The organism is Undibacterium sp. SXout7W, assembly GCF_049339385.1.
In the GTDB taxonomy this organism is placed as follows: domain Bacteria; phylum Pseudomonadota; class Gammaproteobacteria; order Burkholderiales; family Burkholderiaceae_D; genus Undibacterium.
On sequence record NZ_JBMPPF010000018.1, the window covers coordinates 57,672 to 101,117 of the forward strand.

The 43,446-nt window shown below is 46.9% G+C and carries 45 protein-coding genes (1 of these 45 cut by a window edge); 30 read left to right on the top strand and 15 right to left on the bottom strand.

The window, feature by feature from the left end; all coding sequences use genetic code 11:
• The 5 genes in view from guaA to ACO0LB_RS16155 are tightly spaced (at most 18 nt apart) and all read left to right on the top strand, a layout consistent with a single transcriptional unit that may run on beyond the window.
• Window positions 1-816, top strand: the 3' portion of a protein-coding gene (guaA, locus tag ACO0LB_RS16135) for a glutamine-hydrolyzing GMP synthase (protein ID WP_423050889.1). It extends 777 nt beyond the left edge of the window; only the last 816 of its 1,593 coding nucleotides appear in the window; the start codon falls outside the window, past its left edge; the stop codon is at window positions 814-816.
• A gap of 3 nt (window positions 817-819) precedes the next feature.
• On the top strand, window positions 820-1,455 hold the full coding sequence (gene queE / locus ACO0LB_RS16140) for a 7-carboxy-7-deazaguanine synthase (RefSeq protein ID WP_423050891.1): 636 nt from the start codon (window positions 820-822) through the stop codon (window positions 1,453-1,455).
• A gap of 7 nt (window positions 1,456-1,462) precedes the next feature.
• Entirely contained in the window at window positions 1,463-1,906 is a 444-nt protein-coding gene (queD, locus tag ACO0LB_RS16145; protein WP_423050893.1) for a 6-carboxytetrahydropterin synthase QueD, read from the top strand.
• A gap of 2 nt (window positions 1,907-1,908) precedes the next feature.
• Window positions 1,909-2,442 (top strand): tRNA adenosine(34) deaminase TadA, encoded by a 534-nt coding sequence (gene tadA / locus ACO0LB_RS16150; RefSeq protein WP_423050895.1) that lies wholly within the window; start codon window positions 1,909-1,911, stop codon window positions 2,440-2,442.
• An 18-nt stretch (window positions 2,443-2,460) separates the two neighbouring features.
• The gene (locus ACO0LB_RS16155; protein WP_423050897.1) at window positions 2,461-3,381 is read left to right on the top strand and encodes an LD-carboxypeptidase; all 921 of its coding nucleotides are present in this window, start codon (window positions 2,461-2,463) and stop codon (window positions 3,379-3,381) included.
• A gap of 175 nt (window positions 3,382-3,556) precedes the next feature.
• Here the strand turns inward: ACO0LB_RS16155 and ACO0LB_RS16160 are convergent, their stop codons facing one another.
• A complete protein-coding gene (locus ACO0LB_RS16160) occupies window positions 3,557-5,218 on the bottom strand; it encodes an MFS transporter (protein ID WP_423050899.1) in 1,662 nt (553 codons plus the stop codon).
• Window positions 5,219-5,712: 494 nt separating this feature from the next.
• On the opposite strand from ACO0LB_RS16160, the gene ACO0LB_RS16165 reads away from it, so the two are divergent.
• From ACO0LB_RS16165 to bamC, 18 genes are all read left to right on the top strand, one after another.
• Window positions 5,713-6,891: an acetyl-CoA C-acyltransferase gene (locus ACO0LB_RS16165; protein WP_423050901.1), complete on the top strand. Its 1,179-nt coding sequence runs from the start codon at window positions 5,713-5,715 to the stop codon at window positions 6,889-6,891.
• Between the two features lie 83 nt (window positions 6,892-6,974).
• A complete protein-coding gene (locus tag ACO0LB_RS16170; protein WP_423050903.1) occupies window positions 6,975-8,792 on the top strand; it encodes an acyl-CoA dehydrogenase in 1,818 nt (605 codons plus the stop codon).
• A 109-nt stretch (window positions 8,793-8,901) separates the two neighbouring features.
• Window positions 8,902-9,696 (top strand): SDR family oxidoreductase, encoded by a 795-nt coding sequence (locus ACO0LB_RS16175; protein ID WP_423050905.1) that lies wholly within the window; start codon window positions 8,902-8,904, stop codon window positions 9,694-9,696.
• A 20-nt stretch (window positions 9,697-9,716) separates the two neighbouring features.
• Window positions 9,717-10,163: a PaaI family thioesterase gene (locus tag ACO0LB_RS16180; RefSeq protein ID WP_423050907.1), complete on the top strand. Its 447-nt coding sequence runs from the start codon at window positions 9,717-9,719 to the stop codon at window positions 10,161-10,163.
• Window positions 10,164-10,771: 608 nt separating this feature from the next.
• Window positions 10,772-11,770, top strand: coding sequence for an NADP-dependent oxidoreductase (locus ACO0LB_RS16185; protein WP_423050909.1), 999 nt, complete (start codon window positions 10,772-10,774; stop codon window positions 11,768-11,770).
• Between the two features lie 18 nt (window positions 11,771-11,788).
• A complete protein-coding gene (locus tag ACO0LB_RS16190) occupies window positions 11,789-12,721 on the top strand; it encodes a glutathione S-transferase family protein (RefSeq protein WP_423050911.1) in 933 nt (310 codons plus the stop codon).
• 128 nt (window positions 12,722-12,849) lie between these two features.
• Complete coding sequence (locus ACO0LB_RS16195; protein WP_423050913.1) at window positions 12,850-13,752, top strand: SDR family oxidoreductase; 903 nt, start codon at window positions 12,850-12,852, stop codon at window positions 13,750-13,752.
• A gap of 23 nt (window positions 13,753-13,775) precedes the next feature.
• Window positions 13,776-14,684, top strand: coding sequence for an alpha/beta fold hydrolase (locus ACO0LB_RS16200; RefSeq protein ID WP_423050915.1), 909 nt, complete (start codon window positions 13,776-13,778; stop codon window positions 14,682-14,684).
• A 48-nt stretch (window positions 14,685-14,732) separates the two neighbouring features.
• A complete protein-coding gene (locus ACO0LB_RS16205; protein ID WP_423050917.1) occupies window positions 14,733-15,170 on the top strand; it encodes an acyl-CoA thioesterase in 438 nt (145 codons plus the stop codon).
• Window positions 15,171-15,178: 8 nt separating this feature from the next.
• Window positions 15,179-15,607, top strand: coding sequence for a GNAT family N-acetyltransferase (locus ACO0LB_RS16210; protein ID WP_423050919.1), 429 nt, complete (start codon window positions 15,179-15,181; stop codon window positions 15,605-15,607).
• Between the two features lie 216 nt (window positions 15,608-15,823).
• Complete coding sequence (locus ACO0LB_RS16215) at window positions 15,824-16,690, top strand: 3',5'-nucleoside bisphosphate phosphatase (protein ID WP_423050921.1); 867 nt, start codon at window positions 15,824-15,826, stop codon at window positions 16,688-16,690.
• 67 nt (window positions 16,691-16,757) lie between these two features.
• Window positions 16,758-17,633, top strand: a complete 876-nt coding sequence (gene htpX / locus ACO0LB_RS16220; protein WP_423050923.1) for a protease HtpX — start codon at window positions 16,758-16,760, stop codon at window positions 17,631-17,633.
• A 52-nt stretch (window positions 17,634-17,685) separates the two neighbouring features.
• Window positions 17,686-18,309 carry an L-threonylcarbamoyladenylate synthase gene (locus tag ACO0LB_RS16225; RefSeq protein WP_423050925.1) on the top strand — a complete coding sequence of 208 codons (624 nt, stop codon included), beginning with the start codon at window positions 17,686-17,688 and terminating at the stop codon, window positions 18,307-18,309.
• A gap of 74 nt (window positions 18,310-18,383) precedes the next feature.
• Window positions 18,384-19,043, top strand: coding sequence for a site-2 protease family protein (locus ACO0LB_RS16230; protein WP_423050927.1), 660 nt, complete (start codon window positions 18,384-18,386; stop codon window positions 19,041-19,043).
• A gap of 4 nt (window positions 19,044-19,047) precedes the next feature.
• A complete protein-coding gene (locus ACO0LB_RS16235) occupies window positions 19,048-20,250 on the top strand; it encodes a tryptophan--tRNA ligase (RefSeq protein ID WP_423050929.1) in 1,203 nt (400 codons plus the stop codon).
• Window position 20,251: 1 nt separating this feature from the next.
• Entirely contained in the window at window positions 20,252-20,845 is a 594-nt protein-coding gene (locus ACO0LB_RS16240; RefSeq protein WP_423050931.1) for a class I SAM-dependent methyltransferase, read from the top strand.
• 96 nt (window positions 20,846-20,941) lie between these two features.
• On the top strand, window positions 20,942-21,826 hold the full coding sequence (gene dapA / locus ACO0LB_RS16245; RefSeq protein ID WP_423050933.1) for a 4-hydroxy-tetrahydrodipicolinate synthase: 885 nt from the start codon (window positions 20,942-20,944) through the stop codon (window positions 21,824-21,826).
• A gap of 72 nt (window positions 21,827-21,898) precedes the next feature.
• On the top strand, window positions 21,899-23,068 hold the full coding sequence (gene bamC, locus ACO0LB_RS16250) for an outer membrane protein assembly factor BamC (RefSeq protein WP_423050935.1): 1,170 nt from the start codon (window positions 21,899-21,901) through the stop codon (window positions 23,066-23,068).
• Window positions 23,069-23,240: 172 nt separating this feature from the next.
• Here bamC and ACO0LB_RS16255 read toward each other — a convergent pair whose 3' ends face one another.
• Window positions 23,241-23,468, bottom strand: a complete 228-nt coding sequence (locus ACO0LB_RS16255) for a hypothetical protein (protein ID WP_423050937.1) — start codon at window positions 23,466-23,468, stop codon at window positions 23,241-23,243.
• 293 nt (window positions 23,469-23,761) lie between these two features.
• On the bottom strand, window positions 23,762-24,898 hold the full coding sequence (locus tag ACO0LB_RS16260; protein WP_423050939.1) for a JmjC domain-containing protein: 1,137 nt from the start codon (window positions 24,896-24,898) through the stop codon (window positions 23,762-23,764).
• Window positions 24,899-24,977: 79 nt separating this feature from the next.
• Between ACO0LB_RS16260 and ACO0LB_RS16265 the strand changes: the two genes are divergently transcribed.
• The gene (locus ACO0LB_RS16265) at window positions 24,978-25,514 is read left to right on the top strand and encodes an FKBP-type peptidyl-prolyl cis-trans isomerase (protein ID WP_423050941.1); all 537 of its coding nucleotides are present in this window, start codon (window positions 24,978-24,980) and stop codon (window positions 25,512-25,514) included.
• A 146-nt stretch (window positions 25,515-25,660) separates the two neighbouring features.
• Here the strand turns inward: ACO0LB_RS16265 and ACO0LB_RS16270 are convergent, their stop codons facing one another.
• Genes ACO0LB_RS16270 through ACO0LB_RS16280 form a run of 3 tightly spaced genes read right to left on the bottom strand, consistent with a single transcriptional unit; the run spans window position 25,661 to window position 28,409 of the window.
• Window positions 25,661-26,284 (bottom strand): LysE family translocator, encoded by a 624-nt coding sequence (locus ACO0LB_RS16270; protein ID WP_423050943.1) that lies wholly within the window; start codon window positions 26,282-26,284, stop codon window positions 25,661-25,663.
• A gap of 6 nt (window positions 26,285-26,290) precedes the next feature.
• The gene (locus tag ACO0LB_RS16275; protein WP_423050945.1) at window positions 26,291-27,097 is read right to left on the bottom strand and encodes an alpha/beta fold hydrolase; all 807 of its coding nucleotides are present in this window, start codon (window positions 27,095-27,097) and stop codon (window positions 26,291-26,293) included.
• 1 nt (window position 27,098) lies between these two features.
• Window positions 27,099-28,409 carry an O-acetylhomoserine aminocarboxypropyltransferase gene (locus ACO0LB_RS16280; protein ID WP_423050948.1) on the bottom strand — a complete coding sequence of 437 codons (1,311 nt, stop codon included), beginning with the start codon at window positions 28,407-28,409 and terminating at the stop codon, window positions 27,099-27,101.
• Between the two features lie 174 nt (window positions 28,410-28,583).
• Between ACO0LB_RS16280 and ACO0LB_RS16285 the strand changes: the two genes are divergently transcribed.
• Window positions 28,584-29,033, top strand: a complete 450-nt coding sequence (locus ACO0LB_RS16285; protein WP_423050950.1) for a CBS domain-containing protein — start codon at window positions 28,584-28,586, stop codon at window positions 29,031-29,033.
• An 89-nt stretch (window positions 29,034-29,122) separates the two neighbouring features.
• Window positions 29,123-30,115, top strand: coding sequence for an NAD(P)/FAD-dependent oxidoreductase (locus ACO0LB_RS16290; protein ID WP_423050952.1), 993 nt, complete (start codon window positions 29,123-29,125; stop codon window positions 30,113-30,115).
• A 55-nt stretch (window positions 30,116-30,170) separates the two neighbouring features.
• Here the strand turns inward: ACO0LB_RS16290 and ACO0LB_RS16295 are convergent, their stop codons facing one another.
• From ACO0LB_RS16295 to ACO0LB_RS16330, 8 genes are all read right to left on the bottom strand, one after another.
• Complete coding sequence (locus ACO0LB_RS16295) at window positions 30,171-30,650, bottom strand: cupin domain-containing protein (RefSeq protein WP_423050954.1); 480 nt, start codon at window positions 30,648-30,650, stop codon at window positions 30,171-30,173.
• Between the two features lie 97 nt (window positions 30,651-30,747).
• Window positions 30,748-32,544 carry an ABC transporter ATP-binding protein gene (locus ACO0LB_RS16300; protein ID WP_423050956.1) on the bottom strand — a complete coding sequence of 599 codons (1,797 nt, stop codon included), beginning with the start codon at window positions 32,542-32,544 and terminating at the stop codon, window positions 30,748-30,750.
• A 119-nt stretch (window positions 32,545-32,663) separates the two neighbouring features.
• Window positions 32,664-34,202, bottom strand: a complete 1,539-nt coding sequence (gene lysS, locus ACO0LB_RS16305; RefSeq protein ID WP_423050959.1) for a lysine--tRNA ligase — start codon at window positions 34,200-34,202, stop codon at window positions 32,664-32,666.
• A 119-nt stretch (window positions 34,203-34,321) separates the two neighbouring features.
• Window positions 34,322-35,426 (bottom strand): peptide chain release factor 2 gene (prfB, locus tag ACO0LB_RS16310; RefSeq protein ID WP_423050961.1). Its coding sequence is split into 2 segments (ribosomal slippage): window positions 34,322-35,344 and window positions 35,346-35,426, totalling 1,104 coding nucleotides; the frame shifts between segments, so codons are not numbered across the junction.
• A gap of 112 nt (window positions 35,427-35,538) precedes the next feature.
• Window positions 35,539-35,829, bottom strand: a complete 291-nt coding sequence (locus tag ACO0LB_RS16315) for a hypothetical protein (protein WP_423050963.1) — start codon at window positions 35,827-35,829, stop codon at window positions 35,539-35,541.
• 145 nt (window positions 35,830-35,974) lie between these two features.
• The gene (locus tag ACO0LB_RS16320) at window positions 35,975-38,212 is read right to left on the bottom strand and encodes a YgiQ family radical SAM protein (RefSeq protein ID WP_423050983.1); all 2,238 of its coding nucleotides are present in this window, start codon (window positions 38,210-38,212) and stop codon (window positions 35,975-35,977) included.
• Window positions 38,213-38,451: 239 nt separating this feature from the next.
• Window positions 38,452-38,664, bottom strand: coding sequence for a reverse transcriptase-like protein (locus ACO0LB_RS16325; protein WP_423050965.1), 213 nt, complete (start codon window positions 38,662-38,664; stop codon window positions 38,452-38,454).
• Window positions 38,661-39,164, bottom strand: coding sequence for a hypothetical protein (locus ACO0LB_RS16330; RefSeq protein WP_423050967.1), 504 nt, complete (start codon window positions 39,162-39,164; stop codon window positions 38,661-38,663). The genes ACO0LB_RS16325 and ACO0LB_RS16330 overlap by 4 nt, the downstream gene beginning before the upstream one ends.
• A gap of 218 nt (window positions 39,165-39,382) precedes the next feature.
• Between ACO0LB_RS16330 and ACO0LB_RS16335 the strand changes: the two genes are divergently transcribed.
• Window positions 39,383-39,976: a hypothetical protein gene (locus ACO0LB_RS16335; RefSeq protein ID WP_423050969.1), complete on the top strand. Its 594-nt coding sequence runs from the start codon at window positions 39,383-39,385 to the stop codon at window positions 39,974-39,976.
• A 238-nt stretch (window positions 39,977-40,214) separates the two neighbouring features.
• Window positions 40,215-40,550: a Rap1a/Tai family immunity protein gene (locus tag ACO0LB_RS16340; protein WP_423050971.1), complete on the top strand. Its 336-nt coding sequence runs from the start codon at window positions 40,215-40,217 to the stop codon at window positions 40,548-40,550.
• 156 nt (window positions 40,551-40,706) lie between these two features.
• On the opposite strand, the gene ACO0LB_RS16345 is transcribed toward ACO0LB_RS16340, so the two are convergent.
• Window positions 40,707-41,120, bottom strand: coding sequence for a MerR family transcriptional regulator (locus ACO0LB_RS16345; RefSeq protein ID WP_423050973.1), 414 nt, complete (start codon window positions 41,118-41,120; stop codon window positions 40,707-40,709).
• Window positions 41,121-41,666: 546 nt separating this feature from the next.
• On the opposite strand from ACO0LB_RS16345, the gene ACO0LB_RS16350 reads away from it, so the two are divergent.
• On the top strand, window positions 41,667-42,908 hold the full coding sequence (locus ACO0LB_RS16350) for an NADH:flavin oxidoreductase/NADH oxidase family protein (protein ID WP_423050975.1): 1,242 nt from the start codon (window positions 41,667-41,669) through the stop codon (window positions 42,906-42,908).
• Window positions 42,909-43,035: 127 nt separating this feature from the next.
• Window positions 43,036-43,323: a hypothetical protein gene (locus tag ACO0LB_RS16355; RefSeq protein WP_423050977.1), complete on the top strand. Its 288-nt coding sequence runs from the start codon at window positions 43,036-43,038 to the stop codon at window positions 43,321-43,323.
• Window positions 43,324-43,446: the final 123 nt, after the last annotated feature.

Genomic DNA, 43,446 nt, shown 5'->3' on the forward strand with positions numbered 1-43,446 from the left:
CTGCGTCTTGATGAAGGCAAGATGGTGATGGATATGTTCGCCAAAAACCTCGGTGTCAAAGTGATTCATGTTGATGCGACTGCCCAGTTCATGGGGCACCTGACCGGTGTCACTGATCCTGAAGCGAAACGTAAAATTATTGGTCGTGAATTCGTTGAGGTGTTCCAGGCAGAATCAGCCAAACTGAGCAATGCCAAATGGCTGGCGCAAGGCACGATTTATCCTGACGTGATTGAGAGTGCTGGTAAGGGCAAGAAAGGCTCGCATACCATCAAGAGTCACCATAACGTCGGTGGTTTGCCGGATACGCTGAATCTGAAACTGCTGGAACCACTGCGCGAACTGTTCAAAGACGAAGTGCGTAAACTCGGTGTTGCACTCGGTTTGCCGCATGGCATGGTATATCGTCATCCGTTCCCTGGACCTGGTCTCGGTGTGCGCATTCTTGGTGAAGTCAAAAAAGAATTTGCCGATCTGCTGCGTAAAGCCGACGCTATTTTTATCGAGGAATTACGCACGAACTTCGTTGATTCAAACGCTGAAAAACCAGTCAGCTGGTATGACGCGACTAGTCAGGCATTCGCGGTTTTCCTGCCAGTGAAATCGGTAGGCGTGATGGGCGATGGTCGCACTTACGATTACGTCGTGGCATTGCGTGCAGTGCAGACGCAGGATTTCATGACCGCCCACTGGGCACATCTGCCGCACGAGCTATTGGGCAAGGTTTCCAACCGGATTATCAATGAAGTGCGTGGCATTAATCGCGTTGTCTACGATATTTCCGGCAAACCACCTGCAACAATTGAGTGGGAATAAGACGTGACATACAGCGTCAAAGAAATTTTTTACACTTTGCAGGGCGAAGGCAATCATGCCGGTCGTCCGGCAGTGTTTTGCCGTTTTTCCGGTTGCAATTTATGGACGGGCAGGGAAGAGGATCGTGCATCAGCGGTCTGTCAGTTTTGTGATACCGATTTCCTCGGCACTGACGGTGTTGGTGGCGGTAAATTTAAATTGGCACAGGATTTGGCTGCAGCGATTAATGCCTTGTGGCCAATTTCGTATACAGCCAGTAAGTATGTGGTGTTCACTGGCGGCGAACCGTTGTTGCAACTCGATGCCGCCTTAATTGACGCGATGCATGCTGTTGGCTTTGAAATTGCAATTGAAACCAACGGCACCTTGCCAGTGCCAGACGGCGTTGACTGGATCTGCGTGAGCCCCAAAATGGGCTCTGAACTTATGGTTCGTCAAGGCAATGAAATCAAGGTCGTGATTCCGCAAATCGGACAGGATATGGCGATATACGCTAATCTTGATTTTGAACATTACTTCGTGCAAGCGATGGATGGCCCGTTAAGAGACGATAATCTGCGCCGCGCAATTGATTTCTGCAAACAGCATCCGCAATGGAAGCTGAGTTTGCAGACACATAAACTCCTACAAATTCCTTAAGCTTTACATGTTAACGATTACCCGAAAAATGGAATTCGATGCAGGCCATCGTATTCCCGATCACAGCAGCCAGTGTCGTAATTTGCACGGTCACCGCTATACTTTGCAAATCACGCTGACCGGCGATGTGGTGCAACAAGACGGCGAGTCCGATAACGGCATGATTATGGATTTTGGCGATATCAAGGCGCTGGCGAACCAGCATCTTGTCAATCTCTGGGATCACTCCTTCATCGTGTATGAGAAGGATTACATCATCAAGAATTTTCTGGAAAAATTGCCAGGACATAAAACCGTCGTGATTGATCGTGTACCGACAGTAGAAAATCTGGCGAAAATTGCTTTCGATATTTTGAAAGATGTGTATCACGACCGATTTGGTCGTAGCCTGCGCCTGACCAAAGTCACTCTGTATGAAACGCCGAATTGCTGGGCAGAGATAGACGGTTGATCGTGACTGATCAAGTACTGATTTCTACAGAAGACCAAAGGGATTTATCCTTTATGCGTCTGGCCTATGAGCAGGCAATGCTGGCTCAGGCGATTGGCGAAGTACCCGTAGGTGCTGTGCTGGTGAGGGATGGGGAGGTGATTGCTACCGGCTATAATCGACCTATTATTAACCACGATCCGACTGCCCATGCCGAAATTATGGCGTTACGGGCTGCAGCTGAGATTCTGGATAATTACCGTCTTCCTGGTTGCGAGTTATACGTCACTTTAGAGCCATGCGTGATGTGTGCGGGTGCAATGATGCATGCCAGATTGGCGCGAGTCATATTTGGTGCCAGTGATCCTAAAACAGGCGTTGCCGGTTCCGTTCTGAATCTTTTTGAACAAACACAATTGAATCATCACACGCAGATTCGTCGCGGTGTCATGGCTGACGAGTGTAGTTTGTTGCTGCGACAGTTTTTTGTCAGCAGAAGAAAAGCTGCCGCAGAAAAAAAACTTTCCTCACCAGATTCAGTTTTCACCAACCTATAAAGCGTTTTCTTCATTTTTATGTCCTCTTTGCATAGCACTCAAGGAAAATTGCCATTCACAATTGCTGTTGTCGCGCCAAGTGGTGCGCCAGTTGATGATATTGCTGTTGAACACGGTTTGCAGGTCTTAGCCCAACGGGGTTTTGGTGTGTGCAGTTATTACCGCCCTGAACAGAAGATGCAGAGATTTGGAGCGAGTGATGCCCAACGTATAGAGCAAATTTATGCGGCATCTGAAAATCCGGATGTGCACGTTGTGATGGCATTGCGCGGAAGCTATGGATTGTCACGCTTGTTACCGCAACTCGATTTTGAGCGCCTTGCTTCCAGTGGCAAAATTTTTGTAGGTTACAGTGACTTTACCCCTATGCATATGGGCTTGCTGGCAAGAGGCAGGTCGAGTCTGGCGGGGCCAATGCTATGTGATGATTTCACAAGGGAGCCTTTGTCGGATTACGCCATGACGCAATTTGAACATTGCTTGTTCAATCATCAGCATGTCATCGAATTTGTTGATGCTGCCTCTCAGGACGTCGAAGTGCGAGGCGTCTTATGGGGTGGTAATCTGGCGATGTTGACTCACTTACTTGGAACACCTTACTGGGCCGAAGTGGATCAGGGTATTTTGTTTCTGGAAGATATAGGTGAGCATCCTTATCGAGTTGAGCGCATGTTATTACAACTGCATTACGCTGGCGTTCTGGCAAAACAGAAAGCGATCGTAATCGGAGATTTTTCTGGTTACAAGTTGGCGCTGCATGACAATGGCTACGATGTGAATGCGATGCTGGACTATGTGCGTAGTGTAGTGAATGTCCCTGTCTTGACTGGTTTACCCTTCGGACACATTCGGGATCGTGCAACGCTGGTGGTCGGTAGTCATGCACACTTGCGCTCTGTTGCTGGTCAAGCGAGTCTCTCTATGGAGTATGCGCTGTAAATTGTTTTTGATTGGGTATAAGTCAACGTGCATTCATCGCGTTTTAGCCGGAATGATGCAAGTGCAGTTGATGCATAAAAATGTTTGATGAGTGTGTTGCCGATTCGCTGAATTGAGACTACCCATAAAAAAACCACCCAGACAGCGGGTGGTTTTTTTATTTTAAGACACAGAATTAATCTGCGGCGTAAATGTCATTGTCTTTTGTTTCGCGTACAAACAATACACCAATGACGAAGGTCATCAGCGCGATGATGATTGGGTACCACAGGCCATAGTAAATGTCGCCTTTAAATGCCACCAGAGCGAATGCTGTTGTTGGCAGCAAACCACCGAACCAGCCATTGCCGATGTGGTAAGGCAGGGACATCGATGTGTAGCGGATGCGTGTTGGGAACATTTCAACCAGCATCGCTGCAATCGGACCATACACCATCGTAACGTACAACACCAGAATAGTCAGCAAGACCAGAACCATTGGTTTGTTGATTTGACTAGGATCTGCTTTGGCAGGATAGCCTGCGCCTTTGATTGCATCAGCCAATTCTTTGGAAAATGCTTTGTCTTTCGCCGCAGCTTCCTCTTTTGGCAAACCATTGGAACTGTAAGAAGTAATAACCTTGTCGCCAACTTTGACTGTTGCCGCTGTTCCTGCTGGTGCTACTTCGTTAGCATAGTTGACAGATGCAGCAGCCAGTTTTGCTTTTACGATGTCGCATGAGGAAGTGAATTTCTTCGTACCAGTTGGGTTGAATTGGAATTGACAGTCATTTGGATCAGCTGTTACAACGACAGGTGCATTTTTCAGAGCTGATTCCAGTGCTGGGTTAGCGTAATGAGTCAATGCGCTGAAGATAGGGAAATACGTCAGTGCAGCGATCAGGCAGCCAGCAAGGATGATAGGCTTGCGGCCAATTTTGTCAGACAGAGAGCCGAATATGATGAAGAATGGCGTACCGATCACCAGAGAGGCAGCGATCAGCATATTTGCTGTTGCGCCATCGACTTTCAGTGTCTGCTGCAGGAAGAACAATGCATAGAACTGACCTGTGTACCAAACGACTGCTTGACCTGCTGTCAAACCGACCAAAGCCAGAATAACGATCTTCAGATTTTTCCATTGACCGAAAGATTCTGTTAATGGTGCTTTTGACGTTTTGCCTTCTGCTTTCATTTTTGCAAACGCTGGGGATTCATGCATGGACAGACGAATCCAGACAGAAATAGCCAACAGGAAAACAGAAACCAGGAAAGGAACGCGCCAGCCCCAGGCTGCAAATTCTTCTTCACCAATCGCAGTACGTGTACCCAAAATCACCATCAGGGATAAAAACAAACCCAGTGTTGCTGTTGTTTGGATCCAGGCAGTGTATGCGCCGCGTTTATCATGAGGTGCATGCTCGGCAACATAAGTTGCGGCACCGCCGTATTCGCCACCGAGTGCCAGACCTTGCAAAATACGTAAGCTTACCAGAATGATTGGTGCTGTAATGCCGATAGAGGCGTAGCTTGGTAACAAACCTACGCCGAAAGTCGCGCCACCCATGAGCAGGATCGTTACCAGGAACGTATATTTACGACCAATCATGTCACCCAGACGACCAAATACCAAAGCGCCGAATGGACGAACAATAAATCCGGCTGCGAAAGCCAGCAACGCGAAAATAAATGCAGTATTAGGATCTGTTCCTGCAAAGAACTGTTTGGCAATAATGGAAGCCAAAGAACCATACAGATAAAAATCGTACCATTCAAATACGGTGCCTAGAGAAGACGCAAAAATTACTTTGCGTTCTTCAGCTGTCATGCCGCCTGACGCTGTTTGTGCTGTCGCCATGCTTGTCTCCTGTTTTGTTTTAAAGTGTGTATGGGCAAAAGCAGTTATGTGCAGTTGTTTTATTCCAAACTGCTTTTTGCGCAAGTTCAGTGTGATTGTCAAAACTTACGGCATGCTTTCTTGAAACTTACAGAAACTTACATATTTATAAAAAAAGCGGTTTGTTGCAGAATTTATCAAAATAAAACGACTGAGAAAATTTACGAACGGTCGTACTAATATTGTGATATTCTCATATTCGTTCATCTGGAGCGGTGGCATATGCGCTGTCAGAATGTGTGGAATATTTGCGTTGACACAGGCAGTGTCAGGCTCAAAATGCTCCGGTAATTGTTTTGAAACAGGTTTTAAAACGTGCTTTCAAACACGCTTTAAAACAGCAGCAACAGTAATTTGCCGTAATTTGTTTTTGCGATGTATTTTTGTAATTCATTTTTCAGCTTCCCATTCATTGCAGTAATCACGATTTTTCTCAATATAACTAGGAGATCAACATGTCTGACGCAGTCATCGTATCCACCGCACGTACCGGTTTAGCAAAATCCTGGAAGGGTGCATTTAATATGACTCATGGTGCTTCTTTGGGCGGCCATGTGTTGAATGCTGCTATCGAACGCGCAAAAATTGATGCGGCGGAAGTCGAAGACGTCATCATGGGTTGTGCTACGCCAGAAGGCGCGACTGGTAGCAATATTGCCCGTCAGATTGCGTTGCGCGCAGGTTGCCCAGTAACGACAGCAGGCATGACGGTGAATCGATTCTGTTCATCAGGTTTGCAGACGATTGCGCTGGCTGCGCAGCGTATTATTGCCGGTGAGGGCGATATCTACGCCGCTGGTGGCGTTGAATCCATTTCTTGCGTTCAGAACGAAGCGAATACGCACATGATTATGGATCCGTGGTTGAAAGAGCACAAACCAGAAGTTTACTGGCCAATGTTACAAACGGCGGAAATGGTGGCGAAGCGCTACAACATTCCACGTGATCGTATGGACGAATATGGTGTGCAGAGTCAGTTGCGTGCTGCTGCTGCGCAGGCTGCCGGTTTGTTTAATGCCGAAATCGTTCCAATGACGACAGTCATGGGCGTGGCCGATAAAGCGACTGGCATGCTGGTTTCGAAAGAAGTGACAATTTCTGCGGATGAAGGTATCCGCGCTGATACGACGCTGGAAGGTGTTTCAAAAATCCGTACTGCTGTTCCAGGCGGTGTGATTTCTGCGGGAAATGCCAGCCAGTTCTCTGATGGCGCATCTGTGGCAATCCTGATGAATAGTAAAGTGGCAGAAGCGAAAGGCCTGCAACCATTGGGTATTTTCAGAGGCTTTGCCATCGCCGGATGTGAGCCAGATGAAATGGGTATCGGTCCTGTATTTGCGATTCCTAAATTGTTGAAAAAGGCCGGTCTGAAAGTAGAAGATATTGGCTTGTGGGAACTCAATGAAGCATTTGCTGTTCAAGTCTTGTATTGTGCTGACAAGCTCGGCATTCCTCTGGATAAACTGAATGTTAACGGTGGTGCGATTGCAGTTGGGCATCCATATGGTGTGTCTGGTGCACGTCTGACAGGTCACGCGCTGATTGAAGGTAAGCGTCGTGGTGCCAAATATGTGGTTGTGACCATGTGTATTGGTGGTGGTCAGGGCGCAGCCGGTTTGTTTGAAGTCGTCTAAGGTCGCTGCTTGCTAGGGATGCACGCTTCCGGCGTCGGGAGTGTGCATTAATTGGTGTGTTGTCTTACTTTACCCAAATCACTATGCAATCAAAAATTATTCCCCGCCGCGATCTCGATTTTTTGCTGTACGAATGGCTGAATGTCGAATCCTTAAATCAACGCCCACGTTTCTCCGAGCACAATCGGGAAACATTTAATGCGGCGCTTGATACCTGTGAGCAAATAGCGACTGAATTATTTGCCCCTCACAACAAAAAAAGTGACCAGAACGAACCTCATTTTGATGGTGACGTCGTCCACATGATTCCTGAAGTAAAGACTGCGCTGAACGCATTTTGCGAAGCCGGTCTGATGGCTGCGGGACATGACTTTGATATCGGCGGCATGCAATTGCCGTATGTGGTTGAAAAGGCTGGTTTTGCCTATTTTAAAGGCGCCAATGTCGGTACATCCTCCTATCCCTTTTTGACCATCGGTAATGCCAATACACTGATGAAGTGTGGCACTCCCCAGCAAATCGAGATGTTTGCCAAGCCTATGCTCGAAGGGCGCTTTTTTGGCACCATGTGTCTGTCGGAGCCACAGGCCGGTTCTAGTTTGTCTGACATCGTTACCCGTGCAGAACCTCAGGCTGATGGTAGTTACCGTCTGACTGGGAATAAAATGTGGATTTCTGCCGGTGAGCACGAGTTATCCGAGAATATTATTCATCTGGTTTTGGCAAAAGTACCCGATGAAAATGGAAAACTGATTCCCGGTGTCAAAGGTATTTCTCTGTTCATCGTGCCCAAGAAACTAGTGAATGAAGATGGCAGTCTGGGTGAACGTAATGACGTTGTCCTCGCCGGTTTGAATCATAAGATGGGCTATCGTGGAACGACCAACTGCCTGCTCAATTTTGGTGAGGGTAAATTCAAGCCGCAAGGGAAGGCGGGCGCGATCGGCTATCTGGTCGGTACCTTGCATCGTGGTCTGGCCAATATGTTTCATATGATGAATGAAGCACGGATTGGTGTGGGTCTTGGCGCAGTCATGCTGGGCTATACCGGTTATCTGCACGCGCTGGACTATGCGCGCAATCGTCCGCAAGGTCGTGCGCCGTTGAACAAAGATCCGGCTGAACCGCAACGTCCGATTATTGAGCATACAGATGTCAAGCGCATGTTGCTGGCTCAAAAGGCGTATGTCGAGGGTGGACTTGCATTGAGCCTGTATTGTTCACGTCTGGTGGATGAAGAAAAAACAGGCACCACGCCGGAAGAGCGTATACACGCTGCACAGTTGCTGGAAATACTGACCCCTATCGTTAAATCCTGGCCATCGCAATGGTGCCTGGAGGCGAACAATCTGGCGATTCAGGTGCATGGTGGCTACGGGTATACCCGCGAATACAATGTCGAACAGTTTTATCGTGACAATCGTCTGAATCCGATTCATGAAGGAACGCATGGTATTCAAGGACTGGATTTACTTGGACGTAAAGTAACCATGCAGCAGGGGCTGGCATTGGAAACACTCGGCGAAGTCATGAATAAGACTCTCGTCAGAGCCACGGCGCAACCTGAGTTGGCGGGTTACGCCAAATCCTTGGCGCGCGTTCTGGAGCGTGTTGCAACTGTCACCAAGCAGTTACACGCCTGTGGTGATTTGAACAAAACGCTGGCAAATGCATCGGCTTATCTGGAAGCATTCGGACATACCGTCGTTGCATGGATATGGTTGGAACAAGCCTTATTGTGTCTGCATAAAGAAAATCATCATGATGCTGATTTCTATGCAGGTAAATTGCAGGCCTGCAAGTACTTCTTCCGCTGGGAATTGCCTAAAGTACATACGCAGCTGGATTTGCTGGCGAGTATCGATACGACGACATTCGACATGAAAGATGCATGGTTTTAATACTCCTACCGAGTATATAAATTCCCCACGGTAAATATCAGGGCTACCGGGCGTATTTTGCACATACTCCCGGTAAGTGATTGCTAAATTAAAAAAACGGAGACGCAGCATGAGTAATAATGTACGCACTACACAACAGTTATTTAATCTTGCAGGCAAGACAGCGCTGATCACTGGCGGATCACGCGGCCTGGGCTTGCAAATGGCAGAGGCTCTTGGCGAACAAGGCGCACGTATCGTTTTATCTTCACGCAAACAGGCTGATCTGGATGATGCAGTTGCTCATCTCAAGAGCCGTGGAATCGATGCCAGCGCGATTGCCGCTGATTTATCAAAAGAAAGCGCTGTTACGCCTTTGGTTGATGAAGCTATCGCCCGTCTTGGTCATATCGATATTCTGATCAACAATGCTGGTGCTACCTGGGGCGCTCCCGCAGAAGATCACCCTGTCGAGGCATGGGATAAGGTGATGAATCTGAATATTCGCAGCATATTCCTGATGTCGCAGGCAGTTGGTAAGCGTTCGATGATTCCGCGTAAGACCGGTCGTATCATCAATATTGCCTCTATCGCGGGTCTGTCTGGTAATGGACCTGGAACGATGCAAACCATCGCCTACAACACGTCCAAAGGTGCCGTAGTCAACTTCACCCGCACGCTTGCTGGCGAATGGGGCGTGTATGGCATTACCGTGAATGCGATTGCTCCGGGATTTTTCCCCTCCAAAATGACACATGGCATTCTTGATCAGTTAGGCGAAGAAAAATTAGCCAAAGAAGCGCCATTACAGCGTATCGGCGACGATGAAGATCTGAAAGGTGCCGCGCTTTTGTTTGCCTCTGATGCCGGAAAACACATCACTGGGCAGATACTGGCAGTAGATGGTGGCGTTTCTGCAGTCTGATTTTTTCAGGAATACTGATCATGACGCTTCCTATTCCGCAGCCAACACCGGTGCTTAATCCCTTTTTGCATGATCTGGGAGTTGAGTTTTTAGCGATGGAAAATGGGCAGGCTGTTATCGCACTTGATTTGAGCGGGCGGCACATGAACAGCTGGCAGATCACGCATGGCGGCGTCATTATGACGATGTTGGATGTCGCGATGGCAATGGCAGGTCGCTCCCTGAGCAGTGATTTGAAAGGGGTTGTGACGGTGGAAATGAAGACGACATTTCTACAACCCGGAGGTGTGCCGGGTGGTCGTATCGAGGCGCGTGGCAAAGCATTTCACCAGTCAACGACGATGTGTTTTTGCGAAGGTGAAGTCTGGAATGGCGATCGCCTGATCGCGAAAGCCATGGGGACGTTTAAATATCTACGTCGCCTTAAATCCGGTGAAAATATGAAAAAGTTGTACGGCAGTGATTAAGTTGCGATCGGGAGACCACACATTTTCTGTTTCTGTTTCTGTTGTGTGGTTTTCAAAGTAATTTAATGAGGACGGATTGGTATGTGGATGGCGCCCCATATCATTCCTCCACATAAGAACTATGTTGACGACATTGGCTTTAAAAGTTGATTTACCGAGTTGGCTTCGGGAGCTGGCTGAATGTGCTGATTGAATGAAATGACTCAATGAGTTGATTCATTGATTGAACCTCATCAGCTCGCTTATTAACTCAACCTCGTCAATAAGTTCGACCAAGATTCAACGTCCATAAAAGGTAAATTCAACTCAAGCGTCAGCAGGTATGAATTTACTTTGGAATATAGCAAACGCAGTGCTGGCAAGTTCTTATTCATCCAACAGTCATGGAAGCAGGAGACAAACATGCAGCAAGCTTTATCCGTTGATGCGGTTGCAGGCTATACCGATCAGTTTTTATACTGAATTATTTATCCCACCTGGTACAAATAATAATGCACCAATGCCACTACGCTGGATGGGTGCGGGGATTCCCTGCGTCAACTGCGCGTAGTACCGATACTACTTTGTGCTTCAGCGGCACAATCTACCAATAAATAAACGAGACCAAGATGAACAACAGTTACCAACGTATTGTGATGGCGTCCCGCCCGAACGGTGAAGTAAAAGTAGAAAATTTTCGCCTGGAGACGGTACCCGTGCCCGAGATTAACGACGGCGAAGTGTTGATCCGCAATCATTTTTTATCGCTTGACCCTTACATGCGTATGCGGATGGAGGATGTCAAAAGTTATGCTGCGCCTCAGGCAATCGGCGACACCATGATTGGTGGCACAGCAGGTCAGATTGTGGCGACAAAAAATCCTAAATTTGCGATCGGCGATTACGTTGTCGGCATGCAGGGATGGGCAGAAATGGGGGTATCGGACGGTACTTTGTTACGTAAAGTCGATACGACGCATATTCCCTTATCAGCCTATCTTGGCGCAGTGGGAATGCCGGGAATGACTGCATGGTATGGATTTACGCAAATCATGCAAGCTAAGCCGGGCGAGACCATCGTTGTGTCAGCAGCGAGTGGTGCGGTTGGCAGTGTGGTTGGTCAGTTAGCCAAATTGCGTGGCTGTCGTGCAGTAGGTATTGCCGGTGGCGCAGAAAAATGCGCTTACGTCGTGAATGAACTGGGCTTTGATGCCTGCATCGACTACAAGGCAGGCAATCTGCTGGCCGACCTTGCCGCCGCTACGCCGGATGGCATTGATGCGATTTTTGAAAATGTCGGCGGCGAAATTTTTGATGCTTGTCTGAGTCGTATGAATCCTTTTGGTCGTATTGCCTTATGCGGCATGATCGCAGGCTACGATGGTGAGCCTTTACCGATCAAAAATACCCGGGTTTTATTGACCATGCGCTTGAGCATGCGCGGCTTTATTGTCTCTGAATACCCTGAATTATGGCCACAGGGTTTGAAAGAACTGGGGGGTCTTGCAGCGACTGGCAAGCTGAAATTTCGCGAGTCTGTTGCACCGGGCCTTGCTGCAGCGCCGGAAGCATTTCTTGGTTTGCTGAAGGGGAAAAATTTTGGCAAACAACTCGTTAAATTAAACTGAGAAATCGGAATAATAGCTATGTCAGAAATTATTTTTCATCATTATCCGATATCGCCTTTTTCAGAAAAAATCCGCCTGATTTTTGGTATGAAAAAGATCAATTGGACATCAGTGATGATCCCGCCAATCATGCCCAAGCCTGATGTGGTTGCCTTGACTGGTGGCTACCGCCGTACGCCGATATTGCAGATAGGTGCAGACGTCTATTGCGATACTGCCCTGATTGCAGATGTGCTCGACAAGCTGGTGCCCACCCCCTCGCTCTATCCGCCAGCGATTGCCGGATTAGCCCGCACACTGGCACAGTGGGCAGATACGACCCTGTTCTGGACTGCTATCGCCTACACGTTTCAGCCGGCGGCCATGTCATCGATTCTGGGAAATATATCTCCCGAACAAATGCAGGCTTTTGCAGCAGATCGCGCCGCCATGCGCGCTGGCGCACCGAGAATCAGCTTATCGGAAGCGACAGTGCAACTGCATGAATACTTGCGTCGCCTCAGTAATATGTTGGGACACGGACAAGCCTATCTGCTTGGTGCGGATGCGAGTATCGCTGATTTTTCTGTGTATCACGCGTTATGGTTTATCCGTCGCGTAGCAGCCGTCAACAGTATTCTGGATAGCTATCCTGCGGTATTGAAATGGATGGATCAGGTGGCAGCATTTGGTCATCATCATGCTGAAAAAATGAGCAGTGGCGATGCATTGGATATTGCACGTAATGCTGTTGCAAGTGATGTCGGTACGACTGAATTTGTTGATACTCACGGCATTGCGTTGGGTGAACAGGTCAGCGTGATGCCCGCAGATTATGCATTTGATCCGGTGATTGGTGAATTAGTGCTGGCAACACACAACCAGATCGCAGTGCGTCGTCAGGATGAGCGCGCTGGCACGGTGGTGGTGCACTTTCCAAGACTTGGGTTTCAGATGAAGCGTGTCGGATAAGAGATGAAAAGATCGTATGTTGAATGACAGGTCGCACCAGTTCATCAACTTATCAGCAATCAAATAAACAAGCCAATATGCCGATCGATAAGGAGATCGGTATTCATATCAAAATAACGGAGACAAACATGAAAAATTTTAACAACAGAGTAGCGGTGATTACGGGTGGTGGTAGCGGCTTTGGTCGTGAATTTGCATTGATTGGTGCACGCCTTGGAATGAAGTTAGTGCTGGCGGATGTACAGCAAGAAGCTTTGGATGCTGTGAAAGCAGAGTTGGAAGCCAAGGGTGCTGAAGTGCTGGCAATGCGTTGTGACGTGCGCCATGCAGAGCAAGTGCAGGCATTGGCAGATGCCACGATGCAAAAGTTCGGTGCTGTTCATCTGGTCTTCAATAATGCCGGCGTTGGTTCTGGCGGATTGGTTTGGGAAAATACACAGGCAGATTGGGACTGGATATTAGGAGTGAACTTGTGGGGTGTGATTCATGGCGTACGCATTTTCACTAATCTGATGCTGGAGTGTGCCAAGAAAGACCCGCAATACGAGGGGCACATTGTCAATACAGCCTCCATGGCAGGCTTGCTGAATGCACCAACCATGGGCGTGTATAACGTATCTAAGCATGCGGTTGTCTCCCTGACCGAAACTTTGTACCAGGATTTGAAATTGGTCGAAGCGCCTATCGGTGCTTCAGTGTTGTGCCCTTATTTTGTGCCTACCGGTATTTCGCAATCGCATCGTAATCGCCCTGATGATGTGCAGGCCGCTGCACCTACTGCCAGCCAGAAAGCTGCGCAGGCAATGTCGGATAAGGCCGTCAGCTCAGGCAAAGTCACGGCGCAGGAAGTGGCAGAAAATACGTTTAAAGCCATCAGTGAAGAACAGTTCTATATTTTCTCGCACCCAGGCGCTTTGGGTAATGTGCAGGAACGGATGGAAGATATTGTCTTGCAGCGCAATCCCGGCGATCCATACAAGGCGGCGCCGCATATCCGCGATATCCTGCGTGCCAAGCTGAAAGCCGAGTAACTTACCTGATGGGGGGAATCGCTATGACTGTCGCAACTCAAGAAAAAATACAAGAAAATCAGTTTGCAAGTTTAAGCAATGGTACGCGCTTGCATTTTGCCAGCGCTGGTGAAAAAGGAAATCCCCTGATGCTGTTTGTTCACGGATTTCCTGAGTTCTGGTATGAATGGTCGGCGCAGCTGCCTGAGTTTGGCCGTGATTATTTTGCAGTGGCTCCCGACCTGCGAGGTTTCAATCTATCGGATATGCCAGCAGATTTGTCGGCATATAAAGCACGCTATATCGTCGATGATTTGCGCTTGCTGATTCAGCATCTCGGTTACGAAAAAGCCATTATTGTTGCCCATGACTGGGGTGGGGCTGTTTGCTGGAATTTTGCCATTGCCTTACCCGATCTGATTGAAAAACTCATTATCGTGAACTCACCACATCCTTACCTGTTTATGCAGGCACTTTCGCATGATCCCGAACAGCAGGTAGCCAGTGAGTATATGAACTGGCTGCGCAAGGAAGGTTCTGAGCAGGCACTGGAAAAAGATGATTTTGCGTTGATGGATGGCTTTTTTCACGGAATGGGACAGGGGCCAGCGCACTGGTTTGATTCTGCGACTCGCGCCCGATACCACGAATGCTGGAGTAAAGGGCTGACTGGTGGAGTGAATTATTACCGCGCCTCCCCATTGCATCCCGCAACGGCAGAACATCGTGGTCCATTGCAACTGAATTTAAAGCCGGAAGATTTTCATGTGCGTGTCCCGACTCGTGTTATCTGGGGTGAAAAAGATAAAGCTTTGCCAAAAAGTCTGCTCAATGGTATCGAGCAATTGGTGCCGGATGTGCAGATTCAGCGTATACCGGGAGGTTCACATTGGGTCATTCATGAACAGCCAGAGCGAGTGAATACACTGATACGCGGGTTTTTAAGCGAATGAGATGGTTTCCCTGTTTGAATCATTTTGAATCATTGAAAATGAGTTGCTATGGCAAAAATTGAATTTTCTTTTTTTCATCGACTGCGGGTTCGTTGGGCTGAAGTTGATATGCAAGGCATCGTTTTTAATGGCCATTACCTCACGTATTTTGATGTCGCTTTTACCGAATACTGGCGCGCTTCTGGTTTGCCCAATGCTCTGGAGCAGGCGGAGCAGGGCAAGGAGTTGTTTGCCAGAAAGTCGGTTGTTGAATATCTGGCTCCTGCCCGTTTTGATGATGAGCTTGATATTGGCGTCCGTTGTGCTCGCATCGGACGTTCGTCGATGCAGTTTATGATAGAAATATATCGGGAAAATCATCATCTGATTTCCGGTGAAGTGGTCTATGTGTACGCAGACACTGCGCAGCGTAAAGGTGTTTCTGTCCCGGACACATGGCGTGAGATAATTTCGGCTCTTGAATTACTTCCGCCACAAGCGGGTTGAACATCGATATGAACAAATCTGACATTATTCTCGGTGACTGGGCAACTTTACAAAAAGACGCGCAGTCTGTCCGTTATCACGTTTTCGTTGTTGAGCAACATATTCCTGTTGAAATTGAATGGGATGAAATGGATGCCCAATGCCTGCATGCCGTCGCTTATGACGATCAAGGAAATCCGGTTGGCACCGGGCGCTTGCTGCCAGATGGTCATATCGGAAGAATGGCCGTGCTGGCAAGCCAGCGTAATCATGGTGTTGGTGCTGCGATTCTGCGTTTGTTGATGGCGCAGGCAAAATTGCGCGGAGACGGTTATGTTCGTCTCAATGCCCAGCAGTCCGCAGAAAAATTTTACGCACGAGAAGGATTCTCGCGGGATGGTGAGATTTTTCTTGAGGCAGGTATTGAACATATTGGCATGGCCTTTTATTTCAATTAGCTGATATTGATTTGATACTGAGTCAATCGGTGTAAAAGTTCGGTCAATTTTTGTTTCCATGCACCTTCAGTGACGTTTCAGCGCGACTCCAATGTCATTCCAGTGTGATGTTATGCGGAGCGGCTGCCGGCGATCTCATTGCAGTGCAGCAGAGTCCATCAACGGGGAGTACAATCATTGAACGAACTGACCGAATTGACTTGATGGGTTGATGTAATGTTAAGCGATAACTCGATATATGCCGTCAATGCTGATCTGCATTGCCACTCCACCGTATCTGACGGGACGCTGAGTCCTGCCGATATTGCTGTCCGCGCGAAATCAAATGGTGTTGATCTATGGGCGCTCACTGATCATGATGAAGTGAGTGGAATCCCCGTTGCCCGTTCTGTCGCACATGATTTGGGCATGCAATACATTACTGGCGTGGAAATATCCATTACCTGGGCTGGTAAAACGATCCATATTGTCGGCCTGGATTTTGATGAAACGAATGCAAATCTGGTTCAGGGACTTGCTAAAACACGCTCAGGTCGCGAGCGACGTGCGCAGGATATGGCAGCAGATTTACTGAATAAAACCGGAATCCCCGATACTTATCGCGGCGCATTGAAATATGTTGGCAATCCTGATTTGATATCCCGTTCGCATTTTGCGCGTTATCTGGTGGAGATAGGTGCATGTGAAAATGTGTCGGATGCGTTTAAGCATTTTTTAGCGGAAGGTAAGCCAGGGTTTGTTCCTCATCGTTGGGCAACATTAAGCGAAGCTGTCGGCTGGATACGTGGTGCGGGAGGATTGCCTGTTGTTGCACATCCCGGACGCTATGATCTGACACCCTTGGCTCTCGATGCATTTTTTCTCGAATTTAAATCCCTGGGTGGTGTCGCGATTGAAACGGTGACGGGGAGTCATTCGATTGATCAATATGATGAATATACAAAAGTCGCACAACGCTACGGTTTTTTGGCGTCACGCGGCTCCGATTTCCATTCGCCGATCGATATGGATGTTGATATCGGCAAATTAGTGTCATTGCCTCGCTTGGTGAAACCCGTATGGGAAAAATGGCTTTCATCTTGAAAAATAAGCATAATGCCCTTATCTACAAAACCGTATTCGACAAGCTTTTATCTTTGAGGGAGCAAATATGAAACGGATTGCTTTATTTTTACTGACAAATCTTGCCGTCATGGTAGTGATGTCCGTTGTACTGTCGTTGCTAGGGGTAAATCGCTTTCTGACTGCCAATGGATTACAGATGGGAACGCTGATGGCGTTTTCGCTGGTAGTCGGCTTTACCGGCGCTATTTTTTCTCTGTTAATCAGCAAACCTATGGCGAAATGGTCGACTGGCGCGCGCGTTATCGATGCGCCTTCATCATCCACTGAACTGTGGTTAGTCAATACCGTAAAAATGTTGGCCGACAGAGCAGGTATTGCCATGCCGGAAGTAGCCGTATATGACGGCGAAGCGAATGCTTTTGCAACAGGCGCATTTAAGAACTCAGCATTGGTTGCGGTATCTACCGGATTGTTGGAAAGCATGACCAAAGAGGAAGTGGAAGCGGTACTTGGTCATGAGATAGCGCACGTTGCAAATGGTGATATGGTGACGATGACCCTGATTCAGGGCGTAGTGAATACTTTCGTGGTCTTTCTTGCCCGTGTTGTCGGCTATTTAGTTGATAAAACATTTTTCCGTAATAGTGATGATGACAGACCTGGTATCGGCTATATGATTACCGTTTTTGTCTGTGAAATCGTATTCGGTATAGCTGCTTCGATGATTGTGGCGTGGTTTTCACGTCAGCGTGAATTCAGGGCAGATGCTGGATCTGCGAGATTGCTGGGTAACCGTCAGCCGATGATCCATGCGTTAGCGCGCTTAGGAGGAATGGCGCCGGGCGAACTGCCAAAATCGATAGCCGCCGCTGGTATCAGCGACAAACCTGGTTGGAGCGAATTATTTTCTTCGCATCCTCCGATGGAGCAGCGTATAGCTGCATTACAGAATCTAAAATAATCCTGGATCATTTACACTTGGCGGTAGCAATTGCTACCGCCTTTATTCTTTTATGAGTCAATTTTTCCAAATTCATCCTGATAATCCTCAGCAGCGGCTGATTAAACAAGCAGCACAGATTATTCACGCTGGCGGCATTGTTGCGCTACCGACAGACTCCTGTTATGCATTGGTATGTCATCTTGATGATAAAGATGCTGTGACCCGCTTACGTAAAATTCGCGGTGTCGATGAAAAACATCACCTAACTTTATTGTGCAGGGATTTATCTGAAATCGCCCAATATGCGAAGGTGGATAATCGCCAATATCGCATGTTAAAGGCCGCAACGCCTGGTCCTTATACCGTTATTCTGGAGGCGACGAAAGAAGTTCCTCGCCGTTTAAGTCATCCATCGCGCAAAACGATAGGCCTGAGAGTGCCGGAGAATTCCATTACCCATGCGCTGTTAGAAGAGTTGGGGCAGCCATTGTTGGGTACTACGCTGATCTTGCCCGATGAAGATGAGCCGTTGACTGATCCTGAATTCATCCGACAAAAATTAGAGAAATTAATTGAACTGGTGATTGACGGTGGTGCATGTAGTCTTGTGCCAACGACAGTGATTGATATGACGAATACGCTGCCGGAGTTGATACGCGAAGGGCGTGGTCCGCTAGGTATTTTCGGACTTTAATGCTGTGTTTTTGCTGTAATAAAAATGCCTGATTTTCAGGTCGTATAATCGCTATTTTTCTAAGAACAGACTTCATGAATGAATTGATTCAAACCGTTGCGGTGTATGCTTTGCCAGTGATTTTTGCGATCACCTTGCATGAGGCAGCACATGGTTATGCCGCTAAATATTTTGGTGATATGACTGCGTATAGTCAGGGACGGATTAGCCTGAATCCTATGGTGCACATTGATCCTTTCGGTACGATCGTGATTCCCGCAGTGTTGTATCTTGCTACGGGAGGTGCATTTTTATTTGGATATGCCAAACCCGTTCCGGTTAATTTTTCACAACTGAAAAATCCTAAACGGGATATGGCCTGGGTTTCTCTTGCTGGTCCGGCAGCTAATTTCGTGATGGCATTCGCATGGTTGTTCGCAGCCACATTATTGCGATCAATGGATATCGAAGAAGAGTTTTTTCTGCAAATGGCAAGGGCAGGGGTGTTGACTAATTTGGTGATGTTTGCCTTCAATCTGTTCCCGATTCCTCCATTGGATGGTGGCCGGATTCTGGTCAGTTTGTTGCCGTATAAACTTGCTTACAAGTTTGCGCAGATAGAGCCCTATGGATTCTTCATTGTCATGGGCTTGGTGATGTTGCATGTATTGCAGTTCTGGATGACACCCGTCATGTTGTTGACGAATGTTTTGTTGCAACTATTGATGTCGCCTTTCAATTTTTTGCTCGGCTAAGAATATGTACCCTGATCTAGTAGTATCAGGTATGCGCCCCACAGGTGCCCTGCATTTGGGGCACTATCATGGCGCATTAAAAAACTGGATCAAACTACAAACGGAATATCCATGCTTGTTTTTTGTTGCTGACTGGCATGCGCTGACGACGCACTATGATGATCCATCAAAAATCGAGAGCAGCACCTGGGAAATGCTGATTGATTGGTTAGCTGCCGGTATCGATCCATCCCAGTCCACTTTATTTATTCAATCTCGCGTTCCTGAGCATGCAGAATTGCACTTGTTACTCTCCATGGCGACGCCTTTGGGTTGGCTTGAGCGCGTTCCCACTTACAAAGATCAGCAAGAAACGTTGAGCGATCGTGATCTGGCTACGTATGGATTTCTTGGCTATCCATTGCTACAGGCAGCGGACGTCTTAATTTACAGAGCAAGTATAGTTCCTGTGGGTGATGATCAGGTCCCGCATGTTGAAATGACGAGAGAAGTTGCACGTCGTTTTAATTACTTATATGGTCGCGAAAAAGGTTTTGAGGAAAAGGCGCTTGATGCTGTGAAACGCCTTGGTGGAAAACGTGCACGCTTATATAAGGAATTGCGTACACAATTTCAGGAGCAAGGCGACGTTGATGCGCTTGAGCAGGCCAAGGCAATGTTAGATGATGTTCAGAACCTCAGTATGATCGACAGGGAGCGTCTGTTTGGTTACCTTGAAGGTAGTCGCAAATTAATATTGGTAGAGCCTCAGGCAAAATTAACAGCGACATCAAAATTACCAGGATTGGATGGGCAGAAAATGTCCAAGAGTTACAGTAACTCCATCGGACTCAGAGAGGAAAAAGAATCTCTGACAATAAAAATTCGTACTATGCCCACCGATCCGGCCCGGATACGGCGCAGTGATATTGGTGATCCTGATAAATGTCCTGTATGGCAATTGCATCGCGTGTATTCAGATTCATCTACACAGGAATGGGTGCTGAAGGGATGTCGTACTGCCAGTATTGGCTGCATCGAATGCAAGCAACCAGTGATTGATTCCATCTTGAAAGAACAAGATCCAATCCGTGAACGTGCGCAGCAGTACCTGGATGATCCATCGTTGGTGCGGGCGATTGTGGCCGATGGGTGTGAAAAAGCCCGAAAACTGGCGCAAGATACGATGCGAGATATACGTGAAGCGATGGGATTAAGTTATTTTTAATATGTTAAATGTGCCTGCCAAAGAGTTGCTGAAGTCTGGTGCGTTGCCATCAATTCCATCGCCATGGCTAACGAGATTTGCTCATTTGATTCCTGATGGCGAAGTGCTTGATCTCGCTTGCGGCAGTGGCCGTCATACACGTTTATTGATGGGACTTGGTGGCAAACAAGTTACAGCACTTGATGTCGATGCAAATGCTCTATGCAGCCTTGAGGGTTGTGGCGCGACTTTAATGTTGTGTGATCTCGAGGAAGCTGATGCTGTCTGGCCTTTTGCATCTCAGCAATTTTCTGCGATTGTCGTGACTAATTATCTGCACCGTCCTTTATTTCCTCGGTTGCTGACTAGTTTGCGCACCGATGGTATTTTAATTTACGAAACATTTGCGATGGGGAATGAACAATTTGGACGCCCTTCCAATCCTGCTTTCTTGTTACGGCGCGGTGAGTTATTAACTCAGATGCAGTCGGTGACAACGCTTCAGATGGATATTATTGCCTACGAAGACGGCTATGTCGATATTCCTAAGCCTGCAGTTGTTCAGCGAATTTGCGCGCGCCGGGCGGGAACGCAGGTATTTAGTCAGCTTTTGTGAAAATGCTTACAAGTTTAAATTCAAAATGTGGGTATTTGCGCCCATACCGACGTGCTATCCGCTACAATCAGGGTTTTACTTTTTTCTTGCGCTAACATGACAAAGATTCAAGGAAGTCTGGTTGCGATTGTGACCCCTATGCATGCAGATGGCAGCCTCGATTTGCCTTGCCTGCGAAAATTGATCGATTGGCACATTGCCGAGGGAACTGACGGCATCGTGATCGTAGGGACGACCGGCGAGTCTCCGACTGTCTCAGTTGATGAGCATTGTGAATTGATTCGCGTTGCTGTCGAACATGCTGATAAACGTATTCCTATCATCGCTGGGTCCGGCGGTAATTCGACGCAAGAAGCAATTACCTTGACGCAATTTGCCAAGGATATCGGTGCTGATGCTTCCTTGCAGGTTGTTCCTTATTACAATCGTCCTACTCAGGAAGGTATGTATCAGCACTTCAAGAAAATTGCTGAATCCGTCGATATTCCTGTCATCTTGTACAACGTACCAGGTCGCACCGTCGCAGACATGTCAAACGAGACTATCTTGCGCCTTGCGCAAGTGCCTGGCATCGTTGGCGTGAAGGATGCGACTGGCAATATTGGTCGCGGCACCGATCTTATCCGTCTGGCTCCATCATCATTTGCGGTTTATTCAGGCGATGATCCAACGGCGATGGCGCTGATGTTCTGCGGCGGTAAGGGTAACATCTCAGTCACTGCAAACGTTGCACCGCGTGCAATGCATGAATTGTGTGTTGCTGCAATGAAGGGGGACGTGAAAACAGCGGTGGAAATTAATAACCGTATGATTCCTTTGCATAATAAATTATTTGTTGAGCCAAATCCTTTGCCTGTGAAATGGGCGCTTGTTGAAATGGGTTTGATGCCTGCTGGTATTCGTTTGCCATTGGTTCCATTGGCAGAGCAATATCATGAAACGGTTCGTGCAGCGATGCGTGAGTCTGGTATTTTGCAGTAATTTACTGTTTGGGCAGGCTTCCTGCTGCATACATGTAATTTTTGATTTTTCATAATTTGTAGGGACTTTCACATGGCAAAAAGCATTGTTGCTAAAAATGGGATGATCGGCGTGCTGACGCTTGCTGGATTAACAGGCTGTAGTTCTATCGGCAATATTATTGAGCCTAATAAAATTGATTATAAAAGTGCGGCTAAAGTAACAACAGCTTCGCTGGAAGTCCCTCCGGATTTGACTCAAATTCGTCGTGACAGTCGTTTTGCTGTTCCAGATGCGAATAAAAGTACGGCGACAGCATCTAGCTACAATCTTGAAAAAGGTGTGAAGGCACAGTCATCAGGTAATGCTGCTGTTGCTGTCAATCAGTTGCCCAATATGCGCGTTGAGCGTGATGGCTCCCAGCGTTGGTTGGTGGTCAGCAATCAATCCCCGGAAGTGCTTTGGCCGCAAATCAAGGATTTTTGGCAAGAGCTGGGTTTCTTGATTAATATTGAAAATCAGGAAGCGGGCGTAATGGAGACTGATTGGGCTGAAAATCGCGCAAAAATTCCTCAGGACATCATTCGCAATACTTTAGGTAAAGTAATCGATTCTCTTTATTCTACTGGCGAAAGAGATAAATTCCGTACTCGTATTGAGCGCGCTGCCAATGGCAATATTGAAATTTATATTAGCCATCGTGGTGCGCAAGAGGTGTTGGTTGGTTCGCAAAAGGATGCAACTGTTTGGTCCCCGCGTCCAGCTGATGCCGGCCTTGAGGCAGAATTTTTGTCTCGTTTGATGGTGCGTCTGGGTTCTGATGGTGAAGTAGCAAAAACAGCAGTCAATGCTCAGCCTGCAGCGATGAAATTGCGTGCAAAATTGTTGAAGTCAGATGCTGGTAATTACGTCGAAATGGATGAAGGGTTTGATCGTTCATGGCGTAGGGTTGGCTTGGCACTCGACAGGGTCGGCTTTACTGTAGAGGATCGCGATCGTTCTCAGGGAGTATATTTTGTTCGCTATATTGATCAGGATATTGATGCCAAGACAAAAGGCGCCAGCGATGGCTTCTTTTCCAAATTGTTCTCTTTTGGCTCCAATAGTGAAGCAGCAAAAGATGCTCAAAAATATCGTGTTGTAGTGAAAAATGCAGCTAATGGCGATCTCAGTCACATCACTGTTCAAGGCAATGATGGCAAGGTCAGTACCTCACCAGTAGCAGAAAAAATTCTGCAATTGTTAAATGATCAGTTGAAGTAAGTCTTGTTCTTAAGTAATAAAAAAAGCATGTGTATAAAAACACATGCTTTTTTTATTTGAATTGTCGAATTTGAATATACGTTATGAATTGGCTTAATAGATTCAAAATTGACAATCCAAGCAAGCGAAAAAAAAGCCGATCGTCTGATCGGCTTTTTTTAAGTAATTAAAATTACTTGGAAGCTGCTGCTGGAGCTGCTGCGTCAGAAGCTGCTGCTGGAGCTGCTGCGTCAGAAGCTGCTGCTGGAGCTGGTGCTGCTGCTGGAGCTTCAGCAGGAGCGGAAGCTGGAGCTGGTGCTGCTACGGAAGCTGCTGCGGAAGCAGATGCTGCTTCTTCTTTTTTGCCGCAAGCAGCCAAAGCGATAGTCAACAGGGAAACGAGCAAGAGAGATTTTTTCATGTTTATACTTTCAATAAATAGATCAAAAAATAAGATCAAAATTTTGCGATGAATAATTACCGGTAATTATCGCTCTATAGGTTAACTCGGGAGCCTTGCACCAAACTGGTACTCGACTCTTGCGAAAGTTTCCTAATCCATGATTATAATGATTTTTCGAATGTTGGAATAGGGATAGATGCTTTTTTGCCCTTAAAACATTATATAAATTCTTTCTTTGAAGCTAATTATCGGTTGAATGGGTATTTTAGACATCGCCAATAGCTGCATTTCCCTATATTTGCATGGGAATTTTATGGGTTTAACTCCAGCCAGCCGTCTTCATACCAAAGGCAGAATGCTTCCATTGCATCCGGAGATGCCCCCAAAAGATCCGATCCCGCGAGATTTTTTTGATTCGCTAAAGTAGCAAGGATGTCCTTATCTGCTGTCGTTACCGCAAATGATTCACCATTAATAAAAATATGTTTGCCTTTGTAGAGCATCATGGTTTTTCTAGACAGCCGAACTCCTTTTTTCAACGCGGCTTGTTCAAAGCGTTTCGGCGTCAGTGGCTTTTCTGGTGAGTCGAAATAGACATTCGGTTTCGGTTCTGTCAGGTATTCACCAAGAAAAATGGTTATATCGTCATTCGTAAAACGGATTTTTGCAATTTGCTCTGAAAGCGTCGTCAGTAGTTCTGTGCTGATTTCAGCGGGTTTAGTGGTTGTTTTCAGATCTGGATCGCTGTAGCGGCCAGGAAGATCAATTGATTCTGACATAAAATTCATGAAAGATTCGCCAAGCTCCTGAAATGATGGCGCTCTGAAACCAATCGAATATGTCATGCACTCGCCTATAGCAACGCCATCGTGCGCGTATTGTGGGGGGAGGTACAGCATATCGCCAGGTTCTAGTATGAATTCTTGATCCGACTCAAAATGACTCAAAATCTTTAAAGGCATACCTTCAATCAGAGAGAGATTTTTTTGTGCCCCGATTTGCCAGCGCCTTTGACCATGTGCTTGTAATAGAAACACATCATAAGAGTCGAAATGCGGCCCTACGCCTCCACCATCGACGGCATAACTAATCATTAAATCATCCAGTCGAGCATCTGGGACAAAGCGAAATTGCTTTAAAAGCTCATTAGCATCGTCGTTATGCAAATTGACGCCCTGTACGAGTAGCGTCCAATCTTTCTTTTCTTTGACTGGAATGCTGCTGATAGGACCATTCTTCATTTCCCAGTGTTTTTTGAAAAACGTAATCAGGCGCGACTCGACATCATCCTGAGCAGCAAGCTCGAATAATTCTGATTTGGATAAAAGTGGTTGAAATTCTGGGATTGCCTGCCTGATCAGCAATGGTTTTTTGTGCCAATATTCGGTGAAAAATTGCTTGGGTGAGATGTTTCCCAGCAGCGTAAGGGGAGAGTTATTTTTTTGCATGTGCGTATTATAGGTCTCAGTTAAGGTAAGTACTAGACAGGTATAATAGGAGAATGAGTAAAATTTTTAAGGAAATGCTATGAAGATTGTCAAAAATTCTGTTGTTACTGCGAGTTATATTCTAAAAGATGCGCAAGACAATCTGATCGAGGAGGGCTTGGAGCCCATGGTATATCTGCATGGCGGCTATGATAATATTTTCCCGAAAATCGAAGAAGCTTTGGAAGGGAAAGAGATTGGTTATAGCACCGTATTGCAATTAAATCCGGAAGATGCCTTTGGTGATTATGATGCCGAGTTGGTAAAAGTGGAGTCTCGTGATCGTTTCCCATCGCCGCTGGAAGTTGGTATGCAGTTTGAGGGCATGCCAGAGGACACTGATGAAGGTGATGCTCATATTTTTACGGTCACGGATATCGCAGAAGACAAAGTAGTACTCGATGGTAACCACCCATTAGCTGGGGTGGCATTGCGTTTTTCTTTGACAGTAGAAAATGTTCGCGAAGCACTGGAAGAAGAAATTGCTCATGGTCATGTGCATGGCGTTCATGGCCATCACCACGACGATGAAGAAGATGATTCTAATGATGAATATCGCACACAATCACTGCACTAATAACGTATTGTTAATTCATTGAATGTGCATTTAATCTGCATTAGTTAAATTGGATTGATTCATACTGGGCTAGTTAAGCCCCATAGAAAAAGGGCATGTGTTGAACATGCCCTTTTTCTATGGGGTAATTCCGATGAAATCACTCCTTAAATCATTGCGACAAGTACTCCAGCGGTAATCACCAGTGTTCCGGCGATGCGCTCGGTGATGAGGCTGTATCGCTCTTGCATTGCGAGATGACTGGCTTTGCCGGCGAGGACGCCATAGCCCAATAAAATAAAAAATTCCGGGATGATAGAGCTTGCGGCAAGGAGTAACATTTGTCCTGCAATTGGTTCCGCAGGGTCGATAAATTGTGGCAGCACAGCAATAAACATCAGCAAGGTTTTAGGGTTAGTCAGTTGTAGCATCAGGGCACTGATGAAAATACGCGTGTTACTTTGGGCTTTCTCATCCAATCGTGACAGAGTCAGCGGAGAGGGCTTTCCCAGAATGGCGGATAAGCCCAAATACACCAGATAGGCCGCCCCGATATACTTGATGCCCAAAAACAAGCGAGGCGAGGCAATGATTAATGAGCCTATGCCGGTGGCGGATAAAACAAAGTAAATGGCATTGCCAGTCAAAATACCCAAAGTGACATAAAGCGAATGACGCCATCCTTTCGCAATTCCATAGGCAACCACCATCATCACGGCTGGGCCCGGTGAGAGTGATAATGCGGCTTCAGTTGCGGTGAATAATGCCCAATTTTGCCAACTGATGACCATTCTGTATCAAGCCTTCATGAATTGATATAACTGAGCCAGCACCGCATCTGGTTGCTCGGACATTAAGGAATGGCCGCAATTGTCTAATGTCACTACTTTGCAAGCATGAAGATGCTCACGCAACAACTGTGTTGCTTTAGGCGGAGTCATCATGTCTTTTTTGCCGAGTAGTAACAACGTAGGGCGGGTGAGTTGTTTTGCCGCCTGTTCACCATGATCATAAGCATTACATGCCGAAAAATCGGTATAAAAAACATGATCAGGATTGATTTTTGATATTCTCTGCATCAAACGTTGGCTGGCACCCATGACATAAAAACCAGGGCCAGGGCAAGATGGTTTGTGTGCTATTGATGTGTGAGACCATATATTCACCATATCAATCGCTTCTTGCTCTTTGTCTCGTGCCGCATTGAGCAGAGTATCTGATACTTTCATGGGGTAGGCAGTACCAACCATCGCAATTTTTTGAATGCGGTCAGGTGCTTTTGCTCCAGTTTCCAATGCTACCAATGATCCCATACTGTGACCGACCAATTGTGCGTGCTTTACTCCGGTGGCATCAAGCAATGACAGCAGCCAATCGGCCATCTGTTCTATGCTTGTGCAAGCCTTGCCTTTGCTACGCCCATGCCCTGGTAAATCAACAGCCATGACGTTAAAACCATGATGCGCAAAATATCGTGTCTGCAACCCCCAGACTGAATGATCATTTTGTGCACCATGAATAAACACGATAGTTGGTAAGTCAGGCTGAAAAGCTTTGCCGCCAGTGTAGTAATACGCGGTTGCATTATTGATGTCTAGTAACATATCACGCTCCTTTCTGTGCCGCTTTTAAGCCGCGACCAAGGTCTTCAATCAGGTCTTCGATGTTTTCGAGCCCAACCGATAGTCGAATGGTTCCTTCAGAAATACCAGATGCTGCGAGTTGTTCATTGCTGACACGGAAATGCGTTGTCGATGCAGGGTGTATTACCAGCGATTTTGCATCTCCCACATTGGCGAGATGTGAAAACACATTCAGTGACTCAACAAAACGCTTGCCTGCATCACGATTGCCTTTGATATTGAATGAAAAAACAGCGCCGCATCCTTTCGGTAACATTGTTTTTGCTAATGCATAATCTGGATGTGATTCCAGTTCCGGGTAAGAGACAGATTCTACCGCCGGGTGTGCAACCAGAAATTCTACAACCTTGCGGGTATTGTTAACGTGTCTGTCCATGCGTAATCCCAGTGTTTCTATGCCTTGCAAAATAGCGAAGGCATTGTGTGGGCTCATGCATGCACCGAAGTCACGAAGTCCTTCTCTTCTCGCTCGCAAAGAAAAAGCACCGACGGTCGATTCTTCTGAGAAAACCATCCCATGAAATCCGCTATATGGCTCGCATAATTCAGCAAAACGTCCTGTTTTTTCGTGGGCTTCTTCCCAATCGAATGTGCCACCATCGACTAGCAGGCCACCGATAGCTGTTCCATGTCCGCACAAAAATTTAGTGGCAGAATGCATGATCAGATCGGCACCATGATCAAAGGGCTTCAGCAGATAAGGTGTCGTGAAAGTGGCGTCCAGCATCAATGGAAGATGATGCTCATGGGCGATCTCGGATACTGCCGGGATGTTCAAAACATCCAACCCTGGATTCCCCAGTGTTTCTGCGAAAAATACTTTCGTATTTGGTCTGACTGCTGCGCGCCAGGCATTCAGATTGCGCGGGTCTACAAAGGTCGTATCAATGCCAAAACGCTTCATCGTATAGGCAAGTAGATTTTGTGAGCCGCCATACAATGCACGCGATGCCACGATGTGTGAGCCTGCTCCCGCAATCGTTGCCAGTCCCAGATGCAACGCTGCCTGCCCACTTGCAACGGCTATCCCGGCGACACCACCTTCCAATGCTGCAATTCGTTCTTCGAGTACAGCATTGGTCGGATTGGAAATTCGTGAATACACATGTCCTGCACGTTCCATGTTGAACAATGATGCCGCATGATCAGAATCATCAAAAACAAAAGATGAACTCAGATAAATAGGCGTGGCACGCGCACCTGTTGCTGGGTCGGGAGTGCTGCCAGCGTGCAGGGATAATGTATCAAAGCCGGGGTAGTGTGGGCCGCTCATAGGGGATATCTCCGTATTGTAGTGTGGCAATGCTACCATTAAGCTAGCAAAATGAAATTGTGTTTTGAGTGATGTTTTCGCAAGGAAAGAGGTCTGCCGGGCTGGATTTTTTATATGTCTTACGATACATTGGTATTAGCGATAAAACATATAGTTAACACGAGGAGGCGTACTATGAAAGTTTCAGAAATACTACAAGTAAAAGGTAATATACTTTTTACGATCCCACCAGGTACGCCTATTGCAGAAGCAGTGAGTATCATGGAAGAAAAAGACATCGGCTCACTGGTCGTCATGGAATATGGTGAGCTTGCCGGTATTCTTACTTTCCGCGAGGTGATCCGCGCCATCCACAAAAATAATGGTTCACTGGATAATGGAACAGTGCGTAAATACATGGATGATCACCCAATCACAGTCACACCAGAAACTGAAGTGAACGAAGTGCGTCGGATGATGCTGGAAAAACATTCTCGTTATTTACCTGTAATGGACGCAAAGACGTTATTGGGTGTTATCTCCTTTTACGACGTGGCAAAAGCTGTATTGGAAGCGCAAAGCTTTGAAAATAAAATGTTGAAAGCGTATATACGTGATTGGCCTGTAGAAGAAAATGAAGAATAAGCTTCTTTCGTTGAGCCATTGTTGAAATAAATTCAAATAACGCCCGCATGAATTTCCTGCGGGCGTTTTTTATCTGAAAAAGGAATCATATGCATATCGCCGTTGTCGGAGCAGGATTATCAGGTTTAACCGCCGCTCGCCAGTTGCAGTCTCAAGGGCATCATGTCACTGTGTATGAGAAAAGTCTGGGTGTCAGTGGTCGTATGAGCACTCGTCAGACTGAGTTGGGTGGTTTTGATCATGGTGCGCAGTACTTTACTGCTACATCGCAACGCTTTAAAAAGGAAATTGCTGACTGGACAAAATCAGGCTGGGTGGCGCCTTGGAATGCAAGACTGGTGACATTGAATAATGCTCATACGACAGTGGCAGGGAAAAAAGGAAGTAGATATGTTGCGATACCTGGAATGAGTGCGTTGGGGAAACAACTCGCACATGGACTGGATGTAAGGAAAGAGCAGCAGGTTCTTGCGGTAGAACGCCTGGGACAGCAATGGGTTTTGAAGATACAGTCTCCCAGCGTCGCGATCCCGGCATCCGCAGGGCCCTTTGATGCTGTTGTGTTTGCCATTCCAGCAGATCAAGTTGTGCCACTGCTTGATGTCGCACCTGAGTGGAAGGAGCAGGTGCAGCAAGCTGCATTGACCCCATGCTGGACATTAATGCTTGGTTTTCAGAATTCTCTGGAACTTGATTTTGATGGTGCCTGGGTGCAGCAGTCCAGGCTTGGCTGGATTGCTCGTGATACATCTAAGCCAGAGCATCGCGTTGGTGAGCGATGGGTTGCACATGCAACGCCAGCATGGAGTGTAGAACATCTTGAAGATGATCATGAACGCGTAAAAGAAAAATTACTGAAGGCTTTTCATGAGGCGACAGGTTCCTGGATTCAGCCTATTTATGCAGTCACTCACCGTTGGCGCTATGCGCAAGCAGAACGGCCATTGCTTAATGACTGTCTCTGGAATGCTGAGCTGGGTCTGGGTGTTTGCGGTGATTGGTTTGCCGTGGGGCTGGATGGTGCAGGGCGTGTTGAAAATGCGTTCATGAGTGGCTTGGCGTTAGCTAATAAAATCAGCTGAAATAGATACCAATCTTTTATTGATAAAAAATGCCAGCATTTTTGCTGGCATTTTTTTATGGATTATTTTTAAGCAGAGTTGCTAATGCTCTCGCTGGCTTTCCTGCATCATACAAAGTCCACGTCTTTTTAATGTGCTGAGGTACATGCCATAGTGCGGTCGTACCCGCACGGAAAAACGCAGTATCACCGGGTTTCAGGTGTAGTTTTTTACCTTGATAATCAATCTCTACAGCGCCCTCAAGTATATAAACTGCTTCGTCCAACTGATAGTGCCATTCAAATGTAGAAGCATCGCATTCAAAAATGCCAGAACTGGTTTTATTGTCGCTGGATTTAAAAAATTCTGTTGCTCTGAAGTTGGGTGTTCCCTCTTTTACCCAGGAGGGATCTACTTCAAATGGCTGAACCGGCGCTGAAACAACAGAGCTGCTGGCGGGCGCGATATTGTTGACATGACGTAGTGCTTCATAACTGCCGATAGCCGCCAGTGTCAGGGCGATACCTGTCATGCCTGATAGGACTTTTGTTTTCATCTGTATGATTTTCTGTCGAATTTACTGAGATGGACTGCGCATAGCAAAGATGAAAATGATATGTTGCTTCGATGTTTTTGTCACTGAAAATTAACATTTAATCATCTTTTAAATGCAGATGCTCACCAGTTTGTAAGCGCCATAATGCAGCGTAAGTATCGTTCAGCTGCAATAAATCATCATGCGTTCCACTTTCGATAATTTTCCCTCCGTCCATCACATGGATGCAATCGGCGTGACGGACTGTTGAGAGACGATGTGCGATCACGATTGTCGTGCGATTACGGCTGACAACTGCCAGACTACGTTGAATGGCGGCCTCCGTTTCATTATCAATGGCGCTGGTCGCTTCATCTAAAATCAGGATTGGTGGGTTTTTGAGGATAGCCCGTGCCAGTGCAAGACGCTGGCGCTGTCCACCGGATAGCTTTTGTCCACGTTCGCCGATACGTGTGGCAAAGCCGAGTGGGAGCTTTTGAATGAACTCTGTCGCTTCCGCCGCTTGTGCAGCATCGGCAATCGCTTGCTCGCTGACGTTTTCCAGGCCATACGCAATATTGTCGGCGATCGTACCGTCAGTCAGGAAGCCGTCCTGCGCCACGTAGCCGATCACACGTCGTAAGTCCTGAAGGTTTAATGTATCCGTTGCTTGCCCATCAAGCAGGATATGACCAGACTGGGGGGTATAAAAGCGCAGTAGTAACTTCACCAATGTCGATTTTCCAGAGCCGGTAGAGCCGACAAACGCCACAGTTTTGCCCGCCGGAATATGTAGATTGATTTGGTTCAGTGTCGTCTGCTCGCCATAAGCAAAATTTACTTGATCAAAGCGCAGGTCGCCGCTGACCGTCGCAGATGGTAGTGGCTTACCTTCGTAGTGAATATTAATCGGGGTATCGAGTAAATTCATAGCCCGGTCAATGGCCGACATCGAGCGCTGATACATGTCCGCCACCTCTGCCAGGCTGGTCATCGGCCATAACAGCCGCTGTGTTAGGTAGACCAGTACTGAATATGCGCCGACTGCCAACTCATCATGTAATGTCAGCCAGCCGCCGTACACCAGTGTTGCGGTAAAACCTGCCAGAATCGCCATCCGGATGACCGGAGTGATGGCTGCGCTGACCGCAATGGCCCGCGCATTGGCTTCACGATAAGTATTGCTGGCTTCGGCAATGTGATTTTTTTCAAAATCTTCGGTGGCAAACGCTTTGATCGTGGCCAGCCCGAGCAGATTATTGTTCAGGCGGGCGCTGACGTCACCAGCTGCTTCGCGGACTTCGGCGTAACGCGGGGCAAGCCGTTTCTGGAACCAGAATGCACCGAATAAAATTGCCGGTACTGGCAGCAGGGAAATGACTGCCAGCGAAGGTTGCAGTACAAAGAAGACGGCGCTGACCATGACGGAAGAGCAGATCACCTGAATGATCTGGTTCGCACCACCGTTCAGAAAACGTTCCATCTGATTGATGTCTTCGTTCAGTACTGACATCAGATTGCCGGTACGTTGATTTTCAAAATACGCCATTTCCAGTTTCTGTACATGGTCGTACGTATCCAGCCGTAAATCATGTTGCAGATTCTGCGCCAGCTTGCGCCATTTCAGCGACAGTAAATATTCAAACCAGGATTCACCCATCCATATAAACGCATTGACCACGCCGAGAAACACCAATTGATGCCAGGTTTCCGTTATGCCGAAGCCACCCAGCACACGTTTGGCGAGAAAGCTTTTTTCTCCATTGACGACGATATCGACTGCCACGCCGATGAGTACTTCCGGCAACACGTCAAAAAATTTGTTCAGTATCGAATACAGTGTTGCCAGCCGTAGATCAGTTTTATAAGCACTGGCGTAGTGCAGTAATTTTTTAAGTGGATGAATTGCTGGCATGGTGTGTGGCTCAATCTGATTAATCTGAGTTATTCGGATGAATGAAAAAAATAAAAAAGGGACTGCTTGATACAGTCCCTTTTCGTTACTTACGGTGTGTTTCGCTATCGTACCTGAGATCAGTCTTCGCGGCGCAGATGCGGGAACAGAATCACGTCACGGATATTCGGTGAGTCGGTAATCAGCATCATCAGACGATCAATACCGATACCGCAGCCGCCGGTCGGTGGCAGGCCATATTCGAGGGCGCGGATGTAATCGGCATCGTAGTACATCGCTTCTTCGTCGCCCGCATCTTTGGCGGCAACCTGTGCCTGGAAGCGTGCTGCCTGATCTTCGGCATCGTTCAACTCCGAGAAACCGTTAGCGATTTCGCGGCCAGTCATGAACAGCTCGAAACGTTCGGTGATGCAGGGAACGGTATCAGAAGCACGCGCCAGTGGTGATACTTCGACTGGGTAGTCGATGATGTAGGTCGGATTCCACAACTGTGCTTCGGCAGTTTCTTCAAACAGTGCCAGTTGCAAGGCGCCAAGCCCAGCGGTAGCGAACGGTTTCACACCGAATTTCAGCAATTCAGACTTGATGAATTCAGCGTCGTGCAATTGCTCATGCGTGTATTGCGGTGCATATTTATTGATTGCGCCGACGATAGTCAGGCGTTCAAACGGTTTCGACAGATCAAGTTCTTTGCCCTGATACGTCAGCACTGCTGTGCCGTGCGCATCTTCTGCGGCTTTGCGAATGACTTGTTCAGTGAAGTCCATCAGCCATTTGTAATCGACGTAAGCCGCATAGAATTCCATCATCGTGAATTCAGGGTTGTGACGCGGCGACACACCTTCATTGCGGAAGTTGCGGTTAACTTCAAACACTCGGTTAAAGCCGCCGACGACTAGTCGTTTCAGATACAGCTCAGGTGCAATGCGCAGGTACATTTCCATGTCCAGCGCATTGTGATGGGTGATGAAAGGCTTGGCTGCCGCACCGCCCGGAATCACGTGCAGCATAGGCGTTTCGACTTCCATGAATTCATGGCTGGACATGAAATTGCGGATCGAAGTCATCGCTGCGGTGCGCGCCTTGAAGGTGCGGCGCGTCTCTTCGCTCATGATCAGATCAACATAGCGCTGACGATATTTGGTTTCCTGATTCGCCAGGCCGTGGAACTTGTCTGGCAGAGGGCGCAGCGACTTGGTCAGCAAACGCAAGGTCGTGACTTTAACGGTCAACTCATCCGTTTTGGTTTTGAACAGCACACCTTCAACACCAAGGATGTCGCCCAGATCATAATGGCGGAAGGCTTCCATCGCCTCTTCACCAGTTTTATCCAGCGTCACATACAACTGTATGCGGCCATCAGCCTTCAGGCCGGACGCATCTTGCAAGGTCGCGAAAGCGGCTTTTTTACCGGCTTCGCGCTTGAGCATCATGCGGCCAGCAACGCTGACTTCGACATTCATCGCTTCCAGCTCTTCGCGGCCTATCGTGCCATACTGCTCTTGCAGACTGGCTGCTTTATGCTGCGGGCGGAAGTCGTTAGGGAAGGCAATGCCTTTGGTACGGATAGCGTCGAGCTTGGCACGGCGTTCCGCGATGATGGAATTTTCATCGACCGGCAATTCGCTGGCAGCGGTTTGATTGTTCAGTTCTGACATAAGATTTCTCTCAGATTTCTCTTCGTTGTCCGGGCAGTTTGTCTGCCTGTTTGTTTTGTCGGCGCAATTTCAAATGCGGGAAATTGCGCCGTTGTACTTGCTTGTTAGGCTCGATTTATTTAAACGCCTTGCTTCAGTGAAGCAGCGATGAACTCATCAATGTCGCCATCGAGTACGGCTTTGGTATTGCCTGTTTCAAAACCGGTACGCAGGTCTTTAATGCGAGACTGATCGAGCACGTAAGAGCGAATCTGGTGACCCCAGCCGACGTCGGTTTTGGAATCTTCCAGATTTTGTTTTTCGCTCATGCGCTTGCGCAATTCGAGTTCAAACAATTTCGCTTTCAGCATTTCCCAGGCTTCCGCACGGTTGCGATGCTGGCTGCGATCATTCTGGCATTGAACAACGATGCCTGATGGGCCGTGTGTCAGACGAACAGCGGAATCGGTCTTATTAATATGCTGACCACCGGCACCGGAGGCGCGATAAGTATCTGTGCGCACATCGGCAGGGTTGATGTCGATCTCAAATGAATCGTCTACTTCAGGGTAAACAAATAAGCTGGAGAACGAAGTGTGGCGGCCATTATTGGAATCAAATGGTGACTTTCGCACCAAACGATGTACGCCAGTTTCTGTGCGCAGGAAACCATATGCATAGTCGCCTTCAACTTTCAGGGTAGCCGTCTTGATACCGGCAACATCACCATCTGACTGCTCAAGAATTTCCACCTTGAAGCCTTTGCGTTCACAATAGCGCAAATACTGGCGCAACAGCATCGACGCCCAATCCTGCGCTTCGGTACCGCCGGCACCTGCCTGGATATCGATGAAGCAGTTGTTCGGGTCCATGGGGTTGTTGAACATGCGGCGGAATTCCATACCTTCGATCAGGCTGCGCAAATGCTGCGCGTCGGTTTCGATGGATTCCAGCGTATCGTCGTCGTTTTCTTCTTTCGCCATAGCAAACAGATCGTTCGCATCGCGCAAGCCGGATTCCGCTTCGGTCAGCGTGTTGACAACGGCTTCAAGGGATTTTTTTTCTTTGCCCAGATCCTGCGCGCGCTTAGGATCGTTCCAGACCGTTGGGTCTTCTAATTCGGCGTTAACTTGTTCGAGTTTCTCTGACTTGATATCGAAGTCAAAGATACCTCCGAAGTTCTGCTTCACGAACTGTCAGGTCGTCAAGCAGGGAGGACAGGCTATTGAGGCGTTCAGCTTCCATAATTTTAGCTTTTCTAATGCAATCAAACCTTGCATTATACCCTGAGCTATTGCTTATGAGTCTAATTGAACCTGCCCATGTTTAAATTGAATAATTGATTAAGTTGCCGCTGTTACCAGACAGAGGTGGTAACGGTAGGCTTCGCTTCGCGGTGGCTTTCCATCCAGGTTACCAGATGGTTTTTGAAGCATTGTGGGCAAATATGATATTGCGTCAGCTTTGATTGACCGCCGCTTGGAAAAGACTCTTCTTCTTCCAGTTGTATCGTTGTCATAATTTTTTCGTGTTCTTTATCACCCCAGTTTTCGTCCCAGTGTGATTCTGCTCCGCAGACATCGCAGGTGAGTTTGTCAAAAACTTCTTCTGTGTGTTCAAGAATCAGAACGGTCTTCATGTGTTTCATACTTCCTCCATGTGGGGTAGTGCAAAGCCAGCAGATAACTTATACATTTTACCTATGTCAGCAAAGAGCATGTGGAAAAACTAAAAAAGCTACGGTATCAGCGCAGCTTTTTAGTGGTTTATCCGTCAGTCATTAAAATCCAAAATCACCTGCGACCTGACTTTGTCGAGCTATTGGTTTTAGGTTTTGCAGATTTATAGGATAAGCCGTTGCGACTGTTGCCAGATGTAGTCGTTGAGATCGCACCTGGTATTTTAGATGTGACACCGACGCCGGTTTTAGCCGTATTTTTTTTGCCGTAGGTATTGATCTTAGGTGCGGCAACCCTGCGACCGTTCGCTATGCCACTTTCTTCTATCGTTACGGGTATGGCAGGCTGGCGTGAAGGTATCAGATGACGCGGGCTGCTACCAATCAGATCACGCCGCCCCATGCGTACCAACGCTTCGTGGATGATTTCCCAGTTTTCCGGCGCATGATAGCGCAGCAGGGCTTTGTGTAGTTTCCGGATTTTTCCTGAACGCGCCGTTTCCACGACTTCAGAATCTGCAGTGACTTTTTTGAGCGGATTTTTACGCGTGTGGTACATCGTTGTTGCCAACGCCATGGGCGTTGGCATAAACGTTTGTACCTGATCGAGTTTGAAGTCGTTTTTCTTGAGCCAGATCGCGAGGTTGACCATGTCTTCGTCGGTGGAGCCAGGATGCGCAGCAATGAAGTAAGGAATCAGATATTGCTCTTTGTTGGCTTCTTTCGAATATTTCTCGAACATCTGCTTGAATTCATCGTAGCTGCCGATGCCGGGCTTCATCATTTTCGATAAAGTATCTGATTCAGTATGTTCAGGTGCAATTTTCAGCAAACCACCGACGTGGTGCGTGACTAATTCCTTAACGTATTCTGGTGAACGCACGGCAAGGTCATAGCGCAAACCAGAGCTGATCAGGATTTTCTTCACGCCCGGTATCGCACGTGCTTTACGATAAATTGAGATTAATTTGCTGTGATCGGTGCCGAGATTTGAGCAAATCGATGGATAAACGCAAGAAAGCCGACGGCAGGATTCTTCGATTTTTTTATCTTTGCAGGCAAGGCGATACATATTCGCCGTTGGGCCACCAAGATCAGAGATGGTGCCGGTAAAGCCTTTGACTTTATCGCGGATTTCTTCAATTTCACGAAGAATAGAAGGTTCTGAACGGCTTTGAATGATGCGGCCTTCGTGCTCGGTAATGGAGCAGAAAGTACAGCCACCAAAGCAACCGCGCATGATGTTGATTGAAAAACGGATCATTTCCCATGCCGGGATGCGTGCTTTACCGTAGGCCGGATGAGGTGCTCTGGCATAGGCGCGATCGTAGACGCCGTCCATTTCATCCATTGCCAACGGCAGCGGAGGTGGGTTCAGCCAAACATCCCTGTCACCATGGCCTTGTACCAATGCTTTTGCATTTCCGGGATTGGCTTCAAGATGAAACACGCGTGACGCATGTGCATACATAACGGCATCGTCTTTTACTTCATCAAACGAAGGAAGCCGGATAACGGATTTATGCTGTTTATTTTTTAGCATCAACTGCCGCTCTTCGCGACTCATGATACGAATGGCCTGCTGCTGAATGACATCAGTTTTTGGTGTTTCAGGTGCATTTTCTGATGGGTTTTCAGTCGCGCATTTGGCGTCATTTTCTGGTGTCATTGCATACGGATCTGTATGCACTTCAATTTTGCCTGGAGTATCAATCTTGACTGAATTGATTTCACTCCACTCAGCATCCGGTAACCAACCTTGCGGTACCATGAACGCGGTACCGCGCAGATCACGAATATCTTTGATTGCTTCTCCTGCCGCTAACCGGTGAGTGAGATCGATCAATGCACGTTCGGCATTGCCAAACAGCAAGATGTCGGCTTTGGAGTCTGGCAATACGGAACGGCGAACTTTATCCGACCAGTAATCGTAATGCGCGATACGCCGTAAACTTGCTTCTATACTGCCGACAACGACGTTGGCATCCGGAAACGCCTCGCGTGCGCGTTGTGCATAGACAACCAGCGCCCGGTCAGGGCGTTTGCTGCGGTCACCATCGGGTGTGTAAGCGTCTTCGGAGCGAATTTTTCTGTCTGCTGTGTAGCGATTGACCATTGAATCCATATTGCCGGCAGTGACGCCGAAATACAGATTGGGCTTACCAAGAGCTCGGAAGGCATCGGCAGAATGCCAGTCTGGCTGACTGATAATGCCAACTCGGAAACCATGGTGTTCAAGCAAGCGTCCGATCAATGCCATACCGAAGCTTGGATGATCAATGTAAGCGTCGCCTGTCACCAGGATCACGTCACAACTATCCCAGCCCAGTGCATCCATTTCTGCACGTGACATAGGAAGGAATGGCGCTGTTTTGTTGCCACCGATATCGGGGCGAAAGCGCGGAAAAGAGAAGAGATTTTTAGGCATTGGATTCATGGGCAAGATTGTACCGGAAAGGCTGTTTTTTTGCCCGAACCTCAATAAAATCTGCTGAATAATCAAAAGCTTGCAGATTTTTGTCTGAAATGATCTGGTCGTGATCATTGTGTACATCATTCATGATGTTTGGACCGACATGGGATGAATGCCATTCATATCAGGGAAATATTTTTGATTTCTCTTATTGCGTCGCCATTGTTTGCGGTTGTTTGCGATAGGGCATCTGCTTCCGAATTTTTATGTCGTGGTATCCAGCGAATATGGACGTAGTCGAATTGAATGACGAGAGCCAACGCTTGCAGCCGGTAAGGTTCTAATATTGCAGACCTTGTTTTTTCATGTTGGCTGTTAATGTCTGTAATCACGACCTGGCTGTCGCCTTGAAGTTGCAAATGAGTGATGTGTGTCGGCGTGCAAGACGAAGGGTGCCGATCAACGCCTGATATTCGGCATCACTGCTGGTTCCATGTCCGATTCGTTGCTGATGGGTATGTCGTTCACCGTTTGGGCCTTTCAGCAAGCAGCCAATCTGACAGTCACCTGGATTGGGCTTTGCCGATCCGTCGAACCACCCATGCCATACATGATCAGGTAATACTATCTGCCGCGATTTGTTTTCTCTGATACTAGATTTCTGCCGGCGCTTTTCTGCATGCAATTGTGTGATTCTGATTGCTTCATGTAATCGCCATTGAGCTAGTTGTTCAACAGTGTCGAGTTGTAATTTGTTGGCGGATAGTTGTAAAACGCGAACTAAGGCAGCTGTTTCACTGATATTTTGCTGCTTTGCCAGTCGCTTACTACTCACTTTTTCAGCGTGAGTTGCGATCGTTTGTTCGATGTTATGGAGAGGATGTGTTGGCATAAATAAAATCAGAATGCTATGCGTTGAATCTAATTGTCGAATTGCATACAACGACTAGAAGTCAGTATTTGAATTCTATTTTTGCTGCAAAAGTGGCAAAAGTGAGTAAAAAAATAGGCAAAGTGTCATTTCATTTTCGATTGATGTCACCGACAATACAACAAGTGTTCTGTTGTGAATGCTGTTTTGTTGTTGTGTAAAAAAATTTGGAGTTGAAAATGATTATCTCTTCTGCTGGTATCAATAATTATCAGAACGTTGGTGCGATTAATTCTTCTGTCGTTGCTGGCACTGCAACAACCGCAGGAAGCACGACATCAGCCAGCAGCGTGGGTAGTACAAGCACCAATACGAATGCATCCGGTGTGAATGATAGTAATTTATCGCTTGCTGTGAAGCAGGCATTGGCGCAAATTAATTCTGGAAAAGATTTAACGGCCTACCTGTCGTCGGATTCTTCACAGTCGTCAGCCTCGGATTTTACAAGTAATTTATTTTCTTCTTTGCCGGGATTGTCAACTGCTTCATCGTCGGCTGCTGCAGGACAGGGAACTACGCCTGTGCAACTGGATCAGTCAAGTTCGTCATTTAAATTGCAGAACAGCATACAAAAACTCATCACGCAATTAGATAAAACGAGTTCCGGTGATGGCACATCGGATACAGCCAGTTTACAAAAATCATTTAACAATCTGATCAGTAATAGTGGTGGTAATCCTGCACAGCAGGATTTGCAGTCTTTTTTGAAATTGGTTGCAGCAAATGTTCAGGGGAGTTCCTCGATTGGTAGTTTATTTAGTGCAAGTGCTTAGGATTATCAAATTTATCGGATATGTGAGTAGATAAAAAGATAAGCAAAGGGCAAGTAAAAATTGCCTTGAATTCTTTTTAAAATATTATATAAAAATGGCTTGGCGAGTTTTTTCGCTAAGCCATTTTGCTTTCTAGAGGCGTGTTAGTTAGGATTAATGAAGAATTAAATGATGTAAAAATACAATTTATTATTGCTAATTAAATAATTATGATAAATTGTCAATTTTAGGAGGCAATATGAAAAAATTATGCGTCCTGTTTATTGTGCTTGTATTTATTTCTATTAATGTCCGTCCCGGCATTTTGTCTGGATCTGCTCTTTTTCGAGCATTAGAAAAAGACGTACGTGGCGATACAACAGATGAAGATTTGGTCAATAATCAAAGCTATGTTCTGAGTGCGTATCATTCAGTTGAAGGCGTGTTTGCCTGCGCACCTGTAAATACCAACGAAATCGAGATGAAGCAGGTTGTTCTTGGATATATGCAGCGTCATCCTGAGCAGTGGAGCAAGTCCGCGGATGTAACAATCGTTAATGCATTGATAGACGCGTGGCCTTGTAAAAGTAAATGAATTTCAAGGCACGGAGATATCGGCAATAAAAAAGTTAGTTCATATCAGTTCAGACTTGAGTCAACAACGACTGTCACGTTAACTTGTTTTCTTCTTACTCAAATTTAGCCGCCAGCGAGAATGTTAGCGACGCATCCCGATGCTGACACAATCAACCTAGTCACTACTAGCGATACCTATACTGGTCATTACTCTTACGGCATTGTCTTTGCAATCAAGATCTTCAGGTCGGGAGTCGATAAGCTGAATCAGGGATCGAAGATGGGCTTTGTTTTGTGCCAACCTCACTTCCAATGATTCGATATCAGTAATCTTCTTTTTGAGTGCCGCCATCAATTCATCATGCCTCCACGAAGAAATATCTTCTGGCAGGACTTGTTTGATTTCTTCAAGTGAAAAGCCTGCTTTTTGTGCATCATTAATAATAGCAAGCAGAGCTACCGCCTCCAGCGGATAGTCTCTGTAACCATTGGATTGGCGGCTGACAGCTTTCAATAATCCCTTTGTTTCATAAAACCGGATTGTTGATGCAGGTATGCCGCTACGTTGGGCTAATTCACCGATTTTCATAGAGACACCCCTCCATCACCTTGCATTTGATTGTCATTCTTGAGTGCGTTTAATAAAACTTTGGCCATTTTTTGACTTGTGCCTGGATTTTGACCGGTAACGATTCGGTTAATAGTGACTGTATAACTTCGAAATGGAGCCAACGATTTTTTTATATCTGGCTTTTTTGCTCTTCATTTTAATTTGCAGAGTATAGGGTACTTAATCTTTGGTCCCAGAGGTGCTTCTTCGAAGTTTGACAGTCCGAGGGGATGTTGCTGGAGCACGCTCCGTTAATGTTACTGACATCGTGGAAACAGATATTTCTTGAAAATCGACATAGTGATTATTTCAGAATAGATCGGCTTACAAAGCTCAATGCAATCAACTATAAGATTAAAGCTCACTTCAAGGTCAAGCGACTGAAGTGAAAATGAACGATAAATATATCAAAAATGCAAATCTACGGTGATATTGAATCAAGACTCTAAAATTATTTGCATTGGGGCTTGACCTTCAACTTAACTTCAAGCTTATCGTAGGGTCATTCTAACTCAGGAGATCATTATGAATCCTTTTAGTAAGCTGACTTTACCCAATGGAACTATTCTTCACAATCGCCTTGCCAAAGCAGCAATGGAGGAAAATATGGCCGACGGAAATCAGGCGCCCTCCGATGACCTGATCAGGCTATACAAATCATGGGCGGAAGGAGGTGCGGGTCTGATTATCACAGGGAATGTGATGATTGACCGCAGAGCCATGACCGGGCCTGGGGGAGTTGTTCTTGAATCAGAACAATTTGCTTCTCGTTTCAAGGATTGGGCCAAGACGGCGCGTTCCCATGGCGCACAAATCTGGATGCAGATTAATCACCCGGGGCGCCAGATGCCAGCAGCACTTGGACAGGAAACAATGGCACCTTCTGCCATAGCAATGGATCTTGGTAATTTGTCTAATCAGTTTTCCACGCCACGAGAGATGAGTGACAACGATATTGCCGACGTGAAGCGCAGGTTCGTGAGGACGGCACAGTTAGCAAAAAAATTTGGCTTCAACGGTGTAGAAATTCATGCCGCGCATGGCTATCTCATCAGCCAGTTCTTGTCGCCGCTCACCAACAAACGTGTTGACCGCTGGGGTGGTTCCCTTGAAAACCGAGCCAGGTTATTGATCGACATTGTTAAAGATATTCGCCATGCCGTAGGTAAGGACTTTGCTGTCGCCATCAAAATTAACTCAGCTGATTTTCAGCGTGGGGGATTTAGCACTAACGATGCGAAAGAAGTCGTTGCCATGCTTAACTCATTGTCAGTGGACATGATTGAACTGTCTGGAGGCAGCTATGAAGCCCCTGCAATGACTGGGCAAGCGCGCGATGGAAAGACACTTGCCCGTGAAGCGTATTTTTTGGAGTTTGCCAAGGACATCGCGACTGTGGCTGACATGCCAATCATGGTGACTGGGGGCATACGCCGTTACCAGATCGTGGAAGAGGTACTTAACAGCGGCATTGATATGCTAGGGATGGGGACTGCTCTCGCACTCAACCCCAAATTGCCTGAAGTGTGGCGTTCTGACCAGACAGCAACTGCGGTGCTGCGAACCTTTAAATGGAAAAATAAAGTGATGGCATCTGCTGCCTATATGGCAATGGTGAAATATCAGTTGCGCCGCCTTAGTAAGGGTAAGCAGACCAAGCCCAACCTGGCACCTGCTTTGGCGCTGTTGTTTCAGCAATTGGAAACCAACGTCAAAAATCGGCAGTATCGCCGCAGGATGAATAATTCCCCCATTTTGGCACGATGACTTAAGCGAAATGTGTCATAGAGCGAATCGTGATGAGTGTTGAACTCATGTAGGCAACAGTACGAACTGGTTGTTATACATAACAGGTTCGCAATCGATTTTTTAAATTAAATATTGAGGTGTACATATGAATATACATATAAAAATGGCTACGGTCGTCTTCGGATTCATCTTGAGTTCCGTCGAAACTCCTTCATGGGCTCAGAATGTAACTGCACCCAAGCAGACATTGATCAACATTGGTGGTCATGTTGTGCCAGTGGTTGCGGGTGGTTTGTATGATCGCTTCCGGTCAAACCCTCCATTATCCGTCATTGCATCCGAAGCGCCAGACGTCGATCTTAGTTGGTTCAAAAGTATCAAAAAAGAAAAAGTCGACATCGGTTTTGAGTCTTACTCACCGAATTTTTACTAGAACTCATTTCATAAATAGGGTCTGTTAACTTTTTTCGGATTATGTTAACTTTGGAGCATGACACGAAGAGAAGAATTAACCGAAGATCAATGGAGCATATTGTCTCCCTTAATTCCAGAATCG

Bases quoted from the DNA above. Each gene is read 5' to 3' on its own strand.
- ACO0LB_RS16165 (WP_423050901.1), top strand. From the start codon at position 5,713: ATGTCTGACGCAGTCATCGTATCCACCGCACGTACCGGTTTAGCAAAA.
- ACO0LB_RS16225 (WP_423050925.1), top strand. From the start codon at position 17,686: ATGAGTCAATTTTTCCAAATTCATCCTGATAATCCTCAGCAGCGGCTG.
- ACO0LB_RS16335 (WP_423050969.1), top strand. From the start codon at position 39,383: ATGATTATCTCTTCTGCTGGTATCAATAATTATCAGAACGTTGGTGCG.
- ACO0LB_RS16265 (WP_423050941.1), top strand. From the start codon at position 24,978: ATGAAGATTGTCAAAAATTCTGTTGTTACTGCGAGTTATATTCTAAAA.
- ACO0LB_RS16230 (WP_423050927.1), top strand. From the start codon at position 18,384: ATGAATGAATTGATTCAAACCGTTGCGGTGTATGCTTTGCCAGTGATT.
- ACO0LB_RS16175 (WP_423050905.1), top strand. From the start codon at position 8,902: ATGAGTAATAATGTACGCACTACACAACAGTTATTTAATCTTGCAGGC.
- ACO0LB_RS16275 (WP_423050945.1), bottom strand. From the start codon at position 27,097: ATGTTACTAGACATCAATAATGCAACCGCGTATTACTACACTGGCGGC.
- ACO0LB_RS16290 (WP_423050952.1), top strand. From the start codon at position 29,123: ATGCATATCGCCGTTGTCGGAGCAGGATTATCAGGTTTAACCGCCGCT.
- ACO0LB_RS16355 (WP_423050977.1), top strand. From the start codon at position 43,036: ATGAATATACATATAAAAATGGCTACGGTCGTCTTCGGATTCATCTTG.
- ACO0LB_RS16215 (WP_423050921.1), top strand. From the start codon at position 15,824: ATGTTAAGCGATAACTCGATATATGCCGTCAATGCTGATCTGCATTGC.
- ACO0LB_RS16170 (WP_423050903.1), top strand. From the start codon at position 6,975: ATGCAATCAAAAATTATTCCCCGCCGCGATCTCGATTTTTTGCTGTAC.
- ACO0LB_RS16280 (WP_423050948.1), bottom strand. From the start codon at position 28,409: ATGAGCGGCCCACACTACCCCGGCTTTGATACATTATCCCTGCACGCT.
- bamC (WP_423050935.1), top strand. From the start codon at position 21,899: ATGGCAAAAAGCATTGTTGCTAAAAATGGGATGATCGGCGTGCTGACG.
- ACO0LB_RS16235 (WP_423050929.1), top strand. From the start codon at position 19,048: ATGTACCCTGATCTAGTAGTATCAGGTATGCGCCCCACAGGTGCCCTG.
- dapA (WP_423050933.1), top strand. From the start codon at position 20,942: ATGACAAAGATTCAAGGAAGTCTGGTTGCGATTGTGACCCCTATGCAT.
- lysS (WP_423050959.1), bottom strand. From the start codon at position 34,202: ATGTCAGAACTGAACAATCAAACCGCTGCCAGCGAATTGCCGGTCGAT.
- ACO0LB_RS16210 (WP_423050919.1), top strand. From the start codon at position 15,179: ATGAACAAATCTGACATTATTCTCGGTGACTGGGCAACTTTACAAAAA.
- ACO0LB_RS16195 (WP_423050913.1), top strand. From the start codon at position 12,850: ATGAAAAATTTTAACAACAGAGTAGCGGTGATTACGGGTGGTGGTAGC.
- ACO0LB_RS16315 (WP_423050963.1), bottom strand. From the start codon at position 35,829: ATGAAACACATGAAGACCGTTCTGATTCTTGAACACACAGAAGAAGTT.
- ACO0LB_RS16295 (WP_423050954.1), bottom strand. From the start codon at position 30,650: ATGAAAACAAAAGTCCTATCAGGCATGACAGGTATCGCCCTGACACTG.
- ACO0LB_RS16320 (WP_423050983.1), bottom strand. From the start codon at position 38,212: ATGTCACGTGCAGAAATGGATGCACTGGGCTGGGATAGTTGTGACGTG.
- ACO0LB_RS16285 (WP_423050950.1), top strand. From the start codon at position 28,584: ATGAAAGTTTCAGAAATACTACAAGTAAAAGGTAATATACTTTTTACG.
- ACO0LB_RS16155 (WP_423050897.1), top strand. From the start codon at position 2,461: ATGTCCTCTTTGCATAGCACTCAAGGAAAATTGCCATTCACAATTGCT.
- htpX (WP_423050923.1), top strand. From the start codon at position 16,758: ATGAAACGGATTGCTTTATTTTTACTGACAAATCTTGCCGTCATGGTA.
- ACO0LB_RS16260 (WP_423050939.1), bottom strand. From the start codon at position 24,898: ATGCAAAAAAATAACTCTCCCCTTACGCTGCTGGGAAACATCTCACCC.
- ACO0LB_RS16240 (WP_423050931.1), top strand. From the start codon at position 20,252: ATGTTAAATGTGCCTGCCAAAGAGTTGCTGAAGTCTGGTGCGTTGCCA.
- ACO0LB_RS16340 (WP_423050971.1), top strand. From the start codon at position 40,215: ATGAAAAAATTATGCGTCCTGTTTATTGTGCTTGTATTTATTTCTATT.
- ACO0LB_RS16300 (WP_423050956.1), bottom strand. From the start codon at position 32,544: ATGCCAGCAATTCATCCACTTAAAAAATTACTGCACTACGCCAGTGCT.
- queD (WP_423050893.1), top strand. From the start codon at position 1,463: ATGTTAACGATTACCCGAAAAATGGAATTCGATGCAGGCCATCGTATT.
- ACO0LB_RS16190 (WP_423050911.1), top strand. From the start codon at position 11,789: ATGTCAGAAATTATTTTTCATCATTATCCGATATCGCCTTTTTCAGAA.
- ACO0LB_RS16205 (WP_423050917.1), top strand. From the start codon at position 14,733: ATGGCAAAAATTGAATTTTCTTTTTTTCATCGACTGCGGGTTCGTTGG.
- ACO0LB_RS16200 (WP_423050915.1), top strand. From the start codon at position 13,776: ATGACTGTCGCAACTCAAGAAAAAATACAAGAAAATCAGTTTGCAAGT.
- ACO0LB_RS16330 (WP_423050967.1), bottom strand. From the start codon at position 39,164: ATGCCAACACATCCTCTCCATAACATCGAACAAACGATCGCAACTCAC.
- ACO0LB_RS16185 (WP_423050909.1), top strand. From the start codon at position 10,772: ATGAACAACAGTTACCAACGTATTGTGATGGCGTCCCGCCCGAACGGT.
- ACO0LB_RS16255 (WP_423050937.1), bottom strand. From the start codon at position 23,468: ATGAAAAAATCTCTCTTGCTCGTTTCCCTGTTGACTATCGCTTTGGCT.
- ACO0LB_RS16350 (WP_423050975.1), top strand. From the start codon at position 41,667: ATGAATCCTTTTAGTAAGCTGACTTTACCCAATGGAACTATTCTTCAC.
- ACO0LB_RS16160 (WP_423050899.1), bottom strand. From the start codon at position 5,218: ATGGCGACAGCACAAACAGCGTCAGGCGGCATGACAGCTGAAGAACGC.
- ACO0LB_RS16180 (WP_423050907.1), top strand. From the start codon at position 9,717: ATGACGCTTCCTATTCCGCAGCCAACACCGGTGCTTAATCCCTTTTTG.
- ACO0LB_RS16270 (WP_423050943.1), bottom strand. From the start codon at position 26,284: ATGGTCATCAGTTGGCAAAATTGGGCATTATTCACCGCAACTGAAGCC.
- ACO0LB_RS16345 (WP_423050973.1), bottom strand. From the start codon at position 41,120: ATGAAAATCGGTGAATTAGCCCAACGTAGCGGCATACCTGCATCAACA.